At 72.6% G+C, this 54,549-nt stretch carries 58 protein-coding genes, 2 tRNA genes and 1 pseudogene (1 of these 61 only partly in view); 31 read left to right on the top strand and 30 right to left on the bottom strand.

Annotated features, from left to right (window positions below):
* A protein-coding gene (locus AC3RKB_RS00305) for a helix-turn-helix transcriptional regulator (RefSeq protein ID WP_491433994.1) crosses the window boundary here: on the bottom strand, window positions 1-256 show its beginning. Its footprint begins 440 nt before the window's first position; only the first 256 of its 696 coding nucleotides appear in the window; the start codon lies at window positions 254-256; its stop codon lies off the left edge, out of view.
* Between the two features lie 80 nt (window positions 257-336).
* Between AC3RKB_RS00305 and folE the strand changes: the two genes are divergently transcribed.
* From folE to AC3RKB_RS00285, 4 genes are read left to right on the top strand one after another with little or no spacing between them, the layout of a single operon-like run.
* Window positions 337-975, top strand: a complete 639-nt coding sequence (gene folE, locus AC3RKB_RS00300) for a GTP cyclohydrolase I (protein WP_491436719.1) — start codon at window positions 337-339, stop codon at window positions 973-975.
* Between the two features lie 26 nt (window positions 976-1,001).
* Complete coding sequence (locus AC3RKB_RS00295; RefSeq protein ID WP_491433993.1) at window positions 1,002-2,252, top strand: NAD(P)/FAD-dependent oxidoreductase; 1,251 nt, start codon at window positions 1,002-1,004, stop codon at window positions 2,250-2,252.
* Window positions 2,253-2,269: 17 nt separating this feature from the next.
* Window positions 2,270-3,145, top strand: a complete 876-nt coding sequence (gene folP, locus AC3RKB_RS00290) for a dihydropteroate synthase (protein WP_491433992.1) — start codon at window positions 2,270-2,272, stop codon at window positions 3,143-3,145.
* Complete coding sequence (locus tag AC3RKB_RS00285; RefSeq protein ID WP_491433991.1) at window positions 3,142-3,873, top strand: pyrimidine reductase family protein; 732 nt, start codon at window positions 3,142-3,144, stop codon at window positions 3,871-3,873. The genes folP and AC3RKB_RS00285 overlap by 4 nt, the downstream gene beginning before the upstream one ends.
* Here AC3RKB_RS00285 and AC3RKB_RS00280 read toward each other — a convergent pair.
* From AC3RKB_RS00280 to AC3RKB_RS00265, 4 genes are all read right to left on the bottom strand, one after another.
* Window positions 3,858-4,478: a dihydrofolate reductase family protein gene (locus AC3RKB_RS00280; protein WP_491433990.1), complete on the bottom strand. Its 621-nt coding sequence runs from the start codon at window positions 4,476-4,478 to the stop codon at window positions 3,858-3,860. The genes AC3RKB_RS00285 and AC3RKB_RS00280 overlap by 16 nt on opposite strands.
* A gap of 116 nt (window positions 4,479-4,594) precedes the next feature.
* Entirely contained in the window at window positions 4,595-6,241 is a 1,647-nt protein-coding gene (locus AC3RKB_RS00275; protein ID WP_491433989.1) for a DNA repair helicase XPB, read from the bottom strand.
* 36 nt (window positions 6,242-6,277) lie between these two features.
* On the bottom strand, window positions 6,278-8,143 hold the full coding sequence (locus AC3RKB_RS00270; protein ID WP_491433988.1) for a helicase-associated domain-containing protein: 1,866 nt from the start codon (window positions 8,141-8,143) through the stop codon (window positions 6,278-6,280).
* A 5-nt stretch (window positions 8,144-8,148) separates the two neighbouring features.
* Window positions 8,149-8,424 (bottom strand): hypothetical protein, encoded by a 276-nt coding sequence (locus AC3RKB_RS00265; protein ID WP_491433987.1) that lies wholly within the window; start codon window positions 8,422-8,424, stop codon window positions 8,149-8,151.
* 109 nt (window positions 8,425-8,533) lie between these two features.
* Between AC3RKB_RS00265 and AC3RKB_RS00260 the strand changes: the two genes are divergently transcribed.
* Both AC3RKB_RS00260 and AC3RKB_RS00255 read left to right on the top strand, forming a co-directional pair.
* Window positions 8,534-8,914 carry a cold-shock protein gene (locus AC3RKB_RS00260; protein WP_491433986.1) on the top strand — a complete coding sequence of 127 codons (381 nt, stop codon included), beginning with the start codon at window positions 8,534-8,536 and terminating at the stop codon, window positions 8,912-8,914.
* Window positions 8,907-9,638: a DUF3027 domain-containing protein gene (locus tag AC3RKB_RS00255; RefSeq protein ID WP_491433985.1), complete on the top strand. Its 732-nt coding sequence runs from the start codon at window positions 8,907-8,909 to the stop codon at window positions 9,636-9,638. The genes AC3RKB_RS00260 and AC3RKB_RS00255 overlap by 8 nt, the downstream gene beginning before the upstream one ends.
* A gap of 10 nt (window positions 9,639-9,648) precedes the next feature.
* On the opposite strand, the gene AC3RKB_RS00250 is transcribed toward AC3RKB_RS00255, so the two are convergent.
* Together AC3RKB_RS00250 and serC are read right to left on the bottom strand one after the other, a co-directional pair.
* Window positions 9,649-9,903, bottom strand: a complete 255-nt coding sequence (locus AC3RKB_RS00250; protein WP_491433984.1) for a DUF2530 domain-containing protein — start codon at window positions 9,901-9,903, stop codon at window positions 9,649-9,651.
* A 10-nt stretch (window positions 9,904-9,913) separates the two neighbouring features.
* Window positions 9,914-11,029 (bottom strand): phosphoserine transaminase, encoded by a 1,116-nt coding sequence (serC, locus tag AC3RKB_RS00245; protein WP_491433983.1) that lies wholly within the window; start codon window positions 11,027-11,029, stop codon window positions 9,914-9,916.
* Between the two features lie 157 nt (window positions 11,030-11,186).
* Between serC and AC3RKB_RS00240 the strand changes: the two genes are divergently transcribed.
* From AC3RKB_RS00240 to AC3RKB_RS00225, 4 genes are all read left to right on the top strand, one after another.
* A complete protein-coding gene (locus AC3RKB_RS00240) occupies window positions 11,187-11,879 on the top strand; it encodes an iron-dependent transcriptional repressor DtxR (protein ID WP_491433982.1) in 693 nt (230 codons plus the stop codon).
* Between the two features lie 392 nt (window positions 11,880-12,271).
* Window positions 12,272-12,934 carry a C40 family peptidase gene (locus tag AC3RKB_RS00235; protein ID WP_491433981.1) on the top strand — a complete coding sequence of 221 codons (663 nt, stop codon included), beginning with the start codon at window positions 12,272-12,274 and terminating at the stop codon, window positions 12,932-12,934.
* Window positions 12,935-13,273: 339 nt separating this feature from the next.
* Entirely contained in the window at window positions 13,274-13,771 is a 498-nt protein-coding gene (locus AC3RKB_RS00230; protein WP_491433980.1) for an HNH endonuclease, read from the top strand.
* A gap of 260 nt (window positions 13,772-14,031) precedes the next feature.
* Window positions 14,032-15,330 (top strand): CHAP domain-containing protein, encoded by a 1,299-nt coding sequence (locus AC3RKB_RS00225; RefSeq protein WP_491433979.1) that lies wholly within the window; start codon window positions 14,032-14,034, stop codon window positions 15,328-15,330.
* Between the two features lie 268 nt (window positions 15,331-15,598).
* On the opposite strand, the gene allB is transcribed toward AC3RKB_RS00225, so the two are convergent.
* Complete coding sequence (gene allB / locus AC3RKB_RS00220) at window positions 15,599-16,939, bottom strand: allantoinase AllB (RefSeq protein WP_491433978.1); 1,341 nt, start codon at window positions 16,937-16,939, stop codon at window positions 15,599-15,601.
* 107 nt (window positions 16,940-17,046) lie between these two features.
* Between allB and AC3RKB_RS00215 the strand changes: the two genes are divergently transcribed.
* Window positions 17,047-17,118 (top strand) — tRNA-Arg (locus AC3RKB_RS00215).
* A 4-nt stretch (window positions 17,119-17,122) separates the two neighbouring features.
* Here the strand turns inward: AC3RKB_RS00215 and AC3RKB_RS00210 are convergent.
* On the bottom strand, window positions 17,123-17,356 hold the full coding sequence (locus tag AC3RKB_RS00210; protein ID WP_491433977.1) for a hypothetical protein: 234 nt from the start codon (window positions 17,354-17,356) through the stop codon (window positions 17,123-17,125).
* A gap of 217 nt (window positions 17,357-17,573) precedes the next feature.
* On the opposite strand from AC3RKB_RS00210, the gene AC3RKB_RS00205 reads away from it, so the two are divergent.
* Both AC3RKB_RS00205 and AC3RKB_RS00200 read left to right on the top strand, forming a co-directional pair.
* Entirely contained in the window at window positions 17,574-17,909 is a 336-nt protein-coding gene (locus AC3RKB_RS00205; RefSeq protein WP_491433976.1) for a DUF7882 family protein, read from the top strand.
* Window positions 17,906-18,178: a hypothetical protein gene (locus tag AC3RKB_RS00200; protein WP_491433975.1), complete on the top strand. Its 273-nt coding sequence runs from the start codon at window positions 17,906-17,908 to the stop codon at window positions 18,176-18,178. The genes AC3RKB_RS00205 and AC3RKB_RS00200 overlap by 4 nt, the downstream gene beginning before the upstream one ends.
* 3 nt (window positions 18,179-18,181) lie before the next feature.
* Here AC3RKB_RS00200 and AC3RKB_RS00195 read toward each other — a convergent pair whose 3' ends face one another.
* From AC3RKB_RS00195 to AC3RKB_RS00180, 4 genes are all read right to left on the bottom strand, one after another.
* Complete coding sequence (locus tag AC3RKB_RS00195; protein WP_491433974.1) at window positions 18,182-18,541, bottom strand: hypothetical protein; 360 nt, start codon at window positions 18,539-18,541, stop codon at window positions 18,182-18,184.
* 67 nt (window positions 18,542-18,608) lie between these two features.
* Complete coding sequence (locus AC3RKB_RS00190) at window positions 18,609-19,295, bottom strand: TMEM175 family protein (protein WP_491433973.1); 687 nt, start codon at window positions 19,293-19,295, stop codon at window positions 18,609-18,611.
* A 77-nt stretch (window positions 19,296-19,372) separates the two neighbouring features.
* Entirely contained in the window at window positions 19,373-19,642 is a 270-nt protein-coding gene (locus AC3RKB_RS00185; protein WP_491433972.1) for a hypothetical protein, read from the bottom strand.
* Complete coding sequence (locus tag AC3RKB_RS00180; RefSeq protein ID WP_491433971.1) at window positions 19,639-19,809, bottom strand: hypothetical protein; 171 nt, start codon at window positions 19,807-19,809, stop codon at window positions 19,639-19,641. The genes AC3RKB_RS00185 and AC3RKB_RS00180 overlap by 4 nt, the downstream gene beginning before the upstream one ends.
* Window positions 19,810-19,985: 176 nt before the next feature.
* Here AC3RKB_RS00180 and AC3RKB_RS00175 point away from each other — a divergent pair, with 176 nt between their 5' ends.
* Complete coding sequence (locus tag AC3RKB_RS00175; RefSeq protein ID WP_491433970.1) at window positions 19,986-21,053, top strand: ATP-dependent DNA ligase; 1,068 nt, start codon at window positions 19,986-19,988, stop codon at window positions 21,051-21,053.
* Window positions 21,054-21,103: 50 nt separating this feature from the next.
* Here AC3RKB_RS00175 and AC3RKB_RS00170 read toward each other — a convergent pair whose 3' ends face one another.
* A complete protein-coding gene (locus AC3RKB_RS00170; protein ID WP_491433969.1) occupies window positions 21,104-21,607 on the bottom strand; it encodes an Lrp/AsnC family transcriptional regulator in 504 nt (167 codons plus the stop codon).
* A 131-nt stretch (window positions 21,608-21,738) separates the two neighbouring features.
* On the opposite strand from AC3RKB_RS00170, the gene ald reads away from it, so the two are divergent.
* Window positions 21,739-22,839, top strand: coding sequence for an alanine dehydrogenase (gene ald / locus AC3RKB_RS00165; RefSeq protein ID WP_491433968.1), 1,101 nt, complete (start codon window positions 21,739-21,741; stop codon window positions 22,837-22,839).
* 100 nt (window positions 22,840-22,939) lie between these two features.
* Here the strand turns inward: ald and AC3RKB_RS00160 are convergent, their stop codons facing one another.
* Both AC3RKB_RS00160 and AC3RKB_RS00155 read right to left on the bottom strand, forming a co-directional pair.
* On the bottom strand, window positions 22,940-23,215 hold the full coding sequence (locus AC3RKB_RS00160; protein WP_491436718.1) for a metal-sensitive transcriptional regulator: 276 nt from the start codon (window positions 23,213-23,215) through the stop codon (window positions 22,940-22,942).
* 5 nt (window positions 23,216-23,220) lie between these two features.
* Window positions 23,221-23,529, bottom strand: a complete 309-nt coding sequence (locus AC3RKB_RS00155; protein ID WP_491433967.1) for a rhodanese-like domain-containing protein — start codon at window positions 23,527-23,529, stop codon at window positions 23,221-23,223.
* 114 nt (window positions 23,530-23,643) lie between these two features.
* On the opposite strand from AC3RKB_RS00155, the gene AC3RKB_RS00150 reads away from it, so the two are divergent.
* A complete protein-coding gene (locus AC3RKB_RS00150; protein ID WP_491433966.1) occupies window positions 23,644-27,399 on the top strand; it encodes an AAA family ATPase in 3,756 nt (1,251 codons plus the stop codon).
* Window positions 27,400-27,656: 257 nt separating this feature from the next.
* Here the strand turns inward: AC3RKB_RS00150 and mscL are convergent, their stop codons facing one another.
* Complete coding sequence (gene mscL, locus AC3RKB_RS00145) at window positions 27,657-28,097, bottom strand: large conductance mechanosensitive channel protein MscL (RefSeq protein WP_491433965.1); 441 nt, start codon at window positions 28,095-28,097, stop codon at window positions 27,657-27,659.
* A gap of 36 nt (window positions 28,098-28,133) precedes the next feature.
* Here mscL and AC3RKB_RS00140 point away from each other — a divergent pair, with 36 nt between their 5' ends.
* Window positions 28,134-28,316, top strand: coding sequence for a hypothetical protein (locus AC3RKB_RS00140; protein WP_491436836.1), 183 nt, complete (start codon window positions 28,134-28,136; stop codon window positions 28,314-28,316).
* A gap of 62 nt (window positions 28,317-28,378) precedes the next feature.
* Here the strand turns inward: AC3RKB_RS00140 and AC3RKB_RS00135 are convergent.
* A pseudogene (locus AC3RKB_RS00135) lies at window positions 28,379-28,471 on the bottom strand (FmdB family zinc ribbon protein); the annotation flags it as partial.
* A gap of 50 nt (window positions 28,472-28,521) precedes the next feature.
* Window positions 28,522-29,100: a 5-formyltetrahydrofolate cyclo-ligase gene (locus tag AC3RKB_RS00130; protein WP_491433964.1), complete on the bottom strand. Its 579-nt coding sequence runs from the start codon at window positions 29,098-29,100 to the stop codon at window positions 28,522-28,524.
* 63 nt (window positions 29,101-29,163) lie between these two features.
* Between AC3RKB_RS00130 and galU the strand changes: the two genes are divergently transcribed.
* The 5 genes from galU (at window position 29,164) to AC3RKB_RS00105 (ending at window position 33,095) form a co-directional block, all read left to right on the top strand.
* The gene (galU, locus tag AC3RKB_RS00125) at window positions 29,164-30,063 is read left to right on the top strand and encodes a UTP--glucose-1-phosphate uridylyltransferase GalU (protein WP_491433963.1); all 900 of its coding nucleotides are present in this window, start codon (window positions 29,164-29,166) and stop codon (window positions 30,061-30,063) included.
* 1 nt (window position 30,064) lies between these two features.
* The gene (locus AC3RKB_RS00120; protein ID WP_491433962.1) at window positions 30,065-30,727 is read left to right on the top strand and encodes a GNAT family N-acetyltransferase; all 663 of its coding nucleotides are present in this window, start codon (window positions 30,065-30,067) and stop codon (window positions 30,725-30,727) included.
* Between the two features lie 52 nt (window positions 30,728-30,779).
* Window positions 30,780-31,799 (top strand): hypothetical protein, encoded by a 1,020-nt coding sequence (locus AC3RKB_RS00115; RefSeq protein ID WP_491433961.1) that lies wholly within the window; start codon window positions 30,780-30,782, stop codon window positions 31,797-31,799.
* Window positions 31,800-31,859: 60 nt separating this feature from the next.
* Window positions 31,860-31,932, top strand: a tRNA-Ala gene (locus AC3RKB_RS00110).
* Window positions 31,933-32,108: 176 nt separating this feature from the next.
* Window positions 32,109-33,095, top strand: a complete 987-nt coding sequence (locus AC3RKB_RS00105; RefSeq protein WP_491433960.1) for an aldo/keto reductase — start codon at window positions 32,109-32,111, stop codon at window positions 33,093-33,095.
* A 75-nt stretch (window positions 33,096-33,170) separates the two neighbouring features.
* Here AC3RKB_RS00105 and AC3RKB_RS00100 read toward each other — a convergent pair whose 3' ends face one another.
* Complete coding sequence (locus AC3RKB_RS00100) at window positions 33,171-33,728, bottom strand: AMIN-like domain-containing (lipo)protein (RefSeq protein WP_491433959.1); 558 nt, start codon at window positions 33,726-33,728, stop codon at window positions 33,171-33,173.
* Between the two features lie 283 nt (window positions 33,729-34,011).
* Between AC3RKB_RS00100 and pdxH the strand changes: the two genes are divergently transcribed.
* Complete coding sequence (gene pdxH / locus AC3RKB_RS00095) at window positions 34,012-34,704, top strand: pyridoxamine 5'-phosphate oxidase (protein WP_491433958.1); 693 nt, start codon at window positions 34,012-34,014, stop codon at window positions 34,702-34,704.
* Window positions 34,705-34,745: 41 nt separating this feature from the next.
* Complete coding sequence (locus AC3RKB_RS00090) at window positions 34,746-36,209, top strand: MFS transporter (RefSeq protein WP_491433957.1); 1,464 nt, start codon at window positions 34,746-34,748, stop codon at window positions 36,207-36,209.
* A gap of 3 nt (window positions 36,210-36,212) precedes the next feature.
* Here the strand turns inward: AC3RKB_RS00090 and AC3RKB_RS00085 are convergent, their stop codons facing one another.
* The gene (locus AC3RKB_RS00085; RefSeq protein ID WP_491433956.1) at window positions 36,213-36,866 is read right to left on the bottom strand and encodes an NADPH-dependent F420 reductase; all 654 of its coding nucleotides are present in this window, start codon (window positions 36,864-36,866) and stop codon (window positions 36,213-36,215) included.
* A gap of 156 nt (window positions 36,867-37,022) precedes the next feature.
* On the opposite strand from AC3RKB_RS00085, the gene AC3RKB_RS00080 reads away from it, so the two are divergent.
* Window positions 37,023-38,129: an LLM class flavin-dependent oxidoreductase gene (locus AC3RKB_RS00080; RefSeq protein ID WP_491433955.1), complete on the top strand. Its 1,107-nt coding sequence runs from the start codon at window positions 37,023-37,025 to the stop codon at window positions 38,127-38,129.
* 49 nt (window positions 38,130-38,178) lie between these two features.
* On the opposite strand, the gene AC3RKB_RS00075 is transcribed toward AC3RKB_RS00080, so the two are convergent.
* The 8 genes from AC3RKB_RS00075 to AC3RKB_RS00040 form a co-directional block, all read right to left on the bottom strand.
* Complete coding sequence (locus AC3RKB_RS00075) at window positions 38,179-39,384, bottom strand: cation:proton antiporter (RefSeq protein WP_491433954.1); 1,206 nt, start codon at window positions 39,382-39,384, stop codon at window positions 38,179-38,181.
* 14 nt (window positions 39,385-39,398) lie between these two features.
* Entirely contained in the window at window positions 39,399-39,893 is a 495-nt protein-coding gene (locus tag AC3RKB_RS00070) for a cation:proton antiporter regulatory subunit (protein WP_491433953.1), read from the bottom strand.
* 46 nt (window positions 39,894-39,939) lie between these two features.
* Complete coding sequence (locus tag AC3RKB_RS00065) at window positions 39,940-40,815, bottom strand: alanyl-tRNA editing protein (RefSeq protein ID WP_491433952.1); 876 nt, start codon at window positions 40,813-40,815, stop codon at window positions 39,940-39,942.
* A complete protein-coding gene (locus tag AC3RKB_RS00060; RefSeq protein ID WP_491433951.1) occupies window positions 40,815-40,994 on the bottom strand; it encodes a hypothetical protein in 180 nt (59 codons plus the stop codon). Before AC3RKB_RS00060 ends, AC3RKB_RS00065 begins: the two co-directional genes overlap by 1 nt.
* 81 nt (window positions 40,995-41,075) lie before the next feature.
* Window positions 41,076-42,239, bottom strand: coding sequence for an acyl-CoA dehydrogenase family protein (locus AC3RKB_RS00055; RefSeq protein ID WP_491433950.1), 1,164 nt, complete (start codon window positions 42,237-42,239; stop codon window positions 41,076-41,078).
* 9 nt (window positions 42,240-42,248) lie between these two features.
* Window positions 42,249-43,154 carry a DUF4349 domain-containing protein gene (locus AC3RKB_RS00050; protein WP_491433949.1) on the bottom strand — a complete coding sequence of 302 codons (906 nt, stop codon included), beginning with the start codon at window positions 43,152-43,154 and terminating at the stop codon, window positions 42,249-42,251.
* Between the two features lie 123 nt (window positions 43,155-43,277).
* Window positions 43,278-44,108, bottom strand: a complete 831-nt coding sequence (locus AC3RKB_RS00045) for an aldo/keto reductase (protein WP_491433948.1) — start codon at window positions 44,106-44,108, stop codon at window positions 43,278-43,280.
* A gap of 37 nt (window positions 44,109-44,145) precedes the next feature.
* Entirely contained in the window at window positions 44,146-45,354 is a 1,209-nt protein-coding gene (locus AC3RKB_RS00040; protein WP_491433947.1) for an MFS transporter, read from the bottom strand.
* 173 nt (window positions 45,355-45,527) lie between these two features.
* Here AC3RKB_RS00040 and AC3RKB_RS00035 point away from each other — a divergent pair, with 173 nt between their 5' ends.
* The 5 genes from AC3RKB_RS00035 (at window position 45,528) to AC3RKB_RS00015 (ending at window position 49,161) form a co-directional block, all read left to right on the top strand.
* On the top strand, window positions 45,528-46,424 hold the full coding sequence (locus AC3RKB_RS00035) for an ABC transporter substrate-binding protein (protein WP_491433946.1): 897 nt from the start codon (window positions 45,528-45,530) through the stop codon (window positions 46,422-46,424).
* Between the two features lie 2 nt (window positions 46,425-46,426).
* Window positions 46,427-47,434: an amino acid ABC transporter permease gene (locus tag AC3RKB_RS00030; protein WP_491433945.1), complete on the top strand. Its 1,008-nt coding sequence runs from the start codon at window positions 46,427-46,429 to the stop codon at window positions 47,432-47,434.
* The gene (locus AC3RKB_RS00025; RefSeq protein WP_491433944.1) at window positions 47,431-48,243 is read left to right on the top strand and encodes an amino acid ABC transporter ATP-binding protein; all 813 of its coding nucleotides are present in this window, start codon (window positions 47,431-47,433) and stop codon (window positions 48,241-48,243) included. The genes AC3RKB_RS00030 and AC3RKB_RS00025 overlap by 4 nt, the downstream gene beginning before the upstream one ends.
* Window positions 48,244-48,316: 73 nt before the next feature.
* Window positions 48,317-48,652, top strand: a complete 336-nt coding sequence (locus AC3RKB_RS00020) for an ArsR/SmtB family transcription factor (protein ID WP_491433943.1) — start codon at window positions 48,317-48,319, stop codon at window positions 48,650-48,652.
* Window positions 48,649-49,161 (top strand): SRPBCC domain-containing protein, encoded by a 513-nt coding sequence (locus AC3RKB_RS00015; RefSeq protein ID WP_491433942.1) that lies wholly within the window; start codon window positions 48,649-48,651, stop codon window positions 49,159-49,161. The genes AC3RKB_RS00020 and AC3RKB_RS00015 overlap by 4 nt, the downstream gene beginning before the upstream one ends.
* Here the strand turns inward: AC3RKB_RS00015 and hrpA are convergent.
* The gene (gene hrpA / locus AC3RKB_RS00010) at window positions 49,142-53,140 is read right to left on the bottom strand and encodes an ATP-dependent RNA helicase HrpA (RefSeq protein ID WP_491433941.1); all 3,999 of its coding nucleotides are present in this window, start codon (window positions 53,138-53,140) and stop codon (window positions 49,142-49,144) included. The genes AC3RKB_RS00015 and hrpA overlap by 20 nt on opposite strands.
* 122 nt (window positions 53,141-53,262) lie before the next feature.
* On the opposite strand from hrpA, the gene AC3RKB_RS00005 reads away from it, so the two are divergent.
* The gene (locus AC3RKB_RS00005; RefSeq protein ID WP_491433940.1) at window positions 53,263-54,108 is read left to right on the top strand and encodes an aldo/keto reductase; all 846 of its coding nucleotides are present in this window, start codon (window positions 53,263-53,265) and stop codon (window positions 54,106-54,108) included.
* Window positions 54,109-54,549: the final 441 nt, after the last annotated feature.

Genomic DNA, 54,549 nt, shown 5'->3' with positions numbered 1-54,549 from the left:
CCGGCCGCCCCTGGCCCGGACCGGTGCGCTCGCCGAGCCGGCGCGACTCGACGTCGAGCAGGCCCTCGGCGGCGAGCCGGGTGAGGTGGAACGCGGCGGTACTGCGGGGCACGCCGAGCCGAGCGGCCACGGCGTCGTGCCCGAGGGGCTCCGGGCTGGCCGCGACGAGCTCGTAGATGCGCCGGCGGAGCGGATCAGCCAGGGCCGAGACCGCGCTCACGCGCCGTTCGAAGTCCGCCGAGCCGTCGGATGCCATGTGCCCGCCTTCTAAAATCAATGACTCTTGACAAAAGAATGGCACGCGCCTAGCGTCGGCCACAAGGGGAGGGCGTGGACATGATCTCGATCGAACCCGCCGGGCCGGCCGCCGAGCGGCTCCGCCTGCACGCGGTGGTCGACGACGAGCCGGCGCGGCCCATCGACCGGGCCCGTGCCGCCGCGGCCGTCGCCGAGCTGCTCGACGCGCTCGGGCGCGACATCCGCTCGCCGCACCTCGCCGACACCCCGCGCCGCGTCGCCGACGCGCTCGCCGAGTTGCTCACGCCCCGCCCCTTCGACGCCACGACCTTCCCGAACGAGGAGGGGTACGACGAGCTCGTCGTCGTCGCCGGCATCCCGTTCGACTCGCTGTGCGAGCACCACCTGCTGCCGTTCAGCGGCACCGCGCACGTCGGCTACGTGCCCGGTGACCGGCTGATCGGGCTGTCGAAGCTCGCTCGCGCCGTCGAGCGCTTCGCGCGCGACCTGCAGGTGCAGGAGCGGCTCACGCGCCAGGTCGCGGGCTGGATCGACGCGGAGCTGCAGCCGCTCGGCGTCGGGGTCGTCATCGAGGCCGAGCACCTGTGCATGTCGCTGCGAGGCGCCCAGGTGCGCGGCACGCGCACCGTGACGAGCGCGTTCACGGGTGTGGTGCAGGGCGACGCGCGAGCGCGGCGCGAGTTCCTCGCGCGGTGCGGGTTGCGCGACCCGGACTGAGATCGGAACCGAAAGGGGTGAGTGCGATGCCGGGCTCGAAGGACGCGATCGTCATCGTCGGCGGCGGACTCGCTGGTGCGCGGGCCGCGGAGGGCGCGCGGAAGGCGGGACACGACGGTCCGCTCGTGATCGTCGGCGCGGAGCCCGTGCCGCCCTACATCCGGCCGCCGCTGTCGAAGGAGTTCCTCGCCGGCACGGGCGAGCGCGACGCGATCGACGTGCACTCGCCGGACTGGTACGGCGAGCGCCGCATCGATCTGCGCCTCGGCCGCCGTGCCGAGCGGCTCGACGTGCACGCCCACGAGATCGCGCTCGACGACGGCGAGGTGCTGCGCTACGACCGCGCGCTGCTCGCCACTGGGGCTGCGCCGCGCCGCTTCGGCGGCCCGGGCGGCGGGCTCCGCGGCGTGCACCTGCTGCGCACCGTCGACGACTCGGTGGCCCTCCGCGCGGCGCTCGCCCCGGGCGGTCGGCGGGTCGTGGTCATCGGCGCCGGATGGATCGGGCTCGAGGTCGCCGCGGCCGCGCGCGGCCACGGGAACGACGTCGCCGTGCTCGGCCTCGAGTCGGTGCCCCTGAACGCGGCGATCGGCGACGACGCGGGCGCGGTCTTCGCGGCACTGCACCGCGAGCACGGCGTCGACCTCCGCATGTCGACGAGCGTCGCGCGGATCGTCGGCGACGACGACGGGCGCGCGACGGGCGTCGAGCTCGAGGGCGGCGAGGTCCTGCCCGCCGACGTCGTGGTCGTCGGCATCGGCGCCATCCCGCGCACCGCCCTCGCCGAGGCCGCCGGACTCGAGGTCCAGAACGGCGTCGTGACGGATGCCGCGTTCCGCACGAGCGCCCCCGACGTGTTCGCCGTGGGCGACGTCGCGAACGTCTTCCTCCCGTTCCTCGGATCGCACCTGCGCACCGAGCACTGGGCGAACGCCGACCACGCGGGTCGGGCGGCCGGGCGATCGCTCGCGGGGGAGGCCGTCGAGTACGACGAGATCCCGTACTTCTACACCGACCAGTACGATCTGGGCATGGAGTACTCCGGCTACGGACCGCTCGCCGCCGGCGTCGCGCCGCTGTTCCGGGGCGACCGCGAGGGGCGCGAGTTCGTGGCCTTCTGGGTGCGCGACGACCGGGTCGTGGCCGGCATGAACGTCAACGTCTGGGATGTGAACGACGACGTGCAGCGGCTGATCCGCTCGCGCGCGGTCGTCGACCCGACGCGCCTCACCGACCCCGCGGTGCCGTTCGAGGCGCTCGCCGGTCCCGCCGGATGAACCCCGACCCGTCTGTGATGCGCCGCCGGATCGGCCCGCGCGAGTTCGACTTCACCCGCCAGGTCGCCGTGATGGCGATCGTCAACCGCACGCCCGACTCGTTCTACGACCGCGGCACGACCTTCGCGCTCGACGCCGCGGTCGAGGCCGCGCACGCCGCGATCGACGCCGGAGCCGACTGGATCGACATCGGGGGTGCGAAGTTCGCCCCGGGCCCCGCCATCCCGGTCGACGAGGAGGCCGAGCGAGTGGTGCCGGTGGTCGCGGCGCTCGCCGGCACCGGCGCGGTGATCTCGGTCGACACCTTCCACCCCGAGGTGGCGCGTCGCGCGATCGAGGCGGGCGCGCACGTGATCAACGACACCACGGGCATCCACGACCCGGCGATCGCCGACGTCGTCGCCGCGAGCGACGCGACGCTCGTCGTCACGCACAGTCTCGCGGCCCCCCGCACCGCCTATCCCGGCCCCGAGTACCGCGACGTGGTCGCCGAGGTGGGCGCGTTCCTGCGCGAACGCCTCGACCTCGCGCGAGCGCATGGCGTGCCCGACCAGCGTCTGGTGATCGACCCCGGCCACGACCTCAACAAGAACACGCTCCACTCGCTCGAGCTCACACGGCGGCTCGACGAGATCGCCGCGATCGGCCTGCCACTGCTCGTCGCGCTTTCGAACAAGGACTTCATCGGCGAAAGCCTCGGGCGCCGCGACCGGCGCGACCGCCTGCCGGGCTCGCTCGCCGCGGCCGTCTACTGCATCGGGAAGGGCGCGCGGATCGTGCGGGTGCACAACGTGCGCGAGACGGTCGACGCGGTGCGCATGGTCGAGGCGATCGAGGGATGGCGGGAGCCCGCCTTCCTCGAGCACAACATGCCCCCCGGGAGCGCGTCGTGACCCCGGCATTCGACGCCGACCGGATGCATGCGGCCTACGCGGTCGACGTGGTCGACGCCGGCGGGAGGCCGGATGCCGCGTTCTGCCGCGTCAACATGATCTCGAGCCTCGACGGCGCCGCCACACTTCGCGGTCGCAGCGGCACGCTCGGCGACCAGCAGGACCAGCGCCTGATGTCGGTCCTGCGCTCGCACGCCGACGTGGTGCTCGTGGGGTCGGGCACGGTCGCGGCCGAGGGGTACGGCGGCGCGGCAGTGACCGAGGCGGATGCCGCGTGGCGGGCGTCGCGCGGGCGCGATGCGCAACCGCGGTTCGCCGTGGTGTCCTCGGGCCTGGAGCTCGAGCCGTGGCATCCGTTCTTCACCGAGGCCGTCGCGCACCCGATCGTGGTGACGAGCGCGTCGGCCCCCCGCACGCGCCGCGACGACCTCGCCGAGGTCGCCGAGGTCGTGGTCGCCGGCGACGAGCGCGTCGACCTCACCGCGGCGCTCGCCGAGCTCGCGGCGCGCGGGCTGCGATCGGTGCTCTCGGAGGGCGGCCCGGGCCTGTTCGGCGCGCTCGCCGAGGCAGACCTCGTCGACGAGGCCTGCGTGACCCTCAGCCCGATGCTCGTGGCCGGCGACGCGCCGCGCATCGCCACGTCGGCGCACGAGCCGGCCCGCCCGATGCGCCTCGTGCACGCGATCCCGGGCGATCGGATGCTGTTCCTCCGCTACGCGCGCGCCTGACCGCCCGCGACCTGCAGGCGACGGTAGGTGAGGTGCGTCACGAGCGACGTGCCGCGCGACGAGACCTGTTCGAACGTCGTGGGCGGCACCCCGTCGAAGAGCCGCTCGCCCGCACCGAGGATCGTCGGCGCGACGTGCAGGCGCAGTTCGTCGATGAGTCCGGCGGCAAGGTACTGGTTCACCGTCGCGGCTCCGCCCGCGACGGCGACGTTCCGGTCGCCCGCCGCCGCTCGGGCGCGCTCGAGCGCCTCGTGGATGCCTCCCGTGACGAAGTGGAACGTCGTGCCGCCGTCCATCGGAAGGTCGTCACGCTCACGATGGGCGAGGACGAACACGGGTGCGTGGTACGGCGGCTCCTCACCCCACCAGCCGCGCCAGTCGAGGTCCCACTCGCCGCGGTCGGGGCCGAACATGTGGCGGCCCATGATGAACGCGCCGGCGTCGACGATGGCCTCGACCTCGGCCCGGTTCTCGTCGCGGCGATCGAACATCCAGGCGTGGAGGACGTTCTCGTCGATCCGGCCGAGCGGATGCTCGCGGCTCTGGTCGACGCCGGCCGCGAACCCGTCGATCGAGATGGAGATGTCGCACGTGACGAGCGGCATGCCCGGCTCCCTCCTCGGACACGGCCTCCGTGCCCGCACGTGGCACGGTACCGAGACCCGCCGACGTCCGCCAGCGCGGGTCGGCTCGGGGGCTCAGGCGGCTCGGCTCGGGCGGCTCAGGCGGCGGGGTCGAGCGCGTGCGCGTCGAGGATCGTGTACGAGTAGCCCTGCTCGGCGAGGAACCGCTGCCGGTTCTGCGCGAAGTCCTGGTCGACGGTGTCGCGCGCAACGAGCGTGTAGAAGTTCGCCGACAGGCCCGATTCCTTCGGACGCAGGAGGCGCCCGAGGCGCTGCGCCTCCTCCTGGCGCGACCCGAACGAGCCCGACACCTGGATGGCCACCGTCGCCTCGGGCAGGTCGACCGAGAAGTTCGCGACCTTCGACACCACCAGCACCGGTGTCCGGCCGTCGCGGAACTCCTGGAACAGCCGCTCGCGCTCGTCGACGGGGGTCGCGCCGGTCAGCTGCGGTGCGCCGAGCGACTCCGCGAGCTCGTCGATCTGGTCGAGGTACTGGCCGATCACGAGGATCCGCTCGCCCGCGTGCCGTTCGACGAGCTGCCGCACGACGTCGAGCTTCGCCGGCGCCGTGGCGGCGAGCCGGTAGCGCTCGTCGTCGGCGGATGCCGCGTACGCGAGCCGCTCGGACTGGGGCAGGTCGATGCGCACCTCGTAGCACGCGGCGGGGGAGATGAAGCCCTGCGCCTCGATCTCCTTCCACGGCGCGTCGAACCGCTTGGGACCGATGAGTGAGAACACGTCGCCCTCGCGGCCGTCCTCCCGCACGAGCGTCGCCGTCAGCCCGAGGCGGCGCCGCGCCTGCAGCTCGGCCGTGAGCTTGAACACGGGCGCGGGCAGCAGGTGCACCTCGTCGTAGACCACGAGGCCCCAGTCGAGCGCGTCGAGCAGGGCCAGGTGCGCGTACTCGCCCTTCCGCTTGGCCGTGAGGATCTGGTACGTCGCGATCGTGACGGGCTTGATCTCCTTGACCTGGCCGGAGTATTCGCCGATCTCCTCGGCCGTGAGGCTCGTGCGCCGGAGCAGCTCGTCGCGCCACTGCCGCGCCGACACGGTGTTCGTGACGAGGATCAGCGTCGTGGTCTTCGCCGTCGCCATGGCGCCGGCGCCGACGAGGGTCTTGCCCGCGCCGCACGGCAGCACGACGACGCCCGAGCCGCCGTCGAAGAAGTTGTCGACGGCCTTCTGCTGGTAGTCGCGCAGGTGCCAGCCGTCCTGGTCGAGGTCGATCGGATGCGGCGTGCCGGGCGTGTAGCCGGCCAGGTCCTCGGCCGGCCAGCCGAGCTTGACGAGTTCCTGCTTCAGCTGCCCGCGCGCCCACGGCTCGACGAGGAAGCTCGTCTCGTCGATGCGCTCGGTCAGCAGCGGCGCGATCCGCTTGGCCCCCGCGACCTCGGTGAGTACGGGCATGTCGTCGCTGCGGAGGCGCAGGGCGCCGTCGTCGGTGCGGTCGACCACCAGGCGTCCGTACCGGGCGACGGTCTCGCGCATGTCGACGGAGACCGTCTGCGGCACCGGGAACTTCGCGTACCGCTCCAGCGTGCCGAGCATGTCCTCGGCGGTGTGCCCGGCGGCCCGCGCGTTCCACAGGCCGAGCCGGGTGATGCGGTACGTGTGGATGTGCTCGGGGGCGCGCTCGAGCTCGGCGAAGATCGCGAGGTCGTGCCTCGCATCCTCGGCGAGCGGGTTGGCGACCTCGAGGAGCACGGTGCGATCGCTCTGGACGATCAGGGGGCCGTCTGACATGACCGACCAGCCTACCCCCGGTTCCTCCGAGGTCGTTCAGCTGCCCGCGGGAGCGGGTGCGACGGAGGCGATCGCCGAGATCGGCAGCGTGCGCTCGATGTCGGCCCTGCGGTCGCGGGCGCGGAGCCGCCCGTTCGCGACGCTCGCGGGTGCGAGCAGGTAGTCGGCCGTGTCGCCGCCCGGCATGCGCACGGTGACCGTCAGCGTCTCCTTCGCCCGCGCCGCGGCCTCGAGCTGCCGGGCGAGCCAGGCGAGCTCGGTTCCGCCGTCGGCGTCGGCGTCGGCGAGCCGGTCGAGCATCGCCTCGATCGGGTCGACGCGTGGCGCGGCGGCCGGCACGTGCGCGACGTGCTGGCGGCGCAGCCGGATGATGCGACCCTCGCCGTCCTCGGCGGCGACCGGGTACCTGGCGTCGCTGAGGCCCCAGAACACGATGTCGGGCGGGAACCGGGAGAGCAGGCGGTGCGGCCCGGCCTGCCGGAGCCCGAGCGAGGAGAGGCTCTGGTCGACCGCGAGCGTGCCGATCAGCTGCGCGTCGTCGGAGCGGATCGACGACCGGGCCGGCGCCTCCGACGCGTCGGCCGCGCCCACGCGCACCGCGCCGAACCGGGCCGCCGACTCGACCAGCAGGTACTCGAGCGGCTGCGGGATGCCCGTGAGGGAGATCGTCGCGAGGAACGACCGGATCGACTCCTCGGACTCGCCGGCGGCGAGCGCGCGGTTCACGGATGCCGCGGTGACCCGGTAGCTCGACGCGAGGTCGCGCCCCTCGACCTCGGCGAAGCCGCGCAGCCGGGCGTCGAGCGACGGCTCGAGCGGCCCGGGGGAGACGATCGTCAGGTCGTGCTGCACGTACACGCGCTCGACCTGCTGCGGGAAATGGCGCGCGAGCCGATCGGCGGCACCCTCGACGTCGCCCGCGAGCACGAGGGCGGCGGTGTCGACGGGTTCGCCGCCGACGGCGAGGCCGAGCGCCTCTGCGTCCTCGAGGAGCCGGTCGAGGCCGTCGCGGAGCCAGGTGCCCCCGCCGGGGTAGTACCAGGCGACGTCGTCGCGGATGGAGCTGGCGGTCATCGCGTCGCTGCGACGCACGACGAGGTCGCGCAGTGCCGGCGGGATGCGCTCGCGCCACGCCTCGGCGAGCCGGGTCCAGCGGGCGGGGCTGCCCTGCAGCACCCATTCCGCGCCGAGGTCGGACTCGAGCCACACGGGGCCCTCGCGCACGACGAGGCCCGCCTCGACCGCCCGGCGCACGAGGCGGGGCAGCGCCTCGAGGTCGACGCCGGTCGCCTCGGCCAGCCGCTTGGCGTCGGGCAGCGCCAGGCCGCCCTTCGCGAGCTCGCGCGCCGGCTGCGCGGCGAAGCCGGCGAGCAGCTCCGCGGTCGCCGCCACGGTCGCGTAGGCCGTCTCGGACGCGCGGCGCTCGAGCAGGCCGTGGTCGGCTCGTTCGGACGGCACGGCGACCGGCGGGGCCGGGGCCGCGAGCGATTCCGCGTCGGGCAGGTCGTCGCCGAGGCGGTGCGCGAGTCGGGCGTGCACTTCGGTCGGCACGTGCACGCGCTCGCCGTCGTGCACGACGAGGAATCGGGAGTCGAGTCGCCGGATCGCGTCGGGCGCGCCCCGCACGAGCGAGTCGGCCGCGCCGAGCCGCGTCAGCTCCGCGACGACGGCGGCGAGGTCCGTCCATCCGACCTCGTCGATCGTCGAGTCGGCCGCCGCGAGCGTGGCCAGCGAGGGTCGCTCGAGGTGGTCCACGGCGTGGTCGACGGCGTCGGGTGCGGTCAGGGCCTCGGCGAGGTCGAACAGGTCGCGCACCGCCGCATGGTCGAAGTCGCGTGTGGCCAGCGCGGCGGCGAGCGTCTCGCGCGGTAGTGCGCGGAGCCTCGCGGCGAGCACCAGCATGGCCGTCAGGCGGAGCCCTGCCGGGACTCCCGTGAGCGCCGTACGCCGTTCACGATGAGCAGGACGATGAGGAGGACGAAGCCGATCGGCAGGCCGACGAGCGGCAGGATGAGGATCACCGGCCAGACGCCCTGGCTGAAGCCGTCGTCGGCGCCCACCCCGGCGAGCGTGCCGATCATCACGGCGAGGAACGCGAGGATCGAGAGCCCGATCGTGGCCGCGACCATGTAGGCGAGGACGCGCTCGGCGCGATGTTCGGTGACCGGGCCCTGGTTGCTCACCCTCCCAGACTAGCCAGTGCGCGGTCCCGGCGGGTGCCGGACCGTAGACTTGTGGGCGACGTCGACCGTGCATCCCGGCGACGCCGACGACAGAGCGGGAGTTCCATCGATGCCCACCGGCAAGGTCAAGTTCTACGACGAGGAGAAGGGGTTCGGCTTCATCAGCGGCGATGACGGCCAGGAGGTCTTCCTCCACGCCTCCGCCCTTCCCGCCGGCGCGACCGTCCGCGCGGGCACGCGGCTCGAGTTCGGCGTCGCCGAGGGCAAGCGCGGCGCCCAGGCGCTCTCGGTGCGCGTGCTCGACGCGCCGCCCAGCCTGCAGCGCATGCACCGCAAGCCCGCCGACGACATGGCGATCATCGTCGAAGACCTGGTCAAGGTCCTCGACGGCATCGGGGCCAACCTCAAGCGCGGTCGCTACCCCGACAACGCGCACAGCCGGAAGATCGCGGCGCTGCTGCGCAAGGTGGCGGACGAGCTGGATGCCTGACGTTCCCGACGCCACCGCGGCATCCGAGCCCGACGCGTCCGTCGAGTCGGCCGAGTCCTCGGAGCCCGTCGAGACGGTCGAGTCCGTCGAACCGGTCGAGTCCGGCGAGCCGGCGGAGTCCTTCGAGCCCGTGGCACCGCCCGTGGCCGACGAGGTGCTGCTCGGCTCGGTGGCGCTCGCCCAGCGCGCGCTGCTCGAGGTCACCGCGCCCGAGACCGTCGGGTCGGTCATCGGGCACGTGGTCGAGGGCGAGCACGCGCTGTCGCTGCACTTCGCCTCAGATCTGTCCGGTTACCCCGGATGGCACTGGAGCGTGACGCTCGCACGTGTCGAGGGCGGGGAGCCCACCGTGCTCGAGACCGAGCTCATGCCCGGCGAGCGCGCGCTCCTCGCGCCCGAGTGGGTGCCGTGGTCCGAGCGCCTGGCCGACTACCGGGCCGCCCAGGCGGCCGCCGCGGCCGAGGCCGCCGAGTCGGGCGACGAGGCCGGCGACGACGAGCTGGATGCCGTCGACGTCGACGTCGACGGCGACGAGGGTGACGATGCCGACGACGAGTTCGACGACGTCGACGGCGATGAGGACGAGGCCGACGAGGAGTTCGAGGCCGACGGCGACAGCGACGACGTCTTCGACGGCATCGACATCGACGCGCTCGACGCCGACGGCTCCGACGACGAGGACGACCTCGACGACGACGAGCTCGCGGGAGACGACGAGGAGTAGCCTCGCCGGCTCAGTCCGTCGGCCCGCTCCGGCGTCGGCGCCGCACCTGCACGACGACGAGCCCGATCACGCCGAGTGCGACGCCGATCGCGGCCGCCGTGGTGAACCACGCGTACCCGGCGTCGGCGAGCGGCTCGCGCAGCGCGATCGACACCACGAGCGCGACGAGCCAGGCGGCCGTGCCCACGAGCAGCGCCTTGCGCGCGTCGGTCCTGGCGGGCGCCGGATCGGGGCGCCGCTCGGACTCCGAGAGCCACAGCCGCATGGCCGTCACACTATCGGGACTGCTCGAGCACCCAGTCGAGCGACGCGGTCAGCGCACGGATGTCGTCGGGCTCGATGGCCGTGAACGTCGCGATCCGCAGCTGGTTGCGCCCCAGCTTGCGGTACGGCTCGGTGTCGACGATGCCGTTGGCCCGGAGCGTCTTCGCCAGCGCCGCGGCATCCGTCGACGCATCGAAGTCGATCGTGACGACGACCTGCGAGCGGTGCGCCTGGTCGGCGACGAACGGCGCCGCGACCTCGCGCGCCTCGGCCCAGTCGTAGAGGACCCCCGAGGACTCCCTCGTGCGCGCGTCGGCCCATGCGAGACCGCCCGACGCGTTCATCCACTCCAGCTGGTTCTCGAGCAGCAGCAGCGTTGCGAGTGCGGGGGTGTTCAGGGTCTGGTCGAGGCGCGAGTTGTCGACCGCGTTCTTCAGCGAGAGGAACTCGGGGATGTAGCGCCCCGATGCGGCGACGCGCTCGACGCGCTCGATCGCCGCGGGCGACATGATCGCGAACCAGATGCCGCCGTCGGAGGCGAAGTTCTTCTGCGGCGCGAAGTACAGCACGTCGAACTCGGACGCGTCGGCAAGCACGCCGCCGGCTGCGCTGGTCGCGTCGATCACGGTGAGCGCTCGGTCGTCGCCGCGCACGCGGCGGACGGGCGCCTGCACGCCGGTGGAGGTCTCGTTCTGCGGCCAGCCGTAGACGTCGACGCCCTCGACGGGCTCGGCGTCGGCGCGCGAGCCGGGCTCGGCCTTCCGCACGTCGGGTGCCTCGAGCCACGGCGCGGCCGCCGCCTTGGCGAACTTCGCGCCGAACTCGCCGAACGAGGCGAGCTGCGCGCGCCGCTCGATGAGGCCGAAGGCCGCGGCGTCCCAGAACGCCGTCGAGCCGCCGTTGCCGAGAACGACCTCGTAGCCCGCGGGCAGGGAGTAGAGGTCGGCGATGCCGCGGCGCACCCGGCCGACGAGCTCCTTGACGGGGGCCTGTCGGTGCGAAGTGCCAAGCAGGCGGGGGCCGACCTCGGCGAGGTGCGCGAGCTGCTCGGGCCGCACCTTCGACGGGCCGCAGCCGAATCGGCCGTCGGCGGGCAGGAGCGACGAGGGGATCACGAGCTCAGGCATGCACCGATCCTACGGCGACGGTCGTTCGCCGTGGCGGCGGATGACGCGGCCGGGCCTCGTCGCGGCGGCGATCCGTGCGACTCGCGGGCCCGAGGCGGGTCGGCGGGTGACAGTAGGCTTGACGGTTGGACCCGCCCGGCGGCCGAGGAGGAGTGAGTTGACGGATCTCATCGACACGACCGAGATGTACCTGCGCACCATCCTCGACCTCGAGGAGGAGGGCATCGTGCCCCTGCGCGCGCGCATCTCGGAGCGGATCGGGCACTCCGGCCCGACCGTGTCGCAGACCGTCGCCCGCATGGAACGCGACGGACTCGTGGTCGTCTCGGGCGACCGCCACCTCGAACTCACGCCCGCGGGGCGCAGCAAGGCCGTGCACGTCATGCGCAAGCACCGGCTGGCCGAGCGGCTGCTCGCCGACGTGATCGGACTCGACTGGGAGTACGTGCACGACGAGGCCTGCCGGTGGGAGCACGTGATGAGCGAGCAGGTCGAGCGGCGCCTCGTCGAGATCCTCGGCAACCCCACGCACTCGCCGTACGGCAACCCGATCCCCGGCTTGGAGGAGCTCGGGGTCCCGGCCGCCGCGCCGTTCATGCAGGGCGTGCGGAACGTGCTCGTCGCGCTCACCGACGGACGCGGCGCGGCGCGCGGCGTGATCCGCCGCCTGGCCGAGCCCGCCCAGTTCGATCCCGAGCTGCTCGCGCGCTTCAAGGCCGCCGGCCTCGTGCCGGGAGCGACGGTGTCGTTCCGTCGCGACGGCGCGCTCGTGTCCGTCGAGGTCGAAGGCCGCGAGGGTACGCTCGCGCTCCCGGCCGATGTCGTCGGCCACCTCTTCATCGGCGACTGATTCCGGCGGTCCGTGATCGAAATGTGACATTCGGGGGAGTGTCGCGTATTGTCGATCGAGTCCGCCGGCGACAAGCCCGCCGGCGGAACAGGGTCGAGACGCCTCCCGCGCTCACCGCTCGGCCCCGATACCCGTGACGCGCCCGATGGTGCAACCGGTGAGACGGCGCTTCGGCGGCGTGGGGCGGAGGACACGTTTTGGCTCGATTCCCCCGGCGCCGATCCGGCGCGCTCACCGCCCCCAAGCCCACCACCCGAACCGCCCTCGTCCGACGCGACGCGACGACCGTCCCAGCGGCCGGCGATTCCACCTCGGCTGAGACGCCCGCCCGGCGTCAGCCCGATTCGCTCGGCCGCCGCCTCCGACGCGGCGGCACCAAGAACGTCATGGTCATGACGGTCGCCGCCGGCCTCGTCGGAACGCTGGCCATCCCCGCCTACGCGTTCGCCCCCGGCACCGACGGCATCCAGTTCGGCGCGACCGCGCAGACCGAGCTCACCAAGGCTCAGGCGCAGGATGTCGACGTCGCCGACGACGTGATCGCCGCGCCGCTGTCGCAGGACGCCTACGCCGCGACCAGCGGCGAGGAGATCCGCGCCGCCGAGGAGGCCGCTCGCGCCGCCGCCGAGGCAGAGGCCGCGCGCCAGGCCGCCGCCGCCGCGATGACCTCGTACGCCGCGTCGGCCGCGAGCTACTCGGCGCCCGCAGCGGTGTACGGCTCCGCCGATCCCGCCAGCGTGTTCTCCGTCGCCCAGCAGTACCTCGGCGTGCCCTACGTCTACGGCGGTGCCACGCCCGCCGGCTTCGACTGCTCGGGCCTCGTGATGTACGTCTACGCCCAGTTCGGCATCAGCCTCCCCCATTCGTCGGCGGCGCAGGGCGCGGCCGGCACCCGGATCTCGATCGACCAGGCCGTGCCGGGCGACCTCGTCGTGATGCCGGGCCACATCGGCTTCTACGCGGGGAACGGCCAGATCCTGCACGCGCCGTACGAGGGAACGGTCGTCCGGACCCAGCCGATCTGGACCAGCGATTACTACATCGTGCGTATCTGACGTGTGAACAACGCATGACGCCTGACAGGAATGGCGCGCCGGGAGGTCCCGGCGCGCCATTCCTGTCGTAGCCTTGGAACCTGACGATCCGAATACCGGGTAGGGGAAGTCCGATGGTCGTTGCGCGCAGCAGTACCCATTCCGCGGGTGCGCGCGCGCTCTACGATCAGCGGCGCAGCAGTCAGCCGAGTCGCGACTGCGCCGGGACGCCGACGGGCACTGTCTTCACGACGGTGCCCGTTTCGCGTCTCCGGGGGCCTGGCGCCCGCCCCGCGGCATCCGGGTCGTCGATCCCTTCACGCGGCTGGAAGCCATCCAGCACCGATCGAAAGGCACCCCATGCGCACCCTCGTGCTGAACGCCGGATATGAACCCCTCGCCGTCGTCTCGTTCAAGCGAGCCATCCTGCTCGTCATGAACGAGAAGGCCACAGTCATCCTCCACGACGAGGGCAATCCGGTGCACGGCACGAGCGGCGAATGGGTGCGGCCCAGCGTCATCCTGCTCACCCGGTACGTCCGGACGCCCCGGGTGCACCACGTGCCCGTGAGCCGCCGCGGGGTGCTGCGGCGCGACGAGCATCGGTGCGCGTACTGCGGCAAGTCGGCCGCGACGATCGACCACGTACTCCCGCGATCGCGGGGCGGCCGCGACACGTGGGAGAACCTCGTCGCGTGCTGCCTGCGCTGCAACAACGCCAAGGGCGACCACACGCCGGCCGAGATGGGATGGGCGCTGCGGATCACGCCGCGCATGCCGCACGGCCGGGGCTGGGTCGTGCGTGGATTCGAGCGCCCGCTGCCGCAGTGGAGCGACTTCCTGGAGCGAGCCGCCTGACCCGCGACGCGCCGTCTCCCGACCGATGACAGCGCTCCGGGCCGTGCCCTAAGGTGGTACGAGTCCGGAGCGCCCCCGATGCTCCACGACCGCAACCTGCGTCCCGGTTCCCCAGGCCGCGCGCAGGCCCCGGAGGTACACGACCCTTGTACGGTGACGAAACGCACGGCCGCCCCCCGAGCATGCGACCGCGGCGCCCCGCCGAGCCGCCCCACGCCGTCGAGCGCGGCCCGGCAGCCCCGGGCCGGCCGATGCCGCCGATGCCGGATGCCGCCTGGCCGGCGCCGCAGCGACGCGAGGCCCGTCCGCCCGCCTCGCCCGGTTACGGCGACGCGCGGCCGCGACCGCCGTACGACCGTCGTCCGGAGCCGGCCCGTCCGCCCTACGACGGGCCGGTCCAGCGGCGCGAGCGTCCGGCGGATCGCGAGCGGCCCGTCGAGCGGCGGGAGGCTCCGGCGTACGACCGGCCCGTCGAGCGGCGTGAGCGTCCGGCGTACGAGCAGCGTCCGGTCGAGCGGCGTGAGGCTCCGGCGTACGAGGAGCGTCCGGTCGAGCGGCGCGAGCGCCCCGCGTCCGCGCAGCCGGTCGACCGCCAGCAGCGTCCGGCAGGCCAGCGCCCCGTCGAGCGGCGCGAGCGGCCCGCGTCGGCCCCGCCCCCCGAGCGCCCGCAGCTCGCCGCATCCGACGCTGGGCGCCGCGCGCCCGTCCAGCCCGCGTCGCGTCGGTCGGCGGCACGACCCCCGCGCCGGCCGGCGGTGCTCGACCGGGCTCGCGCCGCGTTCGGCGCGCTCCGTCCCGCCCGCACCGACGGCCCCGTGGCATCCCGCCGCCGGAACGGCCCGCTGCGCGTCGCCGCGGCGCTCACGCTCGTCCCGGCTCTCGTCGGCACGCTCGCCCTCCCGGCGTACGCGTTCCTGCCGGGTGGGCACCTGCCGGGCGTGCAGACCAAGTTCAGCCTGTCGGTCGCCGAGGCGCAGGGGCTCTCGGTGTCGGAGCTCGCGAGCGGCGCGGCCGTCTCGGCCGACAGCTTCTCGGTGACGACGAAGGCCGAGATCGATTCGGCCGCCGCCAACGCAGCGGCGGCCGAGCGCGCCGCGCGGGCCGCCGAGCTCGCCTCGCGCGGCGGGGGCGCCTACGCCCAGGTCACGCAGCAGGCTGAGGGCGACGACTACCCCTGGTGGTACGAGACGCCCGACGACTACGGCGGCGGGCTCTCGCCGCTGCGCTACTACTACCGCGAGTGCGTCGACTTCGTCGCGTGGCGGCTGAACCGCGATGCGGGCGTGACGAGCGCGCCCTGGAAGTGGGACTGGGGCAACCTCGCCTCGGGCAGCGCCTGGAAGTGGGCCGACGAGTGGCAGTCGAAGGGCTGGCCGACGAGCAGCCAGCCGGTCGTCGGCTCGGTCGCATGGTTCCCGTACAACCACGTCGCGTACGTGCAGTCGGTCAACGGCGACGGAACCGTGACGATCGAGGAGTACAACCAGAACTCCGACCACTCGTACCACGTGCGCACGATCCCCGCGGGCGACGCCCTCTACCTCTACCCGCCGGTCTGATCCGGCACCACGGTGGGGTCGCACCTGTCGACGACATGGCGAATCGGGTGCGTGATCCTGTCCGATTCGGCGAATGCCACCGTCGCGGCGATCAGATAGCGTGGCGGACACTCCACCGAGAAAGCAGGTGCTCGCGATGACGCAGCCACACGACGACGGACGCCACGAGGACGCGGGGTTCGTCGACGAGCTCGCGCCGGCGACTTCCGCGATCGTCGTCCTCGGCTACAACTGACGTCGGGCCGGGCGCTCGGGCCCTCCCGGTGGCTCAGCCGGCGGATGTCGCCCCGAGCAGGCGCCCGCGCGGCGCGTCGCCCGGCACCGGCTCGCCGCGCAGCAGCGTGAGCCGCGTCCGCCCGGCGAGCACGCGGTGGTCGTAGGCCGAGATCGGGTTGCGGTGCCGCAGCGCGCGGGCATCGACGACGAACTCGTCGTCGGGTGCGAACACCGTGAGGTTCGCGTCCGCGCCGACCTCGATCCGGCCCGATCGCGCGAGGCCGGCCACTGATGCGGGACCGGTGGTGAACAGCGGGATCAGCCGTTCCAGCCCGATGCCGCGGCGGCGCGCCTCGGTCCAGACGGCCGCGAAGCCGACCTGCAGCCCGGCGATGCCACCCCAGGCGAGGCCGAAGTCGCCGTCGCCGGCGCGCTTCATCTCGATCGTGCTCGGCGAGTGGTCGCTCACGATCGCGTCGATCGTCCCGTCGAGCACGCCGTCCCACAGCCGGTCGCGGTTCGACGCCTCGCGGATGGGCGGGCAGCACTTGAACTCCGACGCGCCGTCGGGGATCTCCTCGGCCGCGATCGCGAGGTAGTGCGGGCAGGTCTCGACGGTGAGCGGAAGCCCCTCGCTCTTCGCGGCCCGGATCGCGGGCAGCGCCGCGGCGTCGCTGAGGTGCAGGATGTGCGCGCGGGCACCCGTGCGGCGCACGCCGTCGATGACGGCCGCGATCGCCGACTCCTCGCTCGCGGGGGGCCTCGACGCCAGGAACGGCGCGTAGCGGCGCCCGAGCGCGCCCGGGCCGGCCAGCAGGTCCGGGTCCTCGGCGTGCACGATGAGCCGGGAGCCGAGCGCGGCGACCTCGGCGAGCGCGCGCTCGAGGCCGCCGCGGTCGAGGTGGCCGAACTCCTCGACGCCCGAGGGGGAGAGGAAGCACTTGAAGCCGAAGACGCCGGCTGCGTGCAGTGCCCCGAGCGAGCCGAGGTTCTCGGGCACCGCGCCGCCCCAGAACCCGACGTCGACGGCGGCGGAGCGAGCCGCAGCAGCTCGCTTGACTTCGAGGGCCTCGACCGTGGTCGTCGGCGGGATGGAGTTGAGCGGCATGTCGACGATCGTGGTGACGCCCCCGGCCGCGGCGGCGAGGGTCGCCGAGCGGAACCCCTCCCACTCGGTCCGACCCGGTTCGTTCACGTGCACGTGCGAGTCGACGAGGCCGGGCAGGAGCACCGCATCGGCGCCGACGCGCAGTTCGGCGGCGCCCGGCACGTCGGCGTCGGCGTCGAGCACGTCGGCGACCGTTCCGCCGGCGACGACGACCGCGGCCGGTCGCATCGCACCGTCGACGTAGGCGCGCTCGGCCCGGATCACGAGATCGGTTGGGAGTGCCATCCCGCCAGCATCCCAGCCCCGGGTATCGCGCGCATCACGACGGCTCGTCCGCGGGCCGTGCGGGCACGCCGTCCCGGCGCGAGAGGGCCGCTAGACTCGTCCGGTCAGCCTCTGTAGCTCAATGGAAGAGCAGCTCCGTCCTAAGGAGAGGGTTGGGGGTTCGAGTCCCTCCAGGGGCACCGGTCAATCGCGCTGGCGGAGCAGCAGCATCCTGCGGGAGGTCTGGCGCACCGCCTCCTCGAACGTGTCGTAGCGGTAGGTCACGCCGGGGCGCGGCCGCATCCAGAGCATCTCGAACCCGTCGGCGAGCTCGTGGATGTAGCCCACGATATGGCGGCTGTCGCGGTCGTCGCAGCGCGTGTCGCAGACGCGCCAGGATGTCTCGCTCAGGGGCACCACGTCGATGAGCGTGTCCATCGTCGTTCCTCGTGTCGTCATCGTCGCCCTCCCTCGCGCGCCCGGACCCGTCCCACGACCGGTCGATTCCTTTCTACCTCCGGCCGGACGCCCCGGGCAGAGGCTTGACACTCCCGCCATCCGTTGTTCATCCGAGGGTCGTCGCGCAAGCCCCTGTGCGTCGACGTGCACGTCCGGTTACGCTGTGGCAGAGTCGGCTCGCAGCCCGGAGGTGCCCGTGGGAAAGCTCACGTACGACTCGACGCTCGGCGTCGACTTCGACGATCGCGTGTTGGCGCACCTGCAGCTCGTGATCGGCGCCAAGCTGCGGCGCGGCGAGTCCTTCTACTTCAGCTGGCGCGACGACCCGTCGATCGGCAACGGCCGGAGCACGCTCTGGATGCATCCGCGCATCTCGCTCGTGTTCAAGTACGCCGGAGGCCGTCAGCCCGCGATCAACCGCGCCTGGGTCGACGCGCTCATGTCGACGGCGAACTCGCCGGGCGGGCTCGTGCTGGTGCCCGAGCCCGACGCGAGGGCCGAGGGCGAGCACAACAGGGAGCACGAGTCATGAAGCGCGTGAACATCCACTACGACGGCGCCCAGTACTCGGTGGGGCACGCCGACGTCGAGGCGATCAAGCAGGCGATCGAGGAGGCGCACGCGACCGGCACGGCGCGCTGGATCCGGGTGAACTTCGGCGAGGGCCGTCCGCAGCCCGCCGACCTCCTCGTCGGTCCGGGGATCCCCGTGAGCATCATCCCGATCCCGTCCGACGACGACGTCGCCGACGAACCCGGCATCGCGTCGTCCGACGCGCGCGAGGGCGACGAGCTCGGCTGACGGTCAGCGGATCGGCGGCCACTCCAGTTCGTCGGTGTCGGCGTCGTCGATCTCGTCGTCCGCGGCGGACCCGCCCACGAGCGGGCGAGTGCTCGACAGCGCGGTCGTCGCCGAGCGGAGCCGCCCCACGAGCTCCTCGTCGGTGAGCTCCTCGAACTCCGATTCCACCGATTCGCTGACCAGCTGGCTTGCGGGTCCGATGAGCAGGTGTGCGCGCGCGACGCCCCCGGTCGCGGTGCGCACGGGGATGTCGATGGATGCCGCGGTGCGCCGGCCCGCGAGCGCGGCGGCGTAGTCCACGATCGCGTCGGCGATGTCGGTCCCGGTGAGCAGCTCGCCCCCGGCGTAGTGGATGCGCTGCATGATCACAGGTCTACCGGGCGGGCGCGGATCGGCTCAACCTCTTGCGCCGGGTGGCCCGGTCGTGGTCTCATGCGGACGATGCCGCCCGGATGCGTGCGATCCGCGCGTCGGCCCACCGTCCGCTGATCGGCCCGATGACGACGAGCGAGAGCCAGACGAGCCGCGCGGCGTCCGCGCCGACCAGGTACGCCACCGGGATCGACGCGAGGAAGACGACGGGCGTGGTCATGGTGTCGACGAACCGCACGGCGACCGCGCGCGCAGGGAGCGGGTCGGCCTCGAGGCCGTCGCGCCGGGCGACGAGTGCCACCGCCGACTGGGCGAGTACCGCGAGGCTGAGGTTCACCGCATACACCGCGATCGCGAGCGGCTCGTCGGCGGTGTCGACGTCGCTGATGCCCTGCGTCGAGAACGGGATGAGCACGACGAACGCGAGCGCCACGAGGTTGGCGGTGAGCACACCCGAACTGATTCCGGTGAGCCCGGCGACGATGCGGTGGTTGACGCGCCAGAACACGGCGATCACCGCGAAGCTGATCGCGAACCCGAGCAGCTGCCATCCGAGCCCGCTCGCCAGCAGGGCGACCGGGTCCGTCCACGCGCTCGCCTCGGGCGGGTCGATGTTGATGACGAGGAGCGTCAGCGCGAACGCGTAGACCGCGTCGAACAACGCGAACGCCCGGGCGAACTCGACCGTGTCGCGCTCGAACCGGGCGAGCGGGCGGAGATCACCGGAGCGTCGGTCGGCACGCACGTCCCCATCGTCCCGACGCCGTGGCGTGCGGGGCCGGAGGCGCGCCGACGACGGTCGCTCATGCGACGGGCGGTGCGTCAGGACCAGTCGACGGCGTGCACCCAGCCGGCGATGTAGGCCCGCTCCTCGGGCCCGAGCCGGACGCCCGACCGGGGGACCGGGCGGCCCTCGAGGTCGCAGAGCTCGTAGATGCGGCGGACCACGGCCGAACGCAGCGGAGCGGTCGGGTGCTCGAGGATCTCACGCTGCAGCGGGCCCTCGAGCATCGGCCACCACAGGCCGATCGAGGGCAGCGGGCCGTCGGCGGCGCGCGCGTCCTGGTCGGGTTCCTCGAGGAGCGAGGTCACTGCGCACGCTCCTCGCCGAGGCGACCCGACGCCTCGTCGCGCACGGCGACACGCTCGTCGGCGTCGGCAACCTCCTCGGCTCGCGCCTTGCGCTCGGCCTCCTCGAGGGCCGCATCCATCTCGCGATCGGCCTGCGGATCCTCGCTCTGCGGGTCGGACATCGTCATCCCCCAATTCGTTCGGGTCGCGCTCGCACGCCGTCGTGCAGGGCGACGACTTCGACGATACGCCGCGGCCGCGACCGACGCAGGGGTCTTGACCCTCCGACGGGGGCGATGCTAGCCCGCGGTGCGCCCGGCGTCCGCGGATGCGCGCTGTCGGACGGGGGGAGCATGATGAACGGATGGACCTGCCGGTGATGCCGCCCGTCTCCCCGATGCTCGCGAAGTCGGTCAAGGAGATCCCCGACGTCGGCCACGTCGAGCCCAAGTGGGACGGATTCCGCACGATCGTCTTCCGCGACGGCGACGAGGTCGAGCTGGGCAGTCGCAACGAGCGCCCGATGACCCGGTACTTCCCCGAGCTGGTCGAGGCACTGCGGGCGAACCTGCCCGAGCGGTGCGTCGTCGACGGCGAGATCGTGCTCGTCCGGGGCGGACGACTCGACTTCGATGCGCTGCAGCAGCGCATCCACCCCGCCGCGAGTCGCGTCCGGCTGCTCGCCGAGCAAACCCCTGTGTCGTTCGTCGCGTTCGACCTGCTCGCGCTCGGGGACGACGACCTGACGGGCCGCCCGTTCGCCGAGCGACGGGCGCTGCTCGAGCGAGCGCTCGCCGCGGCATCCGACCCCGTCTTCGTCACGCCGGCCACCTGCGACCTCGCCGAGGCGCGAGAGTGGTTCGAGCGCTTCGAGGGCGCCGGCCTCGACGGCGTGGTGGCCAAGCCGCTCGACGGCACCTATCAACCTGACAAGCGCACGATGTTCAAGATCAAGCACGAGCGCACCGCCGACTGCGTGGTGGCGGGCTACCGCTGGCACAAGACCGGCGGCATCGTCGGCTCGCTGCTGCTCGGCCTCTACGGCGACGACGGGCGGCTGCAGCACGTCGGGGTCGCCGCGTCGTTCCCCATGGCGCGGCGCCGGGCGCTCGTCGACGAGCTCGCGCCGTACGTCGTCACCGACCTGTCGGAGCACCCATGGGGGGAGTGGGCCGACCAGGCGGCCCAGGCCGGCGGGCGGTTGCCGGGGGCGGTGAGCCGATGGAGCGCCGGGAAGGACCTCTCGTTCGTGCCGCTGCGGCCCGAGCTCGTCGTCGAGGTCGCATACGACCACATGGAGGGCGACCGGTTCCGGCACACCGCGCAGTTCCGCCGGTGGCGACCCGACCGCACGCCCGAGAGCTGCACCTACGAGCAGCTCGAGGCGCCCGCCGGTCTCGACCTCGCCGAGATCCTGCCGGTCGAGCGCTGACGCGCGCCGCGCCATCCGACGCCCACCGACGAGACGGAGCGGGGACGCGCTCAGAGCACGGTGCGCAGTCCGGCCGAGTTCGCCGTGTGGTGCTCGAAGACGAGGTTGGTCTCGGTGAGGGCCACCGCGGGATTCGCCGAGAGGTTCTTCAGCACGAACTGACGCACATGCTCGCTGTCGCGGACGCGCACGTGGATCAGGAAGTCCTCACTGCCGCCCAGGAAGAACAGCTGCGCCACCTCGGGTTCGCCCCGCAGCTCGTCGGAGATCTGCTCCATGAGGTGACGGGCGCCCGGCCGGATGCGCACCGAGACGAGCGCCTGCAGCGTGTAGCCGAGCGCCGCCGGATTGATCTCGGCGGTGTAGCGCGTGATGACGCCGCGTTCGCGCAGCGACCTGACCCGGGCGAGGCACGTCGACGGGGAGACGCCCACCTCGCGCGCGAGATCGACGTTCGGGATGCGAGCGTTCTCGTGCAGGCGCGCGATGATCTGCCGGTCGATGTCGTCGAGGCTCACGCGGGCGGGTTCGCTGAACTGCGGCAGATCGGTCACGGCGTGTGTCCCCTTCGCACAATCGAGACGGATGACGCGATTCTACCGAACAGAATGCGGCGTGTCTTCCCAAACAACGAATGACAGGTGACCATTGAGGTACACATCCACACAGCATTCGGAGAATCCCCATGCGCATCGGCGTTCCCGCTGAGGTCAAGAACAACGAATTCCGCGTCGCGATGACGCCCGCGGGAGCACACGCACTCGTCCAGCGCGGCCACCGCGTCGACATCCAGGCCGGAGCCGGCGAAGGCGCCGGCTACCACGACGACGAGTACCGTGCCGTCGGCGCGAACATCGTCGCGACCGCCGACGAGGCCTGGGCGGCCGAGCTCGTGCTCAAGGTCAAGGAGCCCATCGAGCAGGAGTACGGCTTCCTGCGCGAGGACCTCACGCTCTTCACCTACCTGCACCTGGCGGCCGACCTGCCGCTCACGCGCGCGATCCTCGACTCCGGCGTCACCGCGATCGCGTACGAGACCGTCCAGCTCGCCGACCGCTCGTTGCCCCTGCTCACGCCCATGAGCGAGGTCGCCGGCCGGCTCGCACCGCAGGTCGGAGCGGCCGAGCTGCACGCCTCCAAGGGCGGCCGCGGCGTGCTGCTCGGCGGCGTGCCCGGCACCGCGCCCGCGAAGGTGCTCGTGATCGGCGGCGGCGTCGCCGGCGAGCAGGCCGCGGCGACCGCGCTCGGCCTCGGCGCCGACGTGACCGTCATGGACATCTCACTGCCCAAGCTCCGCGAGCTCGACGCCCGCTACGAGCACCGCATCAAGACGCTCGCCGCGTCGCCGTACGAGACGGCGCGCCAGGTGCGCGACGCCGACCTCGTGATCGGCGCGGTGCTCGTGCCCGGCGCCGCCGCGCCGAAGGTCGTCACCGACGAGATGGTCGCCACGATGAAGCGCGGCGCCGTGCTCGTCGACATCGCGATCGACCAGGGCGGCTGCTTCGAGGGCTCGCGGCCCACGACGCACGCCGAGCCGACGTTCCGCGTGCACGACGCGATCTACTACTGCGTCGCCAACATGCCGGGCGCGGTGCCCGCGACGTCGACCCCGGCGCTGACCAACGCCACCCTGCCGTACGTGCTCAAGGTCGCCGACCTGGGCTGGCAGGCCGCCCTCGCCGAGGATGCCGCGCTCGCGAAGGGCCTGAACGCCACGGGCGGCAAGCTGACCAACGAGGGGGTCGCCAAGGCGCACGGCCTCGAGCTCGCGACGCTCGGCTGAGCAGCGCGGCCACGGGACTCCCGCGCCGATCCGGCTCGCACGGAGCACGCGACGGCGCCGCCCGGTGATCCACCGGGCGGCGCCGTCGTGCGCGCGGGGTCTAGGAGAGCGAGAGGAAGAGCTTCTCGAGCTCGTCGAAGTCGAGCTTGTCGCCGTCGGCGGCACCCTCGGGGTCTGTCGCGCAGTCGCGCATCGCGGTCGAGATCACCGCGAAGCCTGCGCGGTCGAGTGCGCTCGAGACCGCCGCGAGCTGCGTGACGACCGAGCGGCAGTCGGCACCCGACTCGACGGCGTCGATGACGGCGTTGAGCTGGCCGCGCGCCCGCTTCAGGCGGTTGGCGATCCGGCGCTGCGCCTCGCCCTTGGTCTCGGTCATGGCGCTCATGCCGCACCTCCGACGGTGACGGGCAGTCCCACGCGGTGCCACTCGGCGATGCCGCCGTCGATGTTGACGGCGTCGACGCCCTGCGACTCCAGGTACTGCGTGGCGCGGGCACTGCGGCCGCCGACCGCGCACATCACGTAGACCGTGCGGTCCAGCGGGATCTCGTCGAGGCGTTCGACGAGCGCGGCGAGCGGGATGTGGTGCGTGCCGTCGACGCGGGCCTGGGCGCGTTCCTCGTCCTCGCGGACGTCGAGGATGAAGGCGTCCGCGGCGGCGTGCGCCTCGGTGGGGGTGATGGACTTCATTCGTGCTCCTCGGAGATGGATACCCCCATGGTATCAATACCCGGACGGTATCCGAATCTCCGCGCGCCCGGCGATGTCCCCGGCGAACGCGCCCGCGCCCCGTAGGGTGTCGGTGTGCAACGGCTCGATCGCGGTGACGACGAGGACGACGTCCTCGATGACGAGCCCGAGACCCGTGCCCCCGCGCCGACCGGGTCGACGGGCCCCCGACGCGACCCGGCGACGCCGCAGTCCGTCACCATCGGCGATCCGAGCGTGGTCGCCTCCAACGTCGCCGAGCCGAGCTGGCGTCGATGGCACGCCGAGCTGCGCGAGCTCGGCGGACGCTCGCCGCTCGTGCACTTCGACGATTCCTCCCGCACGCGCATCGAGCTCTCCACGACCCACCCGGGCGGCCTGCCGCAGTTCATCACCGGCAAGTCCACGCTGCTCTCCAGCCTCATCCGCGACGAGCTCGCGCTCCGCAACGCCCGCCTCGCGGCGGCCGAGATCACCCAGAAGGGCATCGAGCTGCGCTCCGTGCGCGGCGTCGAGGCCGTCCACCTCGCGATCGGCCTGGCCTCCTGGCAGCACGGCGGCGAGGACTTCGTCGCGCCCGTGCTGCTGCGTCCGCTCGCCATCCGCCGGTACGGCCGCGACTTCGAGTTGAAGCTCAAGGGCCAGCCGTTCCTCAACCCCGCCCTCGCCCGCGAGCTGCACGAGCAGTTCCAGATCACGCTCGACGCCGACGCCTTCGTCGCGCTCGCGATCACCAACGGCGTGTTCAAGCCGCAGCCCGTGATCGACCGCCTCCGCGGTCTCACCTCGCACCTGCCGCACTTCCAGGTCGCGCCGCGGCTCGTGGTCTCCTCGTTCGCCGAGGTGGGCCCCGCGATGGGGGCGGATGCCGCGCGCCTCGAGCACCCCGTGATCGACGCGATCGCCGGCAACCCGAGTGCGCGCGCGACGCTCGCCAAGCCCGTCGACCCGCCCCGCATCGTCCCGCAGGACGAGCGCCCGCCGTCGACCGACCGGCTCCTGCTCGACGCCGACTCCGAGCAGGAACGGGTCGTCGCGCAGGTCGAGCAGGGCGCCTCGCTCGTCGTGAAGACCCTCCCCGGCACGGGCGGGACGCAGACCATCGTCAACGCGATCGGCGCGCTCGTCGGGAACGAGCGGAGGGTGCTCGTGGTGGGCGCGCGACGCTCGAGCCTCGACGGCATCGCCCACCGCCTCGGACAGGTCGGCCTCGGCGGGCTCGCGGTCACGACCGAGCGGCTCCGGCGCGACCTCGTCCAGTCGATCAACCGGAACGAGAAGGCCGAGCAGCCGCGCATCGCCGATGTCGACGACGCGCTCGTCCGGCTCCGGAAGGTGCTGCTCGACTACCGTCATGCGCTCACGCGCCGCGACGCCGAGCTGCAGGCGTCCGTGCTCGACGCGCTCACCGCGCTCGCCGGCCTGGCGTCGATCGCGACGCCGCCCGACACCACCGCGCGCCTCGACCGCGGTTCGCTGGTCGCGCTCGCGACCGGGCGCGACGCCGTCGCCGCCGACCTCGTGCGTGCCGCCGCGCTCGGCGAGTTCCGGTACGGTCCGGGCGACTCCCCGTGGTACGGCGCCGCGTTCTCGACCTCCGAGGAGGCCACTGCAGCGCACGAGCTCGCCAAGCGACTGAGCGGCATCGAGGTGCCGCGGCTGCTCGAGCGGGCACGGGCGCTCATCGCGCAGACCCGGCTCCGCCGGTTCGAGTCGATCGCCGAGCTCGGCGTCTTCCTCCGCCTGCTGCACGACGTGCGCGACACGCTCGACAAGTTCCTGCCGGCCGTGTACGACCGTCCGCTCGGCGAGCTCATCGCCGCGACGGCGCCGCGCCGAGAGACCGGCATGTCCGGTGCGAACCGGCGCCGGCTCAAGCGCCTCGCGCTCGAGTACGTGCGGCCGGGCGTGCACGTCGGCGACCTCAACGCCGCGCTCCGCGGCATCCAGCAGCAGCGCACGCTGTGGCACCGGTACTCCGACGCGGGCGCCGTGCCCAGCGTGCCCGTCGGGCTCGACGACGTGCACGTCGCCTACCACACCGTCTCGGCCGACCTGCAGGCGCTCGACGTGCCGCTCGCGCTCGAGGGCTCGCCGCGGCGCCTCGCGGCACGGCCGCTGCGCGACCTCGAGGTCACGCTCGAGGGGCTCGCCGCCGAGTCCGAGGTGCTGCACAACCTGCAGGAGCGCACCGCGCTGCTGCAGAAGCTGCGCGACCTCGGCCTCGACCCGCTGCTCGTCGACCTCGCCAGGCGGCACGTGCCCGAGCAGCAGGTCGCCGCCGAGCTCGAGCTCGCGTGGTGGCAGTCGGTGCTCGAGACCATGCTCGCGGGCGACCCCGCCCTGCTCGGCGCGAACACGACCGTGCTCGACCGGCTCGAGGCCGACTTCCGCCTCGTCGACGACGCGCACGCGTCGGCGGCCGGCCCGCTGCTGGCGTGGCGGCTGGCCGAAGCGTGGCGCGTCGCACTCGTCGACCACCCCGAGGAGGCCGAGCGGCTCCGGCGCATGCTGCGCGGCGACCGCGTGCGCCCCGAGCGGCTGCATCGCGAGGCGCCGCACCTGTTCCGCACGCTGGCGCCGGTCTGGCTCGCCTCGCCGTACGAGGTGCCCGCGATCGACGACGCGATCCCGTTCGACACGGTGATCCTGGTCGATGCGGGCGCGACGACCATCGCCGAGAACCTGGGTGCGATCCGCCGGGCCACGCAGGTGGTGGCCTTCGGCGACCCCGTGACCCAGACGCCGACGCGCTTCGAGACGGCCATCCGCTCCGAGCCCGACGAGCGACCCGAACCCGACCACGCGGTCGACGCGCTGCACGCCGACTCGGCGCTCGCGCGCCTCGCCGACCTGCTGCCGACGATGACCCTCACCCGCAGCTACCGCGCCGGCGGCGAGGACCTGGCCGAGCTCGTCAACCGCCGCTTCTACGGCGGGCGCATCGTCTCGATGCCGTGGGCGGGCAGCTTCCTCGGGCACGGCAGCCTCGGGCTGCACTACGTGCGAGGCAACGGCCTGCCCGACCCGGTGACCGGCACGGTCGAGAGCCTCGACGCCGAGGTCGCCAGGGTCGTCGAGCTCGTCATGGAGCACGCCGTCAAGCGCCCGAGGGAATCGCTCATGGTCATCACCGCGAGCGCTCGCCACGCGGCGCGCGTGCACCAGTCGGTGCTCGCGGCGTTCGCCAAGCGCACCGACCTCTCCGACTTCATCCTGCGCGACCGTGCCGAGCCGTTCACGGTGCTCACGCTCGAGCAGGCGGTCGCGCAGAGCCGCGACCGGGTGATCTTCTCGATCGGCTTCGGCCGCACACCCCACGGGCGCCTGCTCTCGAACTTCGGGTCGCTCGGCGAGCCGGGGGGCGAACGGCTGCTCGCGGTCGCGATGACCCGGGCCCGTCGCTCGATGGACATCGTCTCCGCGTTCCGCCCCGACGACATCGACGAGGACCGGCAGCGCCACGGCGTGATCGCGCTCGCGAACGTGCTCGCCGAGACCGAGCAGCAGCAGTCCGCGCCGCGTGCGCCGGGCGTCGGCGACCCGATGCTCGTCGACCTCGCTCGACGGCTCAAGCGTCGCGGCATCCGCACCAGCGTCGGACACCGCGGCACGCTCTCGCTCGCGGCGGCGCACGCCGGCAAGGCGGTCGTCGTCGAGACCGACCCGGCGCTCGCCGGACAGAGCCTGCGCGAGTCGCTGCGACTGCGTCCCGATGTGCTGCGGCGACTCGGATGGCACTACCTCCGCGTGCACAGCTTCGAGCTGTTCGGCGACCCCGAGTCGGTCGCCGAGCGCGTCGCCGCGGTCCTCGGCAAGGCCGAGCCGGCGGAGGAGGCCGCGGCGGGATGACCGACGACGGCGAGCCGCGTCAGCGCATCGAGCGGTCGCGGGGCGGTCGCCGCGCTCGGCTGACCCCGGCGCCCGGGACGGACCCCGAGCCTGAGACGGCGGTGCCCGGGGCGCACGACGACGCCGAGCAGCCCGCTCGGCGGCCCGGACGCCCCGACGACGACCGGATCACGCGGGAGCGCCCGCCACACTGGTGAGACGACGGAGCGCCCGCCTCGCGGGTGCGAGGGGGCGCTCGGGTCGTGCGCGTCGCGCGGTCAGTCGCCTCGGTACGCGCCCGACGAGGTCGACCGCTCCGCCGCGAGGAGGTCGCGGATCTCGGTGAGCAGCGTCAGCTCGGTCTCCGGGTCCTCCGGCTTCGGTTCGCCCGACTTGCGCCGGGCCTCCGCGTGCTGCTTGAGCACGTTCATCGGCATCACGAACACGAAGTAGACGACCGCGGCGACGATGACGAACGTGAGGATCGCGCCGATGACCGCGCCGAACTTCACCTCGGCGACGCCCCCGTCGGTGGTCGGGATCTCGAGCACCAGCGCGGTGTCGAGGCTGTCCGCGCGGAACAGCGCGCCGATCAGCGGGTTGAAGACGTTGGTCACGATCGAGTTCACGACCGCGGTGAACGCGGCGCCGATGACGACCGCGACCGCGAGGTCGATGACGTTGCCTCGGAGGATGAACTCCCTGAATCCCTTGAGCACGCGGCGGACCCCCTTCTGTTCCGTTCGTTCGGGTGCGTGGTCGAGACGTCGGTGGATCAGGCGGCGCTCGCCGAGCTGCTCGTCGTCGTCGACGAGCCGGTCGAGGAGCCCGCGCCCGAACCGCCGGACGAAGAGGAGGACGACGACGAGGAGGACTCAGAGCCGGAGGAGCTCGCCGGCGAACCCGACGACGCCCCGGCACGCGAGTCGGTGCGGTAGAACCCCGACCCGTTGAAGGTCACGCCGACCGCGCTGAACAGCTTGCGGAGCTTGCCGCGGCAGGCGGGGCACTCGGTGAGCGAGTCGTCGGTGAAGGACTGCTGGATGTCGAAGGCGTCGCCGCACTCGGTGCAGCGGTACGAGTAGGTGGGCATGGAAGGCTCCCGCGATCCGTCGGTGGCAGTGGGGGCGTACGCCGGGAGGCTCAGAAGGCGACGATGCGCGTGGGGGTCACGACGCCGTTCACCGGCTGATCGTGGACCTCCCGCGGCACCTCCTCGACGAACTCGCCGTCGAAGACGATGGCGTACACCGGAGGACATTTTCCCATCGAACCCAGGGTCTTGTCGAAATAGCCGCGTCCCCACCCGAGGCGCATGCCTGTGGCATCCACCGCCGCGGCGGGCACGAGGATCAGGTCGACGTCGTTGATCGCCATGGGCCCGAGCAGTTCGCCGACCGGTTCGGGCATGCCGTGCAGGCCCGTGACCTCGTCCTCCTCCTCGCCGACCGTCCAGTCGAGCAGGCCGTCCTCCCGGGTCACGGGGAAGAGCACGCGCACCCCGCTCGCCTCGGCCCAGCGCACGAAGGGCCGGGTGTCGGGCTCGGTCGGCATCGAGAGGTAGCACGAGAGCGAGGTGGCGCCGGTCGAGCCGACGAGCTCCTGGAGGCGCGAGGTGAACCCCTCGCTCGCGAGCTCCCGCTCGTGCGCCGGCATGTTCTGCCGGCGCTCCCTCAGCTCGGCGCGGAGGATCCGCTTGACCACGGTCGGATCGTCGGGCATGGCAGCCATCCTAGGACCCGTCGCACCAAGGAACCGCCACCGGGTACGGCTACGCTGATGGCCATGACAGATCGGATCACGAAGGCCGTCATCCCTGCCGCGGGACTCGGGACCCGGTTCCTGCCGGCGACGAAGGCGATGCCGAAGGAGATGCTGCCGGTCGTCGACAAGCCCGCGATCCAGTACGTCGTCGAGGAGGCCGTGCACGCGGGGCTGACCGACGTGCTCATGATCACGGGCCGGAACAAGAACGCGCTCGAGAACCACTTCGACCGGGTGGCCGAGCTCGAGGCGACGCTCGAGGCCAAGGGCGACACGGCCAAGCTCCAGAAGGTGAACGAAGCCACCGACCTGGCCCAGATGCACTACGTGCGACAGGGCGACCCGAAAGGCCTCGGGCACGCCGTGCTGCGCGCCGAGATGCACGTGAACGACGAGCCGTTCGCGGTGCTGCTGGGCGACGACATCATCGACGAGCGCGACGTGCTGCTCACGCGCATGCTCGACGAGCAGGCGAGTCGCGACGCGTCGATCGTGGCGCTCCTCGAGGTCGACCCCGACAGCATCCACCTCTACGGCGCGGCCGAGATCGAGCCGACCGACGATCCCGACGTGGTGCGCATCACGGGGCTGGTCGAGAAGCCGGCGAAGGAGGTCGCCCCGTCGAACTACGCGGTCATCGGCCGCTACGTCCTGAAGCCCGAGGTGTTCGGAGTGCTCGAGCGCACCGAGCCGGGCAAGGGCGGCGAGATCCAGCTCACCGACGCGCTCATGGAGATGGCGAACGACGTCGAGGGCACCGGCGGCGTCTACGGCGTCGTCTTCCGCGGGCGCCGGTACGACACGGGCGACAAGCTCGACTACATCAAGGCGGTCGTCCAGCTCGCGGTCGACCGCGAGGACCTCGGTCCCGAGCTGCGCACCTGGCTGGCCGAGTTCTCGGCCGGGCTCGAACGGGGCTGAGGTGCCCGCGGCATCCGTTCCGACCCTCACCGACGGGTCGCTGACCCTCCGGCCGATCCGCGCGCGCGATGCGCGGCCGCTGGAACGGGTGCTGCTCGACAACCGCGGCTGGTTGCGGCGCTGGGAGGCGACCTACCCCGGCGGCGGGTCGATCATCGACACGCGCGCGAGCATCCGCAACCTCACCGCGCATGCCCGGGCCGGCACGGCGCTGCCGTTCATCATGGAGTGGGGCGGCGAGCTCGTCGGCCAGCTCAACGTCTCCTCGATCACGCACGGCTCGCTGTCGTCGGCGTCGATCGGCTACTGGGTCGCGAAGGACATGGCTGGGCGCGGGATCACGCCCGCCGCGGTGGCGCTGGCGACCGACCACTGCTTCCTCACGCTGCGGCTGCACCGCATGGAGATCTGCATCCGTCCGGAGAACCGTCCGTCGCTGCGCGTGGTCGAGAAGCTCGGCTTCCGCTACGAGGGCCTCCGGCGCCGCTTCATCCACATCGACGGCGACTGGCGCGACCACTTCGCGTTCGCCCTGGTCGCCGAGGAGGTTCCGGGCGGCGTGCTGCGCCGGTGGCGCGAGGGTCGGGCCCCGTCCGGCGCGGCGTCGATCCCCGCCGCCGACCGCGAGGCGGCGCTCACCCCCCTTCGGGTGGGCGATCGCTGACACGCCCCGAACTCAGCGGTTCGGCCGACCCCCCGTGACCTAGCGTTGACGCATGGATGCGATCGGTGGTGGGGTGCTCGTGGCGGTGGCCGCGACGCTCTGGATCGCCTACCTCCTGCCGAGCTGGCTGCGCCGCCGGCAGTACCTCGCGACCGAGCGCAACGCGGTCCGGCTGCAGCAGACGCTGCGCATCCTGGCCGAGACGGCGGAGACGCCCGAGGAGGTGCGGGTCGAGATGACGACCCGCGAGGTCGCCGCGCAGGAGCGCATCCTGCACGAGCACGAGCTCGCGGCGCGGCTCGAGGCGCAGGCCGCCGAGAACCTCGCGATCGCCGAGCGCATCGCCGCTGAAGAGGTTGCCGCGGCGGCCGAGCGCGAACTCGCCGAGCGGGCCGAGCACGCTGCCCGTTCGGCGACGACTGCCCCCGTGCCGGTCGTCGAGGCGGTTCCGGATGGCGCGGCGCACGCGTCCCCGCGGGGGCTCACGCGCCGCGGCCTGCGTCGCCGCCGCGCGCTGTGCTCGCTCCTGCTGCTCGCCTCCCTCCTGGCCGTCGTCGCGGGGCTCGCCATGCTCGCCTTCGGCGGCACGCCGTTCGTCGCGCTCGGCGGTGCCGTGGGCATCGTCGTGGCGATGACGGGCCTGGTCGTGCTCGCTCGCCGCCGACCGGCGGTCGTCGCAGCGCCCGCCGTGCCGCAGGCCGCGCCGATCGCCGAGCCGTTCGAGCCGATCGACGTCGAGGAGGAGCCCGAGGCATCCGCCGGCTGGACCCCGCAGCCGCTGCCGAAGCCGCTGCACCTCTCGCGCGGCACGATCGCCGCGAGCGTGATGGCGTCGATCGCCGAGGCCGAGCGGCTCAAGCGGGCGACGGCCGAGGCCGAGCTCGCCGAGCGCGCCGAGCGGATGGAGCCGCAGGTGCCCGTGCTGCGGCGGCCCGCGGCATCCGACCCGGTGCCCGCGGACGGCCCGGTCGACCCGGCGAACCCGTACGCGCGCATGGGCTTCGTCGACGCCGCGGAACCCGGCATGAGCGACCTCGACCTGGTGCTGCGCCGTCGGCGAACCGCGGTCTGACGCACCGCTCTCGGGTGGTCCGGACCACCCGTCGCGGGATGGTAGAGTCGTTGACGGCTCGGGCCCATGGCGCAGTTGGTAGCGCGTCTCGTTCGCAATGAGAAGGTCGGGGGTTCGAATCCCCCTGGGTCCACCGAGTGAAAGCCCCGGTCGTCAGACCGGGGCTTTCGTCGTCTCCGCCGTCCGGTCGGCCGTGGCATGATCCGCCGGGGCTGCCAGGGGGGACCTGGCAGTGCGTGTCCCGACGCGTCCTCCCTCGCGGCGCCGGCATCCGGTGGAATGGTCGCGACGACGGAGGAAGGACGCGACATGCACACGAGAGCACTCGGCCAGGGACTGGAGGTGTCCGCGGTCGGCCTGGGCGCCATGGGCATGTCGATGAGCTACGGGCCGAATCCCGGCGACCGGGACGACATGATCGGCGTGCTCCGCCACGCCGTCGAGCAGGGCATCACGTTCATCGACACGGCCGAGGTCTACGGGCCGTACGACAACGAGCGGCTCGTCGGCGAGGCGATCGCCCCCGTGCGCGACCGGGTCGTGGTCGCAACCAAGTTCGGGTGGAACATCGTCGACGGGCGCATGCAGGGCACCGATTCGCGACCCGAGCAGATCCGCCGCGTCGCGGACGCCTCGCTCGCGCGGCTCGGCGTCGAGGCGATCGACCTCTTCTACCAGCATCGCGTCGACCCCGCCGTGCCCGTCGAGGACGTCGCCGGCGCCGTGGGAGAGCTCGTGGCCGCGGGCAAGGTGAAGCACTTCGGCCTCTCCGAGGCCGGGGCGAGCACGATCCGCCGGGCGCACGCGGTCTTCCCGGTCACCGCAGTCCAGAGCGAGTACTCGCTCTGGACCCGCGACCCCGAGGCCGAGGTGCTCCCGGCCTGTGCGGAGCTCGGCATCGGGTTCGTGCCGTTCAGCCCGCTCGGCAAGGGGTTCTTCACGGGTGCCGTGACGACCGGCTCGACCTTCGGCGACGGTGAGATCCGGTCTCGCGTCCCGCGGTTCGAGGCTGCGAACCTGGCCGCGAACCAGGCGCTCGTCGATCACGTGCGCGAGCTCGCCGAGCAGCGCGGCGCGGCGGCCGCGCAGGTCGCGCTGGCGTGGCTGCTGGCGCAGCGTCCGTTCATCGTGCCGATCCCCGGCACCCGACGCCGCGAGCGCGTCGACGAGAACGCGGCGGCGACGACCGTCGCGCTCTCGGCCGACGAGGTCGCCGACCTGAACGGCATCGTGCAGCGGCTCGGCGTCGCGGGCGACCGCTACGACGAGTCCGGCATGCGGATGGTCGGGCTCTGATCGGTCGTGAGACATCCGTCCACGTCCATGGTCGCCGACTCGCGGCCCGCCGGGCCGACGGGACCGCGCCCGACCTCAGTCGAGCGCGATGTCGACCACGAGGCGCGACGGATTCCGCAGCGTCGTGACGGTGAACGCCCGCTCGCGATCGAGGCCGACGGCCCAGGCCGTCATCCCCTCGAAGTTCTCGATCTGCTGGAGCTCGACGATCGTCCCGACATTGTCCGGCACGAGCTCGCGGGGTCCGTCGTAGCCGTCGCCGTCGGGGTTGGGCATCCACGAGCCCGCTGAGATCACGAGCGTCGCGTCGCCCGCCACCTCGACCGGCTCACCCCTCGGCGAATCGATGATCGGGTCGGGCTGGTACTCCACGCGGTATCCGGGCAGGTCGCCGGTTCCCGCGAACTCGATCACGACCCGCTCGAAGCACGGCGGATGGCCGCCCGTGCGGATCTCGAGGCCGACGAGGGTCGACAGGCGCCCGGGGAAGCCGTCTTCGATCGTGTCCGTCCCGCCGGGGTCGGGACACTCCGCCGCTGCCGGCTGCGTCGGGGAGGTCGTCGCCGGCGGCGTCGCAGCGGGCGTGGACTCGGACGGCGCGGTCGACGTCGGCGTCGGCTCGGGCCCGGTCAAGGTGCACGCCGACACGGACATCGCAGCTGCGGCGACGAGCACGAACGCAGCAGCCCTCCATGCTCGGCGAGTGGACGGTCGGATGCATCCCGATCCGGATCGCATCATCGCTCCTCCTCCAGCTGAACGGACCATCGGCCACGCTCACTCGGCCACATCGGCGTGGTGAACGGATCATCGGCCGAACCTGGGGCAAGGCTAGCCCTGCGACGGTCGCGGTGAGCGGGGCCAACGGCCCACTGCGCCGTTCCGGGCGAGCGGCACCTCCTCGTACGCTGGGTCCATGAGCGACGCGATCGACCCGGAGCGGCTCGACCGCGACCTCGAGCACGCCCTGCACCGCCACACCGACTACGGCGCCGAGGAGCTCGACGAGTACCACGTGGCATCCGACCCGCTGGTGCAGTTCGACCGATGGCTCGCCGAGGCCGACGCGCGCGGCGTGTACGAGCCCAACGCGATGGTGCTCGGCACCATCGACGCCGACGGCACGCCGTCGAGCCGCACGGTGCTGCTGCGCGGGGTCGACGATCGCGGGTTCGCGTTCTACACCGACCGCGAGTCGCGGAAGGGGCGGGCGCTCGCGGCCAACCCGACGGCGACGCTGCTGTTCCCGTGGTATCTCGTGCATCGGCAGGTGATCGTCACGGGCGCGGTGAGCCGGGTCGACGACGGGGAGTCCGACGCGTACTGGTCGAGCCGCCCGTTCGGCGCGCGAATCTCGGCGACCGTGAGCCGCCAGTCGCAGCCGATCGGCTCCCGCGCCGAGCTGGTCTCGCAGGTCGCGGCACTCGAAGAGGAGTACTCGGGCGTTGGCGACGTGCGTCGCCCCGACCGGTGGGGCGGGTTCCGGGTGCGGCCGTGGCGCGTCGAGTTCTGGCAGGGCCGCACGTCGCGGCTGCACGACCGGCTGGTGTTCACGCGCGATCCGGGGGCCGACTCCGGCGCCTGGCGGCTCGAGCGGCTGCAGCCGTAGCGTGCACAGGGCCGGGCGCGCTCGGGCATAGGCTGGAGCGGATGCCGCAACCGCCGAAAGCCGACGCCCCCACGGCGAACGATCGGCGCTGGCGAGCGTACTGGGTGTGCGTGGCCGTCGCGGCCATCACGATCATGGACCTCACGAAGGTCAACGTGGCGCTGCCGTCGATCGAGCACGCGCTCGGCGCCGGCTCGACCGAGCTGCAGCTCCTGGTGGCGGGCTTCGTGCTGACGTTCGGCCTGACGCTGGTGCCCGCGGGCCGGCTCGGCGACCAGGGCTCGCGCAAGGTGATGTTCCTGATCGGGCTCTCGCTGTTCGCGCTGACGAGCCTGGCCTGCGCGCTCGCGCCGACCTCGGGCGTGCTGATCGTCGGCCGGCTGCTGCAGGGCGTCGCGGCGGGCATCCAGATGCCGCAGGTGCTCGGCCTCGTGCAGCAGCTGTTCCAGGGCGCCGAGCGCGGCGCCGCGTTCGGGCTGTTCGGTGCGACGATCGGCATCGCGACCGCGTTCGGGCCCACGCTCGGCGGCCTCGCGATCGCGATCGGCGGCCCCGTCGACGGCTGGCGCGGCATCTTCTGGATGAACGTCCCGCTCGCGCTCGTCGCGCTCGTGTTCGCGGCGCGGCTGCTGCCGGGCCGCCCGCCGGGCGATCGCGCCCGGATCTCGCTCGACCCCGTCGGCATCGCCGTCTTCGGCGTGGTGGTGGTCTCCCTGATGTGGCCGTTCCTGTTCACCACCGGTTCGCCCGACGACGACCCGGCCCGGTGGTGGACCCTCGTGCTCTTCGCGGTCGCGGTCGTCGCGTTCATCTGGTGGGAGCAGCGGTACGCGGCATCCGGCCGGGCCCCGCTCGTGCCCCTCGACCTGTTCTCGCGGCGCTCGTATCGGAACGGCACGCTGCTGGCCACCGCGTACTTCGCCGCGACGCCGGCGTCGTTCCTGCTCACGAACCTGTACCTGCAGGAGGGCCTCGGCCTCGCGCCCGTCTACGCGGGCATGGTCACGATCGGGTTCGCGCTCACGAGCGCGTTCACATCGTGGCTCGGCGGGCGCCTCGTCAACCGCGTGGGCCGTCCGCTCGTGGTGCTCGGCGTCGCGCTGCTGCTCGTCGGCCTCGGGCTGCTCGTGCTCGTGGCCGTGGCCACGCCGCCCGAGCTCACCCCATGGATCATGGCCGCGGTCATGCTCATCGGCGGCACGGGAGGCGGCCTCGTGATCGCGCCGAACCAGGTGCTCGCGCTCGCCGACGTCCCGGTGATCCAGGGCGGGCTGGCCGGTTCGGTCGGGCAGCTCGGCCAGCGCATCGGCACCGCGATCGGCACGGCCGTCGCGCTCTCGCTGTTCTACTCGACCCTCTACAACGAGGAGGCGCAGGAGGGCCGGATCGACCTCTACCACACGGCGTACGCCGTGGGGATGTCGGCGGTCGGCGCCCTGCTCCTGCTCGCACTGTTCGTCGGCCTCGTCGACCTGCGGCAGCGCCGGGCCGACCGGATCGTCTAGGCCTCAGGCGGCGAGCACGCGCTCCGCGTCGAGGAGCGCGGCGAGCTCGGTCACCGAGTGCTCTCGGCCGAATGCGGGGTGGCCGGGCTCCAGGGCTCGGCCGTTGGCGAGTCCGCCGCCGTCGACGGCGTCGAAGCCGAGGTCGTCGATCACCCTGGCGACCACGCGTCGTGCCTCCTCGTCGTCGCCGACGACGGCGAGGGCGCGGCGCAGCGGCGAGCCGGCGGGCAGCGCGTCGTCCTCCATGTCGTGGTAGCCGAGGTGGTTGAGCGACTTCACCACGCGGGCGCGGGGATTGAACGCGGCATGGATCTCGCTCGTGGATCGCGGGTCGTCGTCGATCTCGGCGATGTGCCCGTCGACCGGCGGCCAGTAGTTCGTGGCGTCGACGACGACCTTGCCGTCGAACCGCTCCCAGGGGATCGAGCCCGACTTGCCGAACGGCACGGCGACGATGACGAGGTCGGCGCGGGCGATGAGGTCGTCGGGCGCGGCGACGGTCGCGCCGGGCGCGACGACGGAGACCAGCAGGTCGAGCGCGGTCTGGCGCGGCGATCCGGTGAGGACGACCTCGTACCCGGCTTCGACGAGCAGCCGGGCCAGTGCGGTGCCCACCTTGCCGGCGCCGAAGATGCCGATGACCGGTCGATCCGTCACGCTGCTCCTCTTCGTCAGGGCCCGCCGGACGGCGCGACCCGCCGACGTCGCTTCGCGACGCCGTCATCCGTGGCAACGCCCCGCCGCGCTCGGGCATTCCCGGCCGGGGCGCGCCGGAATAGTCTCGGACCGGACGGAGTTCCGTCAGATGCATGCATGTGCATCGATCAAGCGGATGGGGAGCAGCGGATGGCGCGCCACTACGAATTCGGACTCGACACCTTCGGCGACGTCACCGTCGGCGCCGACGGCGACCTGCTCTCGCAGGCGCAGGTGCTGCGCAACGTCGTCGAGGAGGCCGAGCTCGCCGATCGCCTGGGACTCGACTTCTTCGGCGTGGGGGAGCACCACCGGCACGAGTTCGCGATCTCCGCGCCCGAGGTCGTGCTCGCGGCGATCGCGGGCCGGACCGAGCGCATCCACCTCGGCTCGGCGGTCACCGTGCTCAGCTCCGACGACCCCGTTCGCGTCTACCAGCGCTTCGCGACGCTCGACGGGCTGTCGAACGGTCGTGCCGAGGTGATCCTCGGGCGGGGGTCCTTCATCGAGTCGTTCCCGCTGTTCGGATTCGAGCTCAGCCAGTACCAGGATCTGTTCGAGGAGAAGCTCAGCCTCTTCTCGGCATTGCTCCCGCAGGAGCCCGTGACGTGGGAGGGCACGCTGCGCTCCTCGCTCACCGACCAGCTCGTCTACCCCCGCGTCGAGCACGGCACGCTGAAGACGTGGGTCGGCGTCGGCGGCAGCCCCGAATCGGTCGTGCGCGCCGCGCACTACGGCCTGCCGCTCGTGCTGGCCATCATCGGCGGCAGCCCCGTGCGCTTCGCTCCCCTTGCCGAGCTCTACCGCAAGGCGCTCACGCAGTTCGGCCACGATCCGCAGCCGATCGCGATGCACTCGCCCGGCATCATCGCGGAGTCCGACGAGGCGGCCCTCGACACGCTGTGGCCGCACTACGAGGTGATCATGAACCGCATCGGCCGGGAACGCGGCTGGGGCGCGGTCACGCGCGAGCACTTCGAGGGCGAGGCGGGGCCGCACGGAGCCCTCTACGCCGGCTCGCCCGAGACCGTCGCGCAGAAGATCGCCGCGGCGATGCGCACGCTCGGGGCCGACCGCTTCGACCTCAAGTACTCCAACGGCACCCTGCCGCACGAGGCGATGATGCGCACGATCCAGCTCTACGCGACCGAGGTCGTCCCGCGCGTGCGCGAGCTGCTCGCCGAGTCGGAGGCGACTCTCGACGAGGCGGCCTCCGCGGGCTGAGTGCGTCGCGGCCCCGCTGAGCGCCATGCGCCGATGCCGGGCAGCGACCCTAGGGCCGCGCGCCGGTGAGGCCGGGCTGCCCGGAAGCCCCGCGCCGCCGACGCACGGCGGAGCGGAACCACGCCGCATCGGGCAGGCGCGACAGGAACGTGCCGGCGAGGATGGTCACGAGCACGTAAGCCGTGGCGAGGGGGGCGAGCGCCGGTTCGACGCCCGAGCCGACCGCGAGGCCGGCGATGACGATCGAGAACTCGCCGCGCGGGGCGAGCACGAGCCCGGCGCGCCACTGGCCGAGCGTGCCGACGCCGGCCTTGCGCGCCGCGTACGAGCCCGAGACCAGCTTCGTGAGGATCGTGACCGCGGCGAGCAGGGTGGCCGGCAACAGCATCGACAGCAGCTTTCCCGAGTCGGTGGTGAGCCCGAAGAACACGAAGAACGTCGCCGCGAACAGGTCGCGGAGGGGCGTCAGCACGGCGCTCGCGTTCGCGGCGACGCGACCCGACAGCGCGATCCCGACGAGGAACGCCCCGACGGCCGCCGACACGCTGACCTCCTGCGCGAGCCCGGCGACGAGCATGACCAGGCCGAGCACGCCGAGCAGCAGCGGTTCGGCGTGGTCGGCGGGGAAGAGCCGAGAGATCACGTGACCGTGGCGCAAGGCGACGAAGAGGATGAGTGCCACCACGCCGACCGCGACCGCCACGGCGACCGCGCCCTGCACGAGGCTCACGCCCACCACGATGGCCGAGAGGACCGGCAGGTAGAAGGCCATCGCCAGGTCTTCGATGACCAGCACCGCGAGCACCGACGGCGTCTCGCGGTTCGAGAGGCGCCCGAGGTCGCGCAGCAGCTTCGCGATCACGCCCGAGGACGACACCCAGGTCACGCCGGCGAGTGCGACCGCGGCGACCGGACCCCAGCCGAGCATGAGCGCGAGCGCCGCGCCGGGCAGGGCGTTCAGCACCGCGTCGACGATGCCCGCGCGACGTGAGGTCATGAGACTCGAGAAGAGCTCCTCGGCCGTGTACTCGAGGCCGAGGAGCGCGAGCAGCAGGATGATGCCGATCTCGGAGGCGGTCGCGAGGAACTCCTCGCTCGCCTCGAGCGGCACGAGTCCGCCCTCGCCGAACGCGAGGCCGAGGATCAGGTAGAGCGGGATGGGCGAGATGCCGAAGCGGATGGCGAGGCGGCCGAGCAGGCTCATGGCGAGGAGCAGCGCGCCGACCTCGACGAGGAGCAGCGTGGTCTCGTGCATCCCGGTGCCCCGGCTCAGTCGGGGCCGTGGGCGAGCAGGTTGGCCACCCCGTCGAGGCCACCGCGGGTGCCGACCGCCACGATCACGTCGCCGGCGCGCAGGACGTCGGCGGGCGTCGGCGACGGGATCACCTGCCCGTCGCGGACGATCGCGACGACGGACGCGTGCGTGCGCGTGCGCGCCTTCGTGTCGCCGAGCGGGCGGTTGAGGTAGGGCGAGTCGGTCGGCAGGGCGATCTGCTCGGTGAAGAGTCCCGCGGTCTCGTCGGAGAGGCTCGTGAGGCGGGACATCATGACGGAGGCGCCGAGCACGTCGGCGAGCGCGGCGGCCTCGTCGTCGTTCAGCGGGATGGAGTCGCGGCAGGCGTCGGGATCGTCGTCGTCGAAGACGCCGAGGTCCCGTTCGCCGTCCCGGTGCGACACGACGCTGATGCGCCGCCCGCCCTCGGTCACGAGGTCGTGGCGGAAGCCGATCCCGGGCAGGTCGACCTTCTCGATGCGAATACCCACGCCCGACATGGTAACCCCGCGAGCGGACATCGGCGCCGAGTGGCGCTCAGGCCGCGCCGGGCGACGCGGAGGTGGTCATCTCGAGCACGGGCGTGCCGTTGTCGTCGCCGAGCTCGAACGACACGTGCACGGCGCCGAGCTCGCCGAGAGAGGAGGCGTGCGTGCCGCCGCACGGGATCCGCGCCGATCCCTCGGGCAGCTCGCACACCCAGGTCCGGCGATCGGTGAGGTGCTCGCCCACGCGCTCGACGCGCACCTTCGCGTCGGCGGCGACCCATTCCGCGAGGGTCGCATCGACGGAGGCCGCGAGCGCGCCGAGCTCGTCGGCCAGCCCGGTCGGGTCGAACCCGGCCCGGCGCAGCGACTTGTTCAGCCGGTAGCGGTCGACCGACCCGAACGGACCGATGCGCGAGGACGCGATGGCGATGCCGTCGAAGTCGGGCGAGCCCAACGCGTCCTCGCGGGCCGCCTTCGACCAGCGGCCGGCGAGCGCGCGATTCAGGGCGAGGGATGCCGCGTGGCAGGCGGTGTGGCCGGCCGAGAGCGCCCGGCGCGCCGCGCCGTCGGCCTCGAGCTCGACCTCGTCGCCCTCGGAGACGGGCACGTCGGCGTCGAGGAGGTGCGCCACGAGGAAGGTCCATCCGTCGGTGCCCGGCCGGACGGGGATGTCGCCGACGTGCAGGTCGGCGCCGTCGGTCGCCGCGACGACCGCGTCGCGGATCGGGACCTCGCGGCCGTCGGCGCGCAGCACGCCGGGGTCGGCGGGCTGGTCGGGCCAGGCGCTGTCGACGGGATGGATGCTCGTCCGGTCGGTGATGACCGCGAGCTGCTCGCCGTGCGGTGCGACGTGGACCACGGTGCCGGTCGCGGCGAGGTCCCCGACGGGGAAGGTGACGATCGTGTCGGTGCCGGGCAGCGCCATCAGATGCCGGATTCGCGGCGCCCGAGCACGTTGACCGGGATGGCGAGGGCGAGCGAGACCGCGGCGATGCCGCCGAAGAAGACGATGGCCTCGAATCCGGTGACGACATCGGCGATGCTCATCAGCCACATGCCGAAGAGGAAGAGGCCCATGGCGATGAGGAACGGGAACAGGCTCACGACGAACTCCTTCGGACGTGCGGCACGCGCCGCGGCGCCAGTCTATCGAGGGGCCCGTGCTCCCGGAACGCGCCGCCGGCGCTACTCCTCCACCGGCCCCAGCCAGGCGTTCGCGATGGTCGAGAGCGCGGCATCCTCGCTCGACGGATGGAACACCCCGGCGAGCACGTCGCGCTGCAACCGGCCGAGCTCGTTCCCCGCGAAATAGGTCGCGCCGCCGCCCACTCGGACGGCCCGGTCGACCACCTCCCGCGCGGTCTCGACGGTGCGGACCTTCACGCCCGAGAGCTTCGCGAACCAGAAGGCGCCGTGGTCGACGCCGTCGGTGACGTCGCGCGCGAGCGAGACGAGCTGCGGCGGGATCGCGTCGAGCGCGAGCGCCGCCTCGGCGATCCGGCGGCGCACGTCGGGATCCTCGGAGCGGGCGCGGCCGGTCTTCGCCGAGAGGCGCGATCTCGCGGACTCCGCAGCCAGCTCGAGCGCCCGGGCCGCGATGCCCGCGTACACCGAGCTGAGGAACAACTCGAAGCAGGCGAAGATCGCGAAGACGAACGGGTCGGGGTTCGGGCCGGGATCGAGCCGGCGCACGATGCGGTCGGCCGCCGCGACGGCGCCGTCGAGCACGGTGGTGCGGCTCTGCGTGGCGCGCATGCCGATCGTGTCCCAGTCGTCGAGCGTGCGGACGTCGGGGTCCTCGCGGTCGATGAAGCCGTACACGAGCTTGGGCGCGTCGTCGGACCGCGAGTCGAGGCCGTGCACGCCGAGCCGCGTCCACGCGGGCGAGAGCGACGTGAAGATCTTGCGGCCCGAGTAGCGGACGCTGCCGTCGGGCTGCGGGTCGGCGACGGTCCCCGAGCCGAACAGCATGAGGTCGTTGCCGGCCTCGCTGATGCCGAACGCGAACACCTCGCCGCCGGCGGCCTCATCGAGCACGAAGTCGAGCGAGGCGTCGCCGCGGTCGTGCAGCAGGCGCGCGACCCCGGTCCAGACGAGGTGCATGTTGACGCCGAGCGCGGTCGCGGGCGCCGCCCCGGCCAGCCGCATCTGCGCGCGGACGACGTCGTCGAGGCTCCACCCGAGGCCGCCGAGGTCGGTCGGCACGAGCGCGCGCAGGTAACCGCGCTCGCGGAGCTCATCGAGGTCCTCGGTGAAGAAGGCGTTTCGCCGGTCGTAGTCGGCCGCGCGTTCGCGCAGGAGCGCGAGCAGGTCGTCGTCGAGCAGGGTCTCCGGGGTGAGCGCACGCACGCGCCCAGCCTACGCCGCGCGGTCCTCGGAGGGCGGGGCGTCGTGCGGGTGGCGGCGCCCCCGCGTCGCGAGGATCACGATGCCGACGACGATGCCGGCGAGCACCAGGAGCAGCGCCAGCCACGGCAGCATCATGCCCGCCAGGACGAGCAGGCCGGAGAGGAACGCGACGAGCGCCTCCCAGCCGGCGACGACTCCGCTCCAGAAGTCGTCGGGCCGGGCGTCGGGTGCGACCCCCTCGGAGAGCAGCTCGACCGTGAGGGTGGAGTAGTCGACCTGGTCGACGAGCCACTCCCGCTGTGCGACGAGGCTGTCGAGCTCGGCCTGCCGCGACGAGAGCTCCGACTCGATCGCGATGAGGTCCGCGGTCGTCGTCGCCTCCGCGAGCAGTGCGAGCAGGCGGTCGACGGATGCCTCGAGCGCCTCGATGCGCGCATCGAGGTCCTTGCGCTGCTGCGTCACGTCGGAGGCGTCGAGCTGCACGGAGTCGACCTCGCCGAGCTCGCGCAGCTCGGCGAGCGCGGCGTCGAACGCGTCGGCGGGGATCCGGACCACGAGCGTCGCCCGGGGCTGCTGCGTGTCGGTGCCGGGCGTCTCGCTGCGGCTGTCGATCCGGCCGTCGGCTCGGTCGACGATCGCGGCGACCTCGGAGGCCGAATCCACCGGGTCGTCGACGGTCATCGTGAGCCATCCGGTCGTGATGACGCTGCGGTCGTCCTCGACCGACTGCTGCGGCGCGAACTCCTCGCTCGCGTCGCCGCCCTCGACGGGCGCCTCGACGCCGATATCGGGCTGCGGCTCCGCGCCGGTGGTGCCGCCGTCGGTGGAGGAGCCCTGCCCCATGGTGCAGCCCGAGAGCAGGAGCGCGGCGATCGCGGCGGCGGCCGCGGCGAGATGAGCACGTCGGCGGGTCATGCGGTCACGGTACCGCCGGGCGCGAACCCGATGTCTGGGCGCCCGCTGCGAGTCGGATCACGATCCGGTTGCGGTCGCCGGTTCGGGTCGAGGAGGCCCGCAGGGCCGTCGCGAGACCCTCCGTCAGTCGGTGTCGGGGTCGCGCCCCGTCCGCTCGCCCGATTCGAGCGTCGCGATCGCCGCGACATCCGCCTCGTCGAGCTCGAACGAGAACACGTCGAGGTTCTCCGCGATCCGCTCGGGGCTCGACGCCTTCGGGATCACGATCGTGCCCTGCCGCACGTGCCATGCGAGCACGACCTGCGCGACCGAGCGGCCGTGCTTCGCCGCGATCGGCCCGAGCACCGGGTCGCCGAGGAGGCGACCGCGCGCGAGCGGCGACCACGCCTCGGTGCGGATGCCGAGCCGCTCGTGCGCGGCGCGGAGCTCGCGCTGCGGAAGCCACGGGTGCAGCTCGACCTGGTTGACGACGGGCGTGACGCCCGTCGCGTCGATGACGCGCTCGAGATGGTGCGCGTGGAAGTTGGAGACGCCGATCGACGCGACCCGACCCTCGTCGCGGAGGCGCACGAGCGCGCGCCACGTGTCGACGTAGCGGTCCTTCGACGGCACCGGCCAGTGGATCAGGAACAGGTCGAGCCGGTCGAGGCCGAACCGGCGCATGGCCGCGTCGAACGCACGCAGCGTCTCGTCGTAGCCGTGATCGTCGTTCCACACCTTGCTCGTGACGAAGACCTCCTCGCGGGGCAGCCCGCTCTCGCGAACCGCGGCGCCGGCCTCGGCCTCGTTGCCGTACAGCGCGGCCGTGTCGAGGTGGCGGTAGCCGAGCTCGAGCGCGGTCCGCGCGAGCCGCGTGGCCTCCGCGGCCGGCACCTTGTACATGCCGTAGCCGACCTGCGGGATGGCACGCCCGTCGGCGAGCGGAACCAGGGGTGCGAGTGGGGGATGCGACATCCGTCTGCCTCTGCTTCTCGGTGGAGTCGGTCGGGGGTCAGCTCGGGGTGACCGGCACCGGCTCGGTGTCGGGGATGGGGCTCGCGTCGCGCCCGCGGAGGTCGGGGTGCCAGCGCCGTCCGAGCGCCGGGACGACGACGCCGAGGAACGCCAGCACGGCGGCGGCCCAGAACGCGCCGACGGCGTCGTACCCGTCGATGAGGAAGCCCGCGAGCGCCGAGCCGAGGGCGGCGCCCATGAGCTGCCCCGTGCCGACCCAGCCGTACGCCTCGGCGGTGTCGGAGAACTTCACGCTCACCGAGACGATCGAGAACAGCACTGCGAGCGCGGGCGCGATGCCGATGCCGGCGATGAAGAGCGTGAGGGCGAGCCACCAGAACTCCATCGCGAACGCCGCGAGCGAGACGCCCACGAAGACGATGAGCATGCGGCGTGCGGTCGACCAGGGGCTGATCGGCACGTGCCCGAGCGTCAGGCCGCCCGCGAGGCTGCCGATCGAGAAGATGGCGAGCACGATGCCGGCCTCGGCGCCGTCGTGCCCGAACGCGGCGACGACCCCGGCCTCGACCGCGGCGCACGCGCCGATGAGGAGGAAGCCGACGACGGTCGCGAGCAGAACCGGCGGTCGCGCGAGCACGGTGCCGAACCGTCGCTTGGACCGCGGGATGCGGACGCGGCCGAGCTCGGGCGAGGCGATGAACCAGATCGTGCCGCCGATCATCATCGCGGCGGCGAGCAGGATGCCCCAGACGGTGCCGATCTGCGTCGAGACGAAGGTCGTGACGACCGGGCCGACGACCCAGATGACCTCCTGCGCCGAGGCGTCGAGCGAGAACAGCGGGGTCAGCTGCCGGGAGTTGACCATCTTGGGGTAGATCGTGCGCACCGCGGGCTGCACGGGCGGGGTCGCGAGACCGCACAGCAGGCCGACCGCCATGTAGAGGGGCACGGTGAGCGGCAGCAGGCCGATCGCGATGACCGAGCTCGCGCACACGACGAGCGTCGCGGTGAGCACCGGCCGCATGCCGAGCCGTCCCATCAGGCGGCTCGTCAGCGGCCCGGCGACCGCCTGCCCGATCGAGGTGGCCGCGAGCACGAGACCCGCGGCGCCGTAGGAGCCGGTCTGCTGCTCGACGTGCAGCAGGAACGCGAGCGAGAGCATGCCCGACGGGAACCGAGCCGTGAGCTGGGCGGCGATGATGCGAGCGACGCCCGGAGTCCTCAGCAGGTCGGTGTAGCTTGCCACTCCCCGACTCTATCGAGGCGGATGTCGCGCGCCCCGCGCCCCGCAGGCGAAACGAGCGGCGCCGATCGCCCCGAGGGCGAGCGCCGACCCCCATCGACTGTATTAGTGTCTCCGAGTGTCGACGACGACCCGTGCGGCCTCGTCGATCCTTCTCACCGAACAAGAGGAATCCCATGCGTACTCGCCTCGTCGCCGTCCCTGCCGTGTTCGCGGCCGCGGCGCTCCTGCTCACCGGATGCGTCGACAACACGTCGACCGGAACCGGATCGTCGGCCGCTCCCGAAGCGTCGATCGCGGTCGACGAGGCGGCGGTCGCCCTGCTGCCCGACGACGTGGCGGAGTCCGGCACGCTCATCGTCGGCATCGACCCGACCTATCCGCCCAACGAGTTCAAGGACGCCGACGGCAACCCGATCGGCTGGGGTGCCGAGCTCGCCGAGGCCGTCGCCGCGAAGCTCGGGCTCGAGGCGGAGTTCCAGGTCGCGAAGTTCGACAACATCATCCCCAGCGTCAAGGGCGGCAAGGCCGACATCGGCGTCTCCTCCTTCACCGACACGGTCGAGCGCGAGGAGCAGGTCGACTTCGTGAACTACTACGAGGCCGGCATCATGTGGGCCTCGGCCAAGGGCAACGACGTCGACCCCGACGACGCGTGCGGGCTGAAGGTCGCCGTCCAGGCCACCACGTACGAGGACACCGACGAGGTGCCCGCGAAGTCCGACGCGTGCGTCGCCGCGGGCAAGCCGGCCATCGAGAAGGTGCCCTTCGACACGCAGGATGCCGCGACGAACGCCGTGGCACTCGGCCAGGCCGACGCCCTCAGCGCCGACTCGCCCGTCACCCTGTACGCGATCGAGCAGACGGGCGACAAGCTGCAGCCGGCCGGCGAGTCGTTCGACGTCGCCCCCTACGGCATCGCGGTGGGCAAGGACCGCGGCCTGACCGAGGCGATCCAGGCGGCGCTGCAGTCGCTCGTCGACGACGGCACCTACGGCGAGATCCTCGATGCGTGGGGCGTGGCCGACGGCGGCATCGACGAGATCACGATCAACGCGGCCGGTCAGGGCTGATCGTGTCCGCACTCGGGTCGGACCGGCCGGCGACGGGGGAGGCCCCGCCGCCGGCCGGCACCGGGCGCACGCCCATCAAGGCGGTGAAGCTGCGGCATCCGTGGCGCAACATCTTCGCCGTGGTGCTCGTGCTGATCTTCGCCCTGTTCGTGATCGACGCCGCGCAGCGCCCGGCGTACGACTGGCCGGTCGTGGGGCAGTACCTCTTCGACCGGCGCGTGTCGCAGGCGGCGCTCGTGACGCTCGAGCTCACCGTGCTGTCGATGGCGATCGCGATCGTCCTCGGCGTGGTGCTCGCCGTCATGCGGCTCTCGCCGAACCCGGTCGTGAAGTCGATCGCCTGGTTCTACCTCTGGATCTTCCGCGGCACGCCGGTCTACGTGCAGCTCGTGTTCTGGGGCCTCATCGCGATCATCTACCAGTCGATCGACATCGGCGTCCCGTTCACCGAGCCGTGGGTCTCGTTCGAGACCAAGGACGTGCTGGGGCCGTTCTGGCTCGCCGTCATCGGCCTCGCGCTCAACGAGGCGGCCTACATGGCCGAGATCGTGCGCGCCGGCCTGCTCTCGGTCGACAAGGGCCAGGACGAGGCGGCGACCGCGCTCGGCATGAGCTGGTCGCAGACGATGCGCCGCGTCATCCTGCCGCAGGCCATGCGCGTGATCATCCCGCCGACCGGCAACGAGGTCATCTCGATGCTGAAGACGACCTCGCTGGTCACGGCGGTGCCGTTCACGCTCGAGCTCTACACGCGCACGCGCGACATCTCGGCCGAGACGTTCAACCCGATCCCGCTGCTGATCGTCGCGTCGATCTGGTACCTGTTCTTCACCTCGGTGCTCATGGTCGGCCAGTACTTCCTCGAGAAGCGGTTCGCCCGGGGCATCGGCGCGCGACCGAACACCGTCGCGGGCACGGTGCCGACCGCCGTGGTGCCCGCGGTCGGGGGCGACGAGTCATCGACGGAGCTTCCGCCCATCGCAGACAAGCACGGAGGTGACGCGCGATGAGCGACGTCCACGAGACCGGCACGGCCGCGGCGACCGTTGGCACCCGCACGACGCCGATGGTGCTCGCCGAGGGTGTCTCGAAGAGCTACGGCTCGCACGAGGTGCTGAAGGACATCACGCTCGAGGTCAAGCGAGGAGAGGTCCTCTGCCTCGTCGGGCCGAGCGGGTCGGGCAAGTCGACGTTCCTCCGCTGCATCAACCACCTCGAGAACGTCTCGGCCGGACGGCTGTCGGTCGACGGCCACCTGGTCGGCTATCGCGAGGCGGGCGGCAAGCTCTACGAGCTCAACCCGAAGGAGGCCGCGAAGCAGCGGCGCGACATCGGCATGGTCTTCCAGCGGTTCAACCTGTTCCCGCACATGACGGCCATCGAGAACGTCATGGAGGCACCGGTCACCGTGAAGGGTGTGTCCAAGGCGAAGGCGAAGGCGCGTGCGCGCGAGCTGCTCGCGCGCGTCGGGCTCGCCGAGCGGGCCGACTACTATCCGGCGCACCTCTCGGGCGGGCAGCAGCAGCGCGTGGCGATCGCCCGCGCGCTCGCGATGGACCCGAAGCTCATGCTCTTCGACGAGCCGACCTCGGCGCTCGACCCCGAGCTGGTCGGCGAGGTGCTCGACGTGATGAAGGGCCTCGCGAAGAGCGGCATGACCATGATCGTCGTGACGCACGAGATGGGCTTCGCGCGCGAGGTGGCCGACACGCTCGTCTTCATGGACGACGGGATCGTGGTCGAGTCGGGCGTGCCGCGCGAGGTGCTGGCGAACCCGAAGCACGAGCGCACGCAGGCGTTCCTCTCGAAGGTGCTCTGACGCGGGGGCGGCGCCCGGCGCGGCGATCACATCAGCCGTTCCATATATAACGACAGATTGATAGGATGTCGCCGTGCACGCGTTCGACGTCCTCGGCGACCCGGTGCGCCGCCGCATCCTCGACCTCCTGGCCGACGGCGAGCGGCCCGCCGGCGCCGTCGTCGACGTCGTCGCGAAGGAGTTCGGCATCACCCAGCCGGCGGTCTCGCGCCAGTTGCGCATCCTGCGCGAGCACGGGTTCGCGACGGTGCGGGCCGACGGCGCTCGCCGCATCTACGCGCTCGACCGCGCTGGGGTCGACGCGGCATCCGCCGAGCTCGACCGCTACCGCAGCATGTGGCGGCAGCGGCTCGATGCGCTGCACACCGAGGTCGCGCGCGGAACGCGTGCCCGACGGAAGGACGCATGATGGCCGTGACCGGCGACATCTTCCCCGACGAGCCCGGGTTCCTGCTCGAGTTCGACGAGGTCTACGACACCGCACCCGACGACCTGTGGGAGGCGATCACCACGCCCGAGCGGCTCGCGCGCTGGATGGCGACCTACCGCGGCGAGTTCCGGCTCGGCGGGCGCTGGCAGGCGCTGACGCGCGACGGCGACGTCTACTGCGACGGCGAGGTGACCTCGTGCGAGCGTCCGGCGGGCTTCACGACGACGTGGACGGTCGTGGGCGAGACGCCGTCGCTGGTCACGGTCCAGCTCGAGCCCGAGGGCGGCCGCACACGCCTGCGCCTCCGGCACGAGCACGTCACGCGGCTCGACTACGGCCCCGGCTGGCACACCTACCTCGAGAGCCTCGCGTGGCACCTCGTCGACCCCGCGGCCGAGAAGGATCGCGAACGCTGGGACCGCCGGTTCGCCGAGCTCGAGCCGGGCTACGCGTCCCGCTTCGCCGAGATCACTCCGACAGCGCCTTGATGATCCGCTTGACCGACACGGTCTCGGCGGTGCGCAGCTCCTGCGCGAACAGGCCGACCCGCAGCTCCTCGAGCAGCCAGCGCACGCGCACGAGACCGGGGGCGTGCTCGGGATCGATCGGGATGGTGCCGCCGGCCTTCTCGTACGCGATGCGCGCCTGGTCGAACTCGGTCATGAGCTGCCGGTCGCGGCCGGGATTCTCCTGCATGCGGCGCACGCGCACGGTGATCGCCTCGAGGTAGCGCGGAAGGTGGCGCAGCTGGTCGAGGCCCGTCGCCGACACGAAGCCCGACGGCACGAGCGCCTCGAGCTGCGCGCGGGCGTCGGCGAGCGCCGACATCAGGTGCAGGCTCGAGGCCTTCGCGATCGCGCGATCGGCCTCGCGGGCCGCGACGAGGATCCGCGAGACGAGGGCGACCGATTCGAACATGCGATCCATGACGGTCGCCGAGACCGCGTCGCGGACGGCGTCGAACTCGGCGCGAGTCCGCAGGAGCCCGTCGGCGTGGCGCGCGCGCAGCTCGGCGTCGACCACGGCGGCGAGGCAGTCGTCGAGGAGCGCGCGCGGGCCGGGGTAGGCGCTCGACGCGAGCGCGAGCTTCTCCTGGTTCGACAGGTGCTCCTGCACGTACGCGACCGGTGACGGCGTCGCGAGCACGAGCAGGCGACGGATGCCGCGGCGCGATGCCCGATCGCGTTCCTCCGCGGTCGCGACCAGGCGCAGCGCGACCGACGAGCCCTCGTCGACGATCGCCGGGTATGCGCGTACGACGTTGCCCGCCTGGCGGGTGTCGACGTGGTCGGGCAGCTCGTCCCACTCCCACGCCGTGACCCCGGACTGCTCGGCGAATGCCGCTTGCGCGGGTTGAGGAGCGCGCGCAGCCTCTGCTGGTCGAGGAGCGCGCGCAGCGCGCGTCTCGAGACCTCGTCGTTCGGGTTCTGCGAACGTCGAGGCGACCGCGCGGCTCGCCCGGTCGGCGAGGCGCTCCTGCAGCGCGGCGAGCTCCTTGTCGTCGCCGACGGCGCGTCCGCGCTCGTCGACCGCGCGGAACGTCACCCGCAGGTGCGGCGGCAGCCGGTCGAGGTCGAAGTCGTCGGCCGTGACCGGCGCGTACGTCAGGCGCTTGATCACGCCCGCGACGGCCTCGGCGAACGGGGGCCGGGTGCCCCCGGCCTCGGGGCCGTCGGGCAGCTCCGCGCCGATCTTCGCGGCCCACTCGGCGGCGGGGACCACCTGCCGGCGCAGCACCTTGGGCAGCGTGCGGAGCATCGCGGTCACGAGCTCGTCGCGCAGGCCCGGCACCTGCCAGTCGAACCCGGCCGGCTCGAGCCGGGGCAGGAGCACGAGGGGCACGAGCACGCTCACGCCGTCGTCGGGCGAGCCGGGCTCGAAGCGGTAGCGGAGCGTGAGGGTCTGGTCGCCCTGCCGCCACCGATCGGGGAAGCCGCCGTCGGCCGTGACGCCCTCGTCGCCGAGGACGTCGGCCGCGGTCATCGTCAGCAGATCGGGCGAGCGGCGTTGCTCGGCGCGCCACCAGCGCTCGAACGCCCGCGCGTCGGTGGCCTCGGCCGGCAGGCGCTGCTCGTAGAACGCGACCACGACCTCGTCACCGGCGAGCACGTCGCGCCGGCGCGTGCGCTCCTCGATCTCGCCGAGCTCGCGGCGGAGCTCGCGATTGCGCCGGACGAAGGCGTACACCCGTTTGTCGAGCCGGCTCCAGTCCCAGTCCTCCTCGACGAGCGCGTGCCGGATGAACAGCTCGCGCGCGAGCGCAGCGTCGACGCGGGCCAGCTGGATGCGGCGCTTCGGCACGATCGGCACGCCGAACAGCGTGACCTTCTCGTCGGCGACGGCCGAGCCCTGGCGTCGCTCCCAGCGCGGCTCGGAGTAGCTGCGCCTGGCGAGCGGGCCGGCGAGCTGCTCGGCCCATGCCGGGTCGATCGCGGCCGCCGTGCGGGCGAACAGGCGGCTCGTCTCGACGAGCTCGGCCGCCATGATCGCCGCCGGGGGCTTCTTCGCGAGCGCCGACCCGGGGAACACCACGAAGCGCGCGTTCCGCGCGCCCGCGAACTCCGCCTGCGGGCGCCGGCCGCGGCGCTCCGACTCGCGCTGGGCGCCCGCGCCGCCGCGCCCGCTCGCGGTGCGGCTGTCGTCGCGGATGCCGATCTGCGAGAGCAGGCCGGCCAGCAGCGAGCGGTGGATGCCGTCGGGGTTCGGCGCGCCCGCCTGCTGCGCCACGTGGAGGCCGAGCGGCTTCGCGAGCCGAACGAGCTGGCGGTAGAGGTCCTGCCACTCGCGGACCCGCAGGTAGTTCAGGAACTCGCTGCGGCACATCCGCCGGAACGCGCTGCCCGAGAGCTCGCGCTGCTGGTGCTCGAGGTGGTTCCAGAGGTTCAGCAGCGTCAGGAAGTCGCTCGTCGGATCGACGAACCGCGCGTGCATGGCATCGGCCTGCTCACGCCGCTCGAGCGGGCGCTCGCGCGGGTCCTGGATCGTCAGGCCGGCGACGATCGCGAGCACCTCGCGGCTGACGCCCTGCGCCTTCGACTCGAGCACCATGCGCGCGAAGCGCGGCTCGATCGGCAGGCGCGACAGCTGGCGCCCGACGCGCGTGAGCCGCGGTCCGTCCGAGCCGTCCACGTCGTCGATCGCCCCGAGCTCCCGCAGCAACTCGACGCCGTCGCGGATGCCGCGCGCGTCGGGCGGGGTCAGGAACGGGAAGTCCTCGATCGCGCCGAGTCCGAGCGAGGCCATCTGCAGGATGACCGCAGCGAGGTTCGTGCGCAGGATCTCGGGGTCGGTGAACTCGGGCCGCCTCCCGTGGTCCTCCTCGGAGTACAGGCGGATCGCGATGCCGTCGCTCGTGCGACCCGACCGGCCGGACCGCTGGTTCGCCGAGGCCTGCGAGATCGGCTCGATCGGCAGGCGCTGGACCTTCGACCGGACCGAGTACCGGCTGATGCGCGCCGTGCCCGCGTCGACGACGTACCGGATGCCCGGCACGGTGAGGCTCGTCTCGGCGACGTTCGTCGCGAGCACCACCCGGCGCCGGAGGCCCGCGACCTTCGACGGCTCGAACACGCGGTGCTGGTCGGCCGAGGACAGCCGGCCGTAGAGCGGAAGCACCTCGGTCTCACCGCCCCGTCGGGCTCCGCGGCCGGTCGTGTAGTGCGCCCGCACCGCGGCCTCGGCGTCGCGGATCTCGCTCTCACCGGAGAGGAACACGAGCACGTCGCCCGACGACTCGCGCTCGAGCTCGTCGAGCGCGTCGAGGATGCCCTGCTGCACGTCGCGGTCCTCGGCGGCCGCGCCCTCGTCGTCGGCGTCCTCGCCGGAGCCGGAACCCGCCGACTCGGCCACGAGCGGGCGGTACCGGATCTCGACGGGATACGTGCGCCCGGACACCTCGATGATCGGGGCCGGTTCGCCGGCGCCATCCGCGAAGTGCCTCGCGAAGCTCTCGGGGTCGATCGTCGCGCTCGTGATGATCACGCGCAGGTCGGGCCGTCGGGGGAGCAGGCGCTTGAGGTATCCCAGCAGGAAGTCGATGTTGAGGCTGCGCTCGTGCGCCTCGTCGATGATGATCGTGTCGTACCGGCGCAGCTCGCGGTCGCGGTGGATCTCGTTGAGCAGGATGCCGTCGGTCATCACCTTGATGCGCGTCGACTCGCTCGCGCGGTCGGTGAAGCGCACCTGGTAGCCGACGAGCCCGCCGAGCTCGGTGCCGAGCTCCTCCGCGACGCGTTCGGCGATGGTGCGGGCCGCGATCCTGCGCGGCTGCGTGTGCGCGATCGACTCCCGGCCGAGCTCGAGGCAGATCTTCGGCAGCTGGGTGGTCTTGCCCGAGCCCGTCGCGCCGGCGACGATCACGACCTGGTGGTCCCGGATGGCGCGCGCGATGTCGTCGCGTCGACCGCTGACCGGCAGCTCGGCCGGGTAGGTGATCGCGGGGATCGGAAGGGGGGTGCGCTCGGACATCAGCCCTCCATCGTATGGCGACGGCCGGGTCGGACGGCCCCCGGACGGCGCGCCCCCGCCCTCGCTTTCGCGACCGGCGAACACGGGATGGAACTCGCAGGTGCGTGCGGTTGCATGACGACATGACGCAGAACTCAGCGACATCCGTACCGCGCATCCGACTCAACGACGGCCACTCGATCCCGCAGCTCGGGTTCGGGGTGTTCAAGGTCGACCCCGCGGAGACCGAACGCATCGTGACCGACGCGCTCGAGGTGGGCTACCGCCACCTCGACACCGCCCGCATCTACGGCAACGAGGAGGGCGTCGGGCGCGCGCTCGCCGCGTCGGGCCTGCCGCGCGAGGAGCTGTACGTCACCACCAAGCTGTGGAACGACGACCAGGGCACGCAGTCGGCCCTCGACGCGTTCGACGCGAGCCTCGACCGGCTCGGCCTCGACTACGTCGACCTCTACCTGATCCACTGGCCCGTGCCGGCGCAGGACCGCTACGTCGAGTCGTGGCAGGCGCTCGCGCAGATCCGCGAGTCGGGTCGCGCACGCTCGATCGGCGTCTCGAACTTCATGGTCCCGCATCTCGAGCGCGTCATCGCCGAGACGGGCGTGGTGCCCGCCGTCGACCAGATCGAGCTCCACCCGGCGCACCAGCAGCCCGAGGTCGTCGACTTCGCTGCGGCGAACGCCATCGCGATCGAGTCGTGGGGTCCGCTCGGCCAGGGCAAGTACCCGTTGCTCGAGCTGGCGCCCGTGACGGCCGCCGCCGCTGCGCATGGGAAGTCGCCGGCGCAGGTCGTCGTCCGCTGGCACCTGCAGCGCGGCTTCATCGTCTTCCCGAAGTCGAACCGCCGCGAGCGCATGGCCGAGAACTTCGACGTGTTCGACTTCGAGCTGACCGACGCCGAGGTGGCGGCGATCACCGCCCTCGAGGGCGCGGGCCGACTGGGGCCGGATCCGCACGCGTTCGGCTGACGGATTCGCCGCGCGATCGGGGGTTCGGCGGCGACCGCCGGCCCCCTGTCGCCGCGGCCGAGGGCCGCGACACGCCCGGGATGTACGCCCGATTTGTCGCCCGCCCCGGATCCCCGTAGATTTCTACATGTCGCCACGGCGGCCGGGAGCGAGAAGCCCTGGCAGGCCAGGCGGCGGTCTTAGCCAAACAGCCTCGAAGGCGCACATTGCGACTCGGTTGCTTCAAGCCTAAGATTATCTAGTTGCACTCCAACACGAACCGCACCTCCGTGAGGTGGTGCCGGCCGCGGATCCCGCGGTCGGAGACGGGCTCGAGGGGTGCTACGGTAGAGAGGTTGCCCTGGGGGCAGGCCGCGAGGCTGGAACCCGGGTGCGTCCGTTTCTTGAGAACTCAACAGCGTGCACTATGTTCAATGCCAATTTTTTGAACCCCGTGTTCTT

It is taken from the genome of Agromyces capsici (genome assembly GCF_058349965.1).
The sequence above is the reverse complement of the archived record's forward strand: the minus strand, read 5'-3'. Positions and strand labels throughout refer to the sequence as shown.

What these genes read in the sequence shown, in the direction of transcription:
- folE (WP_491436719.1), top strand. Translation starts at nt 337, where the DNA reads ATGATCTCGATCGAACCCGCCGGGCCGGCCGCCGAGCGGCTCCGCCTG.
- AC3RKB_RS00295 (WP_491433993.1), top strand. Translation starts at nt 1,002, where the DNA reads ATGCCGGGCTCGAAGGACGCGATCGTCATCGTCGGCGGCGGACTCGCT.
- folP (WP_491433992.1), top strand. Translation starts at nt 2,270, where the DNA reads ATGCGCCGCCGGATCGGCCCGCGCGAGTTCGACTTCACCCGCCAGGTC.
- AC3RKB_RS00280 (WP_491433990.1), bottom strand. Translation starts at nt 4,478, where the DNA reads ATGCCGCTCGTCACGTGCGACATCTCCATCTCGATCGACGGGTTCGCG.
- AC3RKB_RS00275 (WP_491433989.1), bottom strand. Translation starts at nt 6,241, where the DNA reads ATGTCAGACGGCCCCCTGATCGTCCAGAGCGATCGCACCGTGCTCCTC.
- AC3RKB_RS00270 (WP_491433988.1), bottom strand. Translation starts at nt 8,143, where the DNA reads ATGCTGGTGCTCGCCGCGAGGCTCCGCGCACTACCGCGCGAGACGCTC.
- AC3RKB_RS00260 (WP_491433986.1), top strand. Translation starts at nt 8,534, where the DNA reads ATGCCCACCGGCAAGGTCAAGTTCTACGACGAGGAGAAGGGGTTCGGC.
- AC3RKB_RS00255 (WP_491433985.1), top strand. Translation starts at nt 8,907, where the DNA reads ATGCCTGACGTTCCCGACGCCACCGCGGCATCCGAGCCCGACGCGTCC.
- AC3RKB_RS00250 (WP_491433984.1), bottom strand. Translation starts at nt 9,903, where the DNA reads ATGCGGCTGTGGCTCTCGGAGTCCGAGCGGCGCCCCGATCCGGCGCCC.
- serC (WP_491433983.1), bottom strand. Translation starts at nt 11,029, where the DNA reads ATGCCTGAGCTCGTGATCCCCTCGTCGCTCCTGCCCGCCGACGGCCGA.
- AC3RKB_RS00235 (WP_491433981.1), top strand. Translation starts at nt 12,272, where the DNA reads ATGACGGTCGCCGCCGGCCTCGTCGGAACGCTGGCCATCCCCGCCTAC.
- AC3RKB_RS00230 (WP_491433980.1), top strand. Translation starts at nt 13,274, where the DNA reads ATGCGCACCCTCGTGCTGAACGCCGGATATGAACCCCTCGCCGTCGTC.
- AC3RKB_RS00225 (WP_491433979.1), top strand. Translation starts at nt 14,032, where the DNA reads ATGCCGGATGCCGCCTGGCCGGCGCCGCAGCGACGCGAGGCCCGTCCG.
- allB (WP_491433978.1), bottom strand. Translation starts at nt 16,939, where the DNA reads ATGGCACTCCCAACCGATCTCGTGATCCGGGCCGAGCGCGCCTACGTC.
- AC3RKB_RS00210 (WP_491433977.1), bottom strand. Translation starts at nt 17,356, where the DNA reads ATGGACACGCTCATCGACGTGGTGCCCCTGAGCGAGACATCCTGGCGC.
- AC3RKB_RS00200 (WP_491433975.1), top strand. Translation starts at nt 17,906, where the DNA reads ATGAAGCGCGTGAACATCCACTACGACGGCGCCCAGTACTCGGTGGGG.
- AC3RKB_RS00195 (WP_491433974.1), bottom strand. Translation starts at nt 18,541, where the DNA reads ATGCAGCGCATCCACTACGCCGGGGGCGAGCTGCTCACCGGGACCGAC.
- AC3RKB_RS00180 (WP_491433971.1), bottom strand. Translation starts at nt 19,809, where the DNA reads ATGACGATGTCCGACCCGCAGAGCGAGGATCCGCAGGCCGATCGCGAG.
- AC3RKB_RS00175 (WP_491433970.1), top strand. Translation starts at nt 19,986, where the DNA reads ATGGACCTGCCGGTGATGCCGCCCGTCTCCCCGATGCTCGCGAAGTCG.
- ald (WP_491433968.1), top strand. Translation starts at nt 21,739, where the DNA reads ATGCGCATCGGCGTTCCCGCTGAGGTCAAGAACAACGAATTCCGCGTC.
- AC3RKB_RS00160 (WP_491436718.1), bottom strand. Translation starts at nt 23,215, where the DNA reads ATGACCGAGACCAAGGGCGAGGCGCAGCGCCGGATCGCCAACCGCCTG.
- AC3RKB_RS00155 (WP_491433967.1), bottom strand. Translation starts at nt 23,529, where the DNA reads ATGAAGTCCATCACCCCCACCGAGGCGCACGCCGCCGCGGACGCCTTC.
- AC3RKB_RS00130 (WP_491433964.1), bottom strand. Translation starts at nt 29,100, where the DNA reads ATGCCCGACGATCCGACCGTGGTCAAGCGGATCCTCCGCGCCGAGCTG.
- galU (WP_491433963.1), top strand. Translation starts at nt 29,164, where the DNA reads ATGACAGATCGGATCACGAAGGCCGTCATCCCTGCCGCGGGACTCGGG.
- AC3RKB_RS00115 (WP_491433961.1), top strand. Translation starts at nt 30,780, where the DNA reads ATGGATGCGATCGGTGGTGGGGTGCTCGTGGCGGTGGCCGCGACGCTC.
- AC3RKB_RS00105 (WP_491433960.1), top strand. Translation starts at nt 32,109, where the DNA reads ATGCACACGAGAGCACTCGGCCAGGGACTGGAGGTGTCCGCGGTCGGC.
- pdxH (WP_491433958.1), top strand. Translation starts at nt 34,012, where the DNA reads ATGAGCGACGCGATCGACCCGGAGCGGCTCGACCGCGACCTCGAGCAC.
- AC3RKB_RS00090 (WP_491433957.1), top strand. Translation starts at nt 34,746, where the DNA reads ATGCCGCAACCGCCGAAAGCCGACGCCCCCACGGCGAACGATCGGCGC.
- AC3RKB_RS00080 (WP_491433955.1), top strand. Translation starts at nt 37,023, where the DNA reads ATGTGCATCGATCAAGCGGATGGGGAGCAGCGGATGGCGCGCCACTAC.
- AC3RKB_RS00075 (WP_491433954.1), bottom strand. Translation starts at nt 39,384, where the DNA reads ATGCACGAGACCACGCTGCTCCTCGTCGAGGTCGGCGCGCTGCTCCTC.
- AC3RKB_RS00065 (WP_491433952.1), bottom strand. Translation starts at nt 40,815, where the DNA reads ATGGCGCTGCCCGGCACCGACACGATCGTCACCTTCCCCGTCGGGGAC.
- AC3RKB_RS00050 (WP_491433949.1), bottom strand. Translation starts at nt 43,154, where the DNA reads ATGACCCGCCGACGTGCTCATCTCGCCGCGGCCGCCGCCGCGATCGCC.
- AC3RKB_RS00045 (WP_491433948.1), bottom strand. Translation starts at nt 44,108, where the DNA reads ATGTCGCATCCCCCACTCGCACCCCTGGTTCCGCTCGCCGACGGGCGT.
- AC3RKB_RS00035 (WP_491433946.1), top strand. Translation starts at nt 45,528, where the DNA reads ATGCGTACTCGCCTCGTCGCCGTCCCTGCCGTGTTCGCGGCCGCGGCG.
- AC3RKB_RS00025 (WP_491433944.1), top strand. Translation starts at nt 47,431, where the DNA reads ATGAGCGACGTCCACGAGACCGGCACGGCCGCGGCGACCGTTGGCACC.
- AC3RKB_RS00015 (WP_491433942.1), top strand. Translation starts at nt 48,649, where the DNA reads ATGATGGCCGTGACCGGCGACATCTTCCCCGACGAGCCCGGGTTCCTG.
- hrpA (WP_491433941.1), bottom strand. Translation starts at nt 53,140, where the DNA reads ATGTCCGAGCGCACCCCCCTTCCGATCCCCGCGATCACCTACCCGGCC.
- AC3RKB_RS00005 (WP_491433940.1), top strand. Translation starts at nt 53,263, where the DNA reads ATGACGCAGAACTCAGCGACATCCGTACCGCGCATCCGACTCAACGAC.